This is a genomic window from Aeromicrobium senzhongii (assembly GCF_014334735.1).
GTDB classification, from domain to species: Bacteria; Actinomycetota; Actinomycetes; order Propionibacteriales; family Nocardioidaceae; genus Aeromicrobium; species Aeromicrobium senzhongii.
Window position 1 is genome coordinate 847,359 of record NZ_CP060587.1, and the last position, 55,881, is coordinate 903,239.

General features: G+C 70.9%; 57 protein-coding genes and 3 tRNA genes (2 of these 60 running past the window's edge). 42 read left to right on the top strand and 18 right to left on the bottom strand.

The annotated features are described in order from the left end of the window. A protein-coding gene (locus H9L21_RS04280) for a glycerol-3-phosphate dehydrogenase/oxidase (RefSeq protein ID WP_154595545.1) crosses the window boundary here: on the top strand, nt 1-1,356 show its 3' portion. 372 nt of this gene lie to the left of the window's left edge; the window shows 1,356 of its 1,728 coding nt (coding positions 373-1,728); the start codon falls outside the window, past its left edge; it ends in the stop codon at nt 1,354-1,356. Beyond that, on the top strand, nt 1,353-1,907 hold the full coding sequence (locus H9L21_RS04285; protein WP_222865851.1) for a nucleosidase: 555 nt from the start codon (nt 1,353-1,355) through the stop codon (nt 1,905-1,907). Before H9L21_RS04280 ends, H9L21_RS04285 begins: the two co-directional genes overlap by 4 nt. On the opposite strand, the gene H9L21_RS04290 is transcribed toward H9L21_RS04285, so the two are convergent. The 3 genes from H9L21_RS04290 to orn form a co-directional block, all read right to left on the bottom strand. Beyond that, complete coding sequence (locus H9L21_RS04290; RefSeq protein WP_154595544.1) at nt 1,908-2,456, bottom strand: DUF7010 family protein; 549 nt, start codon at nt 2,454-2,456, stop codon at nt 1,908-1,910. An 80-nt stretch (nt 2,457-2,536) separates the two neighbouring features. Then, nucleotides 2,537-2,612, bottom strand: a tRNA-His gene (locus H9L21_RS04295). Nucleotides 2,613-2,666: 54 nt separating this feature from the next. Beyond that, nucleotides 2,667-3,275 carry an oligoribonuclease gene (gene orn / locus H9L21_RS04300; protein WP_187411794.1) on the bottom strand — a complete coding sequence of 203 codons (609 nt, stop codon included), beginning with the start codon at nt 3,273-3,275 and terminating at the stop codon, nt 2,667-2,669. Between the two features lie 85 nt (nt 3,276-3,360). On the opposite strand from orn, the gene H9L21_RS04305 reads away from it, so the two are divergent. Further along, complete coding sequence (locus tag H9L21_RS04305) at nt 3,361-4,116, top strand: DsbA family protein (protein WP_154595543.1); 756 nt, start codon at nt 3,361-3,363, stop codon at nt 4,114-4,116. 1 nt (nt 4,117) lies between these two features. Then, nucleotides 4,118-4,858, top strand: coding sequence for a DsbA family protein (locus H9L21_RS04310; RefSeq protein ID WP_154595542.1), 741 nt, complete (start codon nt 4,118-4,120; stop codon nt 4,856-4,858). A gap of 7 nt (nt 4,859-4,865) precedes the next feature. On the opposite strand, the gene H9L21_RS04315 is transcribed toward H9L21_RS04310, so the two are convergent. Together H9L21_RS04315 and H9L21_RS04320 are read right to left on the bottom strand one after the other, a co-directional pair. Further along, nucleotides 4,866-5,081 (bottom strand): amphi-Trp domain-containing protein, encoded by a 216-nt coding sequence (locus H9L21_RS04315; RefSeq protein ID WP_154595541.1) that lies wholly within the window; start codon nt 5,079-5,081, stop codon nt 4,866-4,868. A 26-nt stretch (nt 5,082-5,107) separates the two neighbouring features. Then, nucleotides 5,108-5,181 (bottom strand) — tRNA-Arg (locus H9L21_RS04320). A gap of 56 nt (nt 5,182-5,237) precedes the next feature. On the opposite strand from H9L21_RS04320, the gene H9L21_RS04325 reads away from it, so the two are divergent. The 10 genes from H9L21_RS04325 (at nt 5,238) to secA (ending at nt 17,836) form a co-directional block, all read left to right on the top strand. Then, entirely contained in the window at nt 5,238-6,395 is a 1,158-nt protein-coding gene (locus tag H9L21_RS04325) for a PrsW family intramembrane metalloprotease (protein WP_187411795.1), read from the top strand. A gap of 49 nt (nt 6,396-6,444) precedes the next feature. Next, on the top strand, nt 6,445-7,887 hold the full coding sequence (gene ahcY / locus H9L21_RS04330; RefSeq protein WP_154595539.1) for an adenosylhomocysteinase: 1,443 nt from the start codon (nt 6,445-6,447) through the stop codon (nt 7,885-7,887). 2 nt (nt 7,888-7,889) lie between these two features. Beyond that, nucleotides 7,890-8,591, top strand: a complete 702-nt coding sequence (gene mtrA / locus H9L21_RS04335; protein WP_154595538.1) for an MtrAB system response regulator MtrA — start codon at nt 7,890-7,892, stop codon at nt 8,589-8,591. Next, complete coding sequence (mtrB, locus tag H9L21_RS04340) at nt 8,591-10,117, top strand: MtrAB system histidine kinase MtrB (protein ID WP_154595537.1); 1,527 nt, start codon at nt 8,591-8,593, stop codon at nt 10,115-10,117. The genes mtrA and mtrB overlap by 1 nt, the downstream gene beginning before the upstream one ends. Next, nucleotides 10,114-11,766, top strand: a complete 1,653-nt coding sequence (locus H9L21_RS04345; RefSeq protein ID WP_154595536.1) for an LpqB family beta-propeller domain-containing protein — start codon at nt 10,114-10,116, stop codon at nt 11,764-11,766. The genes mtrB and H9L21_RS04345 overlap by 4 nt, the downstream gene beginning before the upstream one ends. A 61-nt stretch (nt 11,767-11,827) precedes the next feature. After that, a complete protein-coding gene (locus H9L21_RS04350; RefSeq protein ID WP_154595535.1) occupies nt 11,828-12,520 on the top strand; it encodes a ComF family protein in 693 nt (230 codons plus the stop codon). 42 nt (nt 12,521-12,562) lie between these two features. Further along, the gene (hpf, locus tag H9L21_RS04355; protein ID WP_154595534.1) at nt 12,563-13,189 is read left to right on the top strand and encodes a ribosome hibernation-promoting factor, HPF/YfiA family; all 627 of its coding nucleotides are present in this window, start codon (nt 12,563-12,565) and stop codon (nt 13,187-13,189) included. A 28-nt stretch (nt 13,190-13,217) separates the two neighbouring features. Beyond that, nucleotides 13,218-13,880 (top strand): response regulator, encoded by a 663-nt coding sequence (locus H9L21_RS04360; RefSeq protein ID WP_255467328.1) that lies wholly within the window; start codon nt 13,218-13,220, stop codon nt 13,878-13,880. Then, nucleotides 13,877-15,091 carry a winged helix-turn-helix domain-containing protein gene (locus H9L21_RS04365; protein WP_187411796.1) on the top strand — a complete coding sequence of 405 codons (1,215 nt, stop codon included), beginning with the start codon at nt 13,877-13,879 and terminating at the stop codon, nt 15,089-15,091. Before H9L21_RS04360 ends, H9L21_RS04365 begins: the two co-directional genes overlap by 4 nt. 9 nt (nt 15,092-15,100) lie before the next feature. Continuing rightward, nucleotides 15,101-17,836 (top strand): preprotein translocase subunit SecA, encoded by a 2,736-nt coding sequence (secA, locus tag H9L21_RS04370; RefSeq protein ID WP_187411797.1) that lies wholly within the window; start codon nt 15,101-15,103, stop codon nt 17,834-17,836. Nucleotide 17,837: 1 nt separating this feature from the next. Here the strand turns inward: secA and H9L21_RS04375 are convergent, their stop codons facing one another. The 3 genes from H9L21_RS04375 to H9L21_RS04385 form a co-directional block, all read right to left on the bottom strand. Further along, nucleotides 17,838-18,281 (bottom strand): Rv3235 family protein, encoded by a 444-nt coding sequence (locus H9L21_RS04375; protein WP_154595532.1) that lies wholly within the window; start codon nt 18,279-18,281, stop codon nt 17,838-17,840. After that, nucleotides 18,278-18,760 carry a LysM peptidoglycan-binding domain-containing protein gene (locus H9L21_RS04380; RefSeq protein WP_154595531.1) on the bottom strand — a complete coding sequence of 161 codons (483 nt, stop codon included), beginning with the start codon at nt 18,758-18,760 and terminating at the stop codon, nt 18,278-18,280. Before H9L21_RS04380 ends, H9L21_RS04375 begins: the two co-directional genes overlap by 4 nt. A 127-nt stretch (nt 18,761-18,887) precedes the next feature. Continuing rightward, complete coding sequence (locus H9L21_RS04385; protein ID WP_154595530.1) at nt 18,888-19,184, bottom strand: MerR family transcriptional regulator; 297 nt, start codon at nt 19,182-19,184, stop codon at nt 18,888-18,890. Nucleotides 19,185-19,289: 105 nt separating this feature from the next. Between H9L21_RS04385 and H9L21_RS04390 the strand changes: the two genes are divergently transcribed. Further along, the gene (locus H9L21_RS04390) at nt 19,290-19,718 is read left to right on the top strand and encodes an Hsp20/alpha crystallin family protein (protein WP_154595529.1); all 429 of its coding nucleotides are present in this window, start codon (nt 19,290-19,292) and stop codon (nt 19,716-19,718) included. A gap of 52 nt (nt 19,719-19,770) precedes the next feature. Next, a complete protein-coding gene (locus H9L21_RS04395) occupies nt 19,771-20,262 on the top strand; it encodes a hypothetical protein (RefSeq protein WP_154595528.1) in 492 nt (163 codons plus the stop codon). Here H9L21_RS04395 and H9L21_RS04400 read toward each other — a convergent pair. Further along, on the bottom strand, nt 20,219-20,464 hold the full coding sequence (locus H9L21_RS04400; RefSeq protein WP_154595527.1) for a helix-turn-helix domain-containing protein: 246 nt from the start codon (nt 20,462-20,464) through the stop codon (nt 20,219-20,221). The genes H9L21_RS04395 and H9L21_RS04400 overlap by 44 nt on opposite strands. Before the next feature lie 101 nt (nt 20,465-20,565). Between H9L21_RS04400 and H9L21_RS04405 the strand changes: the two genes are divergently transcribed. The 4 genes from H9L21_RS04405 (at nt 20,566) to H9L21_RS04420 (ending at nt 24,095) form a co-directional block, all read left to right on the top strand. Beyond that, the gene (locus tag H9L21_RS04405; RefSeq protein ID WP_154595526.1) at nt 20,566-21,198 is read left to right on the top strand and encodes a CpaB family protein; all 633 of its coding nucleotides are present in this window, start codon (nt 20,566-20,568) and stop codon (nt 21,196-21,198) included. Further along, the gene (locus H9L21_RS04410; protein ID WP_154595525.1) at nt 21,195-22,304 is read left to right on the top strand and encodes a CpaE/TadZ family protein; all 1,110 of its coding nucleotides are present in this window, start codon (nt 21,195-21,197) and stop codon (nt 22,302-22,304) included. Before H9L21_RS04405 ends, H9L21_RS04410 begins: the two co-directional genes overlap by 4 nt. A gap of 85 nt (nt 22,305-22,389) precedes the next feature. Beyond that, entirely contained in the window at nt 22,390-23,796 is a 1,407-nt protein-coding gene (locus H9L21_RS04415) for a wax ester/triacylglycerol synthase family O-acyltransferase (protein WP_154595524.1), read from the top strand. Continuing rightward, nucleotides 23,793-24,095: a hypothetical protein gene (locus H9L21_RS04420; RefSeq protein WP_154595523.1), complete on the top strand. Its 303-nt coding sequence runs from the start codon at nt 23,793-23,795 to the stop codon at nt 24,093-24,095. Before H9L21_RS04415 ends, H9L21_RS04420 begins: the two co-directional genes overlap by 4 nt. Before the next feature lie 3 nt (nt 24,096-24,098). Here H9L21_RS04420 and H9L21_RS04425 read toward each other — a convergent pair whose 3' ends face one another. Continuing rightward, nucleotides 24,099-24,581, bottom strand: a complete 483-nt coding sequence (locus tag H9L21_RS04425; protein ID WP_187411798.1) for a DUF2505 domain-containing protein — start codon at nt 24,579-24,581, stop codon at nt 24,099-24,101. Further along, nucleotides 24,578-25,324, bottom strand: a complete 747-nt coding sequence (locus H9L21_RS04430) for a PspA/IM30 family protein (RefSeq protein WP_154595522.1) — start codon at nt 25,322-25,324, stop codon at nt 24,578-24,580. Before H9L21_RS04430 ends, H9L21_RS04425 begins: the two co-directional genes overlap by 4 nt. A gap of 136 nt (nt 25,325-25,460) precedes the next feature. On the opposite strand from H9L21_RS04430, the gene H9L21_RS04435 reads away from it, so the two are divergent. Genes H9L21_RS04435 through H9L21_RS04445 form a run of 3 tightly spaced genes read left to right on the top strand, consistent with a single transcriptional unit; the run spans nt 25,461 to nt 29,584 of the window. Beyond that, nucleotides 25,461-27,212 (top strand): Ig-like domain repeat protein, encoded by a 1,752-nt coding sequence (locus H9L21_RS04435; RefSeq protein WP_154595521.1) that lies wholly within the window; start codon nt 25,461-25,463, stop codon nt 27,210-27,212. Between the two features lie 40 nt (nt 27,213-27,252). Then, nucleotides 27,253-29,184, top strand: coding sequence for a TIGR03960 family B12-binding radical SAM protein (locus H9L21_RS04440; RefSeq protein WP_154595520.1), 1,932 nt, complete (start codon nt 27,253-27,255; stop codon nt 29,182-29,184). Nucleotide 29,185: 1 nt separating this feature from the next. Further along, a complete protein-coding gene (locus H9L21_RS04445; protein ID WP_154595519.1) occupies nt 29,186-29,584 on the top strand; it encodes a hypothetical protein in 399 nt (132 codons plus the stop codon). 13 nt (nt 29,585-29,597) lie between these two features. On the opposite strand, the gene H9L21_RS04450 is transcribed toward H9L21_RS04445, so the two are convergent. Beyond that, nucleotides 29,598-30,413 (bottom strand): CAP domain-containing protein, encoded by an 816-nt coding sequence (locus H9L21_RS04450; protein WP_154595518.1) that lies wholly within the window; start codon nt 30,411-30,413, stop codon nt 29,598-29,600. A 66-nt stretch (nt 30,414-30,479) separates the two neighbouring features. Between H9L21_RS04450 and H9L21_RS04455 the strand changes: the two genes are divergently transcribed. The 7 genes from H9L21_RS04455 (at nt 30,480) to H9L21_RS04485 (ending at nt 40,144) form a co-directional block, all read left to right on the top strand. Next, nucleotides 30,480-31,256 (top strand): TIGR03936 family radical SAM-associated protein, encoded by a 777-nt coding sequence (locus tag H9L21_RS04455; protein WP_187411799.1) that lies wholly within the window; start codon nt 30,480-30,482, stop codon nt 31,254-31,256. A gap of 134 nt (nt 31,257-31,390) precedes the next feature. Beyond that, a complete protein-coding gene (locus H9L21_RS04460; protein ID WP_154595517.1) occupies nt 31,391-33,676 on the top strand; it encodes an Rne/Rng family ribonuclease in 2,286 nt (761 codons plus the stop codon). Nucleotides 33,677-33,740: 64 nt separating this feature from the next. Continuing rightward, on the top strand, nt 33,741-34,046 hold the full coding sequence (rplU, locus tag H9L21_RS04465) for a 50S ribosomal protein L21 (RefSeq protein WP_187411946.1): 306 nt from the start codon (nt 33,741-33,743) through the stop codon (nt 34,044-34,046). 12 nt (nt 34,047-34,058) lie between these two features. After that, complete coding sequence (gene rpmA / locus H9L21_RS04470) at nt 34,059-34,313, top strand: 50S ribosomal protein L27 (RefSeq protein WP_146827583.1); 255 nt, start codon at nt 34,059-34,061, stop codon at nt 34,311-34,313. 81 nt (nt 34,314-34,394) lie between these two features. Continuing rightward, nucleotides 34,395-35,975: a GTPase ObgE gene (obgE, locus tag H9L21_RS04475; protein WP_154595515.1), complete on the top strand. Its 1,581-nt coding sequence runs from the start codon at nt 34,395-34,397 to the stop codon at nt 35,973-35,975. Further along, nucleotides 35,972-37,057, top strand: a complete 1,086-nt coding sequence (gene proB, locus H9L21_RS04480; RefSeq protein ID WP_187411800.1) for a glutamate 5-kinase — start codon at nt 35,972-35,974, stop codon at nt 37,055-37,057. Before obgE ends, proB begins: the two co-directional genes overlap by 4 nt. A 69-nt stretch (nt 37,058-37,126) precedes the next feature. Next, entirely contained in the window at nt 37,127-40,144 is a 3,018-nt protein-coding gene (locus tag H9L21_RS04485; RefSeq protein WP_154595514.1) for a hypothetical protein, read from the top strand. A gap of 1 nt (nt 40,145) precedes the next feature. Here H9L21_RS04485 and H9L21_RS04490 read toward each other — a convergent pair whose 3' ends face one another. Further along, nucleotides 40,146-41,189 (bottom strand): FUSC family protein, encoded by a 1,044-nt coding sequence (locus tag H9L21_RS04490; protein WP_154595513.1) that lies wholly within the window; start codon nt 41,187-41,189, stop codon nt 40,146-40,148. A gap of 35 nt (nt 41,190-41,224) precedes the next feature. On the opposite strand from H9L21_RS04490, the gene H9L21_RS04495 reads away from it, so the two are divergent. The 10 genes from H9L21_RS04495 to H9L21_RS04540 all read left to right on the top strand — a co-directional run bounded on the left by H9L21_RS04495 (nt 41,225) and on the right by H9L21_RS04540 (nt 47,968). Beyond that, nucleotides 41,225-42,469, top strand: a complete 1,245-nt coding sequence (locus H9L21_RS04495; protein WP_154595512.1) for a glutamate-5-semialdehyde dehydrogenase — start codon at nt 41,225-41,227, stop codon at nt 42,467-42,469. A 20-nt stretch (nt 42,470-42,489) separates the two neighbouring features. Then, nucleotides 42,490-42,639, top strand: a complete 150-nt coding sequence (locus H9L21_RS04500) for a hypothetical protein (protein ID WP_187411801.1) — start codon at nt 42,490-42,492, stop codon at nt 42,637-42,639. 2 nt (nt 42,640-42,641) lie between these two features. Then, complete coding sequence (nadD, locus tag H9L21_RS04505) at nt 42,642-43,271, top strand: nicotinate-nucleotide adenylyltransferase (RefSeq protein WP_154595511.1); 630 nt, start codon at nt 42,642-42,644, stop codon at nt 43,269-43,271. Continuing rightward, a complete protein-coding gene (gene rsfS / locus H9L21_RS04510) occupies nt 43,268-43,627 on the top strand; it encodes a ribosome silencing factor (RefSeq protein ID WP_154595510.1) in 360 nt (119 codons plus the stop codon). The genes nadD and rsfS overlap by 4 nt, the downstream gene beginning before the upstream one ends. Then, the gene (locus tag H9L21_RS04515; RefSeq protein ID WP_255467332.1) at nt 43,624-44,292 is read left to right on the top strand and encodes a histidine phosphatase family protein; all 669 of its coding nucleotides are present in this window, start codon (nt 43,624-43,626) and stop codon (nt 44,290-44,292) included. Before rsfS ends, H9L21_RS04515 begins: the two co-directional genes overlap by 4 nt. 58 nt (nt 44,293-44,350) lie before the next feature. Continuing rightward, a tRNA-Ala gene (locus H9L21_RS04520) sits at nt 44,351-44,423 on the top strand. A gap of 69 nt (nt 44,424-44,492) precedes the next feature. Next, nucleotides 44,493-45,434 (top strand): quinone oxidoreductase family protein, encoded by a 942-nt coding sequence (locus tag H9L21_RS04525; RefSeq protein WP_154595509.1) that lies wholly within the window; start codon nt 44,493-44,495, stop codon nt 45,432-45,434. A 22-nt stretch (nt 45,435-45,456) separates the two neighbouring features. Beyond that, complete coding sequence (locus H9L21_RS04530; protein WP_154595508.1) at nt 45,457-46,029, top strand: TetR/AcrR family transcriptional regulator; 573 nt, start codon at nt 45,457-45,459, stop codon at nt 46,027-46,029. A gap of 74 nt (nt 46,030-46,103) precedes the next feature. Next, nucleotides 46,104-47,246, top strand: a complete 1,143-nt coding sequence (locus H9L21_RS04535) for an ABC transporter permease (protein WP_154595507.1) — start codon at nt 46,104-46,106, stop codon at nt 47,244-47,246. After that, complete coding sequence (locus H9L21_RS04540; RefSeq protein WP_154595506.1) at nt 47,243-47,968, top strand: ABC transporter ATP-binding protein; 726 nt, start codon at nt 47,243-47,245, stop codon at nt 47,966-47,968. Before H9L21_RS04535 ends, H9L21_RS04540 begins: the two co-directional genes overlap by 4 nt. A gap of 9 nt (nt 47,969-47,977) precedes the next feature. Here the strand turns inward: H9L21_RS04540 and H9L21_RS04545 are convergent, their stop codons facing one another. From H9L21_RS04545 to H9L21_RS04560, 4 genes are read right to left on the bottom strand one after another with little or no spacing between them, the layout of a single operon-like run. Then, nucleotides 47,978-48,547, bottom strand: coding sequence for a GNAT family N-acetyltransferase (locus H9L21_RS04545; protein ID WP_154595505.1), 570 nt, complete (start codon nt 48,545-48,547; stop codon nt 47,978-47,980). Between the two features lie 16 nt (nt 48,548-48,563). Next, nucleotides 48,564-49,748, bottom strand: a complete 1,185-nt coding sequence (locus tag H9L21_RS04550) for an HNH endonuclease signature motif containing protein (protein ID WP_154595504.1) — start codon at nt 49,746-49,748, stop codon at nt 48,564-48,566. A 55-nt stretch (nt 49,749-49,803) separates the two neighbouring features. Further along, on the bottom strand, nt 49,804-51,012 hold the full coding sequence (locus tag H9L21_RS04555; RefSeq protein WP_154595503.1) for an MFS transporter: 1,209 nt from the start codon (nt 51,010-51,012) through the stop codon (nt 49,804-49,806). A gap of 1 nt (nt 51,013) precedes the next feature. Then, the gene (locus H9L21_RS04560; RefSeq protein WP_187411802.1) at nt 51,014-52,966 is read right to left on the bottom strand and encodes a M13 family metallopeptidase; all 1,953 of its coding nucleotides are present in this window, start codon (nt 52,964-52,966) and stop codon (nt 51,014-51,016) included. Nucleotides 52,967-53,008: 42 nt separating this feature from the next. On the opposite strand from H9L21_RS04560, the gene H9L21_RS04565 reads away from it, so the two are divergent. Together H9L21_RS04565 and H9L21_RS04570 are read left to right on the top strand one after the other, a co-directional pair. Next, entirely contained in the window at nt 53,009-53,755 is a 747-nt protein-coding gene (locus tag H9L21_RS04565; protein WP_154595502.1) for a siderophore-interacting protein, read from the top strand. 18 nt (nt 53,756-53,773) lie between these two features. Beyond that, the gene (locus H9L21_RS04570) at nt 53,774-55,186 is read left to right on the top strand and encodes a bifunctional cytidylyltransferase/SDR family oxidoreductase (RefSeq protein WP_154596273.1); all 1,413 of its coding nucleotides are present in this window, start codon (nt 53,774-53,776) and stop codon (nt 55,184-55,186) included. Here the strand turns inward: H9L21_RS04570 and H9L21_RS04575 are convergent. Beyond that, nucleotides 55,180-55,881, bottom strand: the 3' portion of a protein-coding gene (locus H9L21_RS04575; RefSeq protein ID WP_195849051.1) for a pseudouridine synthase. It continues 117 nt past the right edge of the window; the window shows 702 of its 819 coding nt (coding positions 118-819); its start codon lies beyond the right edge, outside the window — the gene reads right to left on this strand; the stop codon is at nt 55,180-55,182. The two genes, H9L21_RS04570 and H9L21_RS04575, sit on opposite strands and share 7 nt — an antisense overlap.

Here is a 55,881-nt window from a genome sequence, read left to right on the forward strand (position 1 = left end):
GTCGCCCTCTACGACTCGATGGCGCTGCTGTCGGGCCGCTCGCGCGGCGTGCCGCGCCACCGGCACCTCACTCGCACCGGCGCGCGCCGCATGATGCCGGCGCTGCGCAAGGACGCCCTGGTCGGCGCGCTGCACTACTACGACGGCCAGGTCGACGACGCCCGTCACACCATGTTCCTGTCGCGCACAGCCGCCGCCTACGGTGCCCACGTCGCCAGCCGCACCCGCGTGATCGACCTGCTGCGCGAGGGCGGCCGGGTCGTCGGCGCCCGCGTCAAGGACCTCGAGAGCGGCCGCGAGATCGACGTCCGTGCCCGCCAGGTGGTCAACGCGACCGGCGTCTGGACCGACGAGACGCAGTCGTTCGCGGGGGAGCGCGGCCAGTTCAACGTGCGGGCCAGCAAGGGCATCCACCTCGTCGTTCCCCGCGACCGCATCCGCGGCGAGTCCGGGCTGATCCTGCGCACCGAGAAGTCGGTGCTGTTCGTCATCCCGTGGGGCCGGCACTGGATCATCGGCACGACCGACACGGACTGGTCGCTGAGCAAGGACCATCCGGCCGCCAGTGCGAAGGACATCGAGTACCTGCTCGAGCACGTCAACCAGGTGCTCGTGGAGCCGCTCGTGCCCGAGGACGTCGAGGGCGTGTTCGCCGGGCTGCGGCCGTTGCTGGCCGGCGAGTCCGAGGCCACGAGCAAGCTCTCGCGCGAGCACGCCGTCTCCACCTCGGTCCCGGGGCTCGTCGTCATCGCCGGCGGCAAGTACACGACGTACCGGATCATGGCCAAGGACGCCATCGACGCCGCGGTGCAGCAGATGAGCTCGCTGCTCGACCGGCGGGTGCCGGCCTGCGTCACCGACGACATCCCCCTGCTGGGCGCCGACGGCTACGCGGCGCTGTGGAACCGCCGGCAGGCCCTCGCCGAGGCGCACGGGCTGGGCGTGGGACGGATCGAGCACCTGCTGAACCGGTTCGGCACGTTGGCCACCGAGGTGCTCGAGCTCATCGCCGAGCGTCCCGACCTGGCCGAGCCCCTCGGCGGCGCCGACGACTACCTGCGCGCCGAGGTCGTCTACGGCGTCACCCATGAGGGGGCGCGGCACCTCGACGACATCCTGGCTCGCCGGACGCGCATCTCGATCGAGACCTTCCACCGAGGCACGGAGTGCGCGGAGGAGGTGGCCGCTCTCATGGCCGAGGCCCTGGACTGGTCCGACGCCCACCGCGAGCGCGAGGTCGACCACTACCTCAAGCGGGTCGAGGCCGAGCTCGAGAGCCAGACGATGCCCGACGACGAGACGGCCGACGCGGCGCGCATGGGCGCGCCCGACGTCGTGCCGGTCGGCCACCTGTGAGCGTCGATCCGTCGCGCGTCCTGGTGGTCGCCGCGACGAAGGTCGAGGCGGCGTACGTGCCCGAGCATCTCGAGGTCGTGCTGACCGGGATCGGCAAGGTCGAGGCCGCGGCGGTGACGGCCGCCGCGATCGCCCGCTCGCGGCCCGAGCTGGTGCTGAACGTGGGCACCGCGGGCGCTCTGAGGCCCGGGCTGACCGGGCTGTTCCTGCCGTCGACCGTGGTGAACCACGACTACTCCGCCGACGCGATCCGCGCACTCGGCCACGACGCCGTCGACGAGATCGAGATCGCGGGCGGTGACGGCACGGTGCTGGCCACCGGCGACCTGTTCGTGACCGACCCCGTCGTGCGTGACGCGCTGGCCGCGCGGGCGCAACTGGTCGACATGGAGGGCTTCGCGGTCGCGCGCGCCTGCCGGCTGGCCGGCGTGCCGTGCCGGCTGGTCAAGATCGTCAGCGACGCCGCGGACGACTCGGCCCTCGAGTGGGCGGCGGTCGTCGATGCGTGCGCCCGGCTGATCGGACACTGGGTCCGCGACGAGATCGGCTGATTATCCGCGGTGGTGCACGAGGAACAGCAGTGCCGTCGTCAGGAGCAGACCGCCGGTCAGGAAGCAGACCCGCGCGGGGCTCGAACGTGACTCCTCTGGTGCGGTGAGCGTCACGACCATCGTGCCGAGCGAGATCATCACTGCCATCGCGATGTACACCGGCGTGCGATAGAGCCAGGCGTACAGGACGAAGTGCATCGAGGTGATCGCCGCGAAGGTGAACGGCACGAGGCGGTACTGGTGCCTGACCACGAGGACGATCAGGAGCGGCAGGCCGAGCAGTTGCGAGGTCCCGATCAACACCGAGAGTTGGGTGATCTCGTCGCCCACGGGCCGGTCGGGGCCGATCGCGCCGATGAGTGCCGAGAGCCCGAGCGCCGCCGGCAGCGCGAACAGTCCCTGGAAGAGCGTCGCGTAGGTCGCCACCTGTTCGGTGGTCCGACGCCACAGCAGGCCGCAGGCCACCCACGTCACGCCGTAGGCGGTGAGGAAGGCCACGCCGGAGAGGTTCTGCTCGGCGAGCCGTTCGAGGGAGGTGATCAGGTCCACGGGGGCCACTGTGTCATCGCCGAGAATGCGACCGAGGCCCGGACCTGCCCGCGAGGGCGAGGTCCGGGCCTCGGTCGTTCTGGGGTGGATGACGGGACTTGAACCCGCGGCCACCGGCACCACAAGCCGGTGCTCTACCAACTGAGCTACACCCACCATGTGCGCCTCGCGGCGCAGCGCGACGAGTCTACCGGACGTCGCAGCCGGGTCCTACTCGGGCTGGCTGCCTGCCGTGATCTCGGCCGCGATGGCGCGCGCGGTCTCGGTGTCGATGCCCGGGTCGGGGGTGAAGATCGCGCGGCGGTAGTAGCGCAGCTCGTCGATGCTCTCGCGGATGTCGGCCAGGGCGCGGTGGGCTCCGCCCTTCTCGGGTGCGGCGAAGTACGCCCGGGGGAACCAGCGGCGAGCCAGCTCCTTGATGGAGGACACGTCGATGACGCGGTAGTGCAGGTACGACTCGAGCTCGACCATGTCGCGGGCGAGGAAGGCGCGGTCGGTGCCGATCGAGTTGCCGGCCAGCGGCGTCTTGCCCGGCTCGGGGGAGTACTGGCGCACGTACTCGAGCACCTGTTCCTCGGCCTCGCGGACGGTGATCCCGGAGTCGAGCTCGTCGAGCAGGCCCGACGTCGTGTGCATCGTGGTCACGACCTCGTTCATCTGCTCCAGGGCGGCCTGCGGAGGCTTGATGATCAGGTCGACCCCGTCACCGAGGATGTTGAGGTCGTAGTCGGTCACCAGGGCCGCGATCTCGATCAGGGCGTCGTCCTGGAGGGACAGCCCGGTCATCTCACAATCGACCCACACCAGCTTGTCGTTCACCCCGCCACCCTAGTGCGCTTCGGCGACGGGTGCGTCTCGCCCGGTAGGCTTCCGGCGGTACCACGTCCATGTCCGAGGAGCTCACGTGACGAACGACCGCCAGGCCCGCGCCGCCCGCGCCGAGCAGATGCGCAAGGAACGACAGAAGGCCGAGCGCAAGCAGCGCAACAAGATCACCGTCGCCATCGTCGCGGTGGTCGTCGTGCTCATCGCCCTGGCCGCCTGGGGCGTCAAGTCGCTCTCGGACCAGAACGCGAAGAACACCGAGGTCATCGAGCCGCGGAACCTCGTCGACGACGGAGTGCCGTTCCCCGCGACCGGCGAAGCCGACGCGGCCCAGAAGCCGATCGTCGAGCTCTTCGAGGACTTCCTGTGCCCCGCGTGCGCCTCGTTCGAGCAGGTCAGTGGCAAGTTCCTGCAGAGCCAGGCGGCCGCCGGCGAGATCCAGCTGCGCTTCATGCCGTTCTCGTTCCTGCACCGTCAGAGCACCAACGACTACTCCCGCCGGGCCACCAACCTGGCGATGTGCGTCGTCGACCAGGACGGCGACGAGGCGTTCTGGAAGGTGCACGACTCGCTCTACGCGACCCAGCCGCAGGAGGGTGGCGCCGGTCCCGAGGACGCGGCGCTCATCGAGTTGGCCGAGGAGGCCGGCGTGACCGGCATCGACAACTGCGTGCGCACCGAGAAGTTCGTGCCGTGGATCGACCAGGTTCAGAAGACGTTCTCGGACGACCGCAAGGTCTCGGGCACGCCGTCGGTGTTCATCAACGGCAAGGAGAGCCAGGCGCGCACGCCGGACGAGCTGCAGAAGGCGATCGCCGACGCCTCGAAGTCCTGACGTGACGAACCAGCGACGCAAGGCGTCCGCTCGCGCCGAGGCGGCTCGCCTGGAGCGTGAGCGGGCCGAGCGCCGCAAGCGCCTCATCCTGACCGGCTCGATCGCCGCTGCCGCCACGGCGCTCGTCGCGGCCGCGGCGTGGGGCGTGTCGGCCCTCGCCTCGGCGGACGAGGACCGCGACGTCGTCGCGCCGCGGTACGTCAGCGGTGGCGCGCCGGGCTTCGCCTTCCCTGCGAAGGCCGACCCGGGCGCGCCGGTGGTCGAGGTCTACGCCGACTTCCTGTGCCCGCACTGCGCCGACTTCGCGGCATCGGACGGTGAGCGCTTGTTGAAGGAGCGGGCCGAGGCCGGCGAGATCGCGCTGCGCTTCGTGCCCATGACGATCATGGACGGCCGGGCGTCCGACGGTCCGGCCCACGACGTCATGAACGCGGCGGTCTGCGCGGCCGACGCCGAGGGACCCGAGGCGTTCTGGTCGATGCACACGGCGCTGTTCGCCGCCGGGTTCCACGAGGGCGGGTCCGAGCCGTCCAGCACGGACCTGGACCAGATCGCGCAGGACGCGGGCGTGTCCGGCATCGCCGAGTGCATCGACCAGGACCGCTTCGTGCCGTGGCTGAGCGAGCCGCGTGACGCGGCGCGCGATCGCGGGGTCACCGGCACCCCCACGGTCCTCGTGGACGGCGAGAAGGTCGACGACCCCACGGCCGCGGCACTGCAGGCCGCGATCGACGCGGCCTGAGATCAGCTCACCAGCGCAGCTCGATCTCCAGTTCGTTCTCGTCGCCGATCTCGATCTCGACGGAGAGCTCGACCTCGTCGGGCACGTCGACGGTGATGCGGTTGTCGCCCTTGATGAACTCCACGGAGTTGTGGCGCGCGAGCGCGTCGGCGAGGGCGTGCAGCTTCGCAGCGGCCGCCTCGCGGCTCAGGCGCTGGGTCTGGTCGAGCTCGAACAGGTCCATGGTTTTCTCCTTCGTTGACGAATCCGCGCGCCCGGCAGGACTCGAACCTGCGACCTAGAGATTAGAAGGCTCTTGCTCTATCCAGCTGAGCTACGGGCGCTCGGGGCCAGACTATCGGGACCGGCCGGTGTCCCCGCGGCGCTCTACTCTGGTCCGGTGACGACGACCGCGGCGCTGGTACTGCCCCCCGAGGTGGACCCCCTCCGACAACGTGGCCGCAAGCTCCTGGTCGTCCTGGTCTGGATCACGGCGGTCGTCGGCGCCGGTGGCGCGGTGTTCTTCGCGTCGATCTCCGGTTCGATCGCGGGCACGTCGCTCGCGCTGGTCTACGCCCTCATCCCGTTGCCCGTCGCGCTGTTCGCGTACTGGTGGCTCGACCGGGTCGAGCCCGAGCCGTTCCGGTACAAGGCCGCCGCCTTCGTGTGGGGCGCGGTGGTGGCGGTGGGCATCGCCCTGCCGGTCGAGATCGCGATGTCGCGCCTGGGCATGAACGAGGAGTGGCTCACGGCGGTCGGGGCCCCCGTGGCCGAGGAGTTCGCCAAGGGCCTGTTCGTCCTGCTGACGCTCGTCCGGGTGCGCCGGATCATCGACGGAGTCCTCGACGGTCTCGTCGTCTCGGGGCTCGTGGCGCTGGGCTTCGCGGCGATGGAGAACGTCGGCTACTACGCAGCCAGCTACCTCGGGTTCGACGAGGTGCCGTACTCCGGCGCCGAGATGGCCACCGCGACCTTCGTCGTCCGCGGCCTGTTCAGCCCTTTCGCCCATCCGCTGTTCACCGCGGCGATCGGCATCGCGATGGGCCTGGCCGTCCACCGCTCGTCGCGGTTGCAGCGCTGGGGTCTGCTGGCGCTGGGCTACCTCGCCAGCGTCGGGCTGCACGCGATCTGGAACGGCGCGATCGTCGTCGGCGGCGGCATCGGGTTCCTGCTGGCCTACATCGTGCTGGCGGCACTGCTGCTCGGCCTGGGCGTCACGGCCGTGGTGCTGCGCATGAGCCAGATCGACATCCTGTCCCGGGCGTTGACCGACATCGCCCGCCGCGGCTGGATCCATCCCGCCGAGGTGCCGTGGCTCGTCCGCTTCGCTCGCCGGCGCCAGGCCAGGGCCTACGCGGCTCGGTACGGACCCGTCGCCGTCGATGCCGTCAAGCGCTACCAGCGGCTCGCGACCGAGGTCGCGTTCCTGCACGACGCGGTGATGACCGGGGTGGCCAAGCCGGGCGGCCCCGACCGCACCTACGCGCTGCTGGACCGGATGTGGCACCTGCGCCCGTTCCTGCACCTGCCGCCGGCTCTCCCGCCGGGGATGAAGTAGTCACGCGTCGATTCGGTGCGGCTCGGTACCGGACGGTAAGGTCGAGCTTATGGATTATCGCGTCAAGGACCTGTCCCTCCACGAGTACGGCCGCAAGGAGATCGAGCTCGCGGAGCACGAGATGCCCGGCCTCATGGCCATGCGTGAGCGCTACGGGGACAGCAAGCCCTTGGCCGGCGCCCGCATCGCCGGTTCGCTGCACATGACGATCCAGACCGCGGTCCTCATCGAGACGCTCACGGCGCTGGGCGCCGACGTCCGCTGGGCGACCTGCAACATCTTCTCCACCCAGGACCACGCCGCCGCCGCGGTCGTCGTCGGGCCGAACGGCACGCCGGACGATCCGCAGGGCACGCCGGTCTTCGCGTGGAAGGGCGAGACGCTCGCCGAGTACTGGGACGAGGCCGAGAAGGTCTTCGCCTTCACCGACGAGCAGGGTGCCGAGTGCGGCCCCAACGTGCTGCTCGACGACGGTGGCGACATCACGATGCTGCTGCACCTGGGCGTCGAGTACGAGAAGGCCGGCGCCGTTCCTCCGCAGGACAGCACCGACAACGAGGAGTTCAAGGAGGTGCTGCGCGTCCTGGCCCGTTCGCTGGAGACCAAGCCGCAGTACTGGACGAACATCGCCAAGGACATCAAGGGCGTCTCCGAGGAGACCACCACCGGCGTCCTGCGCCTGTACGACCGCTTCCGTGAGGGCACGCTGCTCTTCCCGGCGATCAACGTCAACGACTCGGTCACCAAGAGCAAGTTCGACAACAAGTACGGCTGCCGCCACTCGCTGATCGACGGCATCAACCGCGCCACCGACGTCATGATCGGCGGCAAGGTCGCCGTCGTGTGCGGCTACGGCGACGTCGGCAAGGGCTCGGCGGAGTCGCTGCGCGGCCAGGGTGCCCGCGTCATCGTCACCGAGATCGACCCGATCTGCGCGCTGCAGGCCGCGATGGACGGCTACGAGGTCAAGCGCCTCGAGTCGGTCGTCGAGTACGCCGACATCTTCATCACCACGACGGGCAACTTCGACATCATCCGGGTCGAGCACTTCGAGAAGATGAAGCACCAGGCGATCGTCGGCAACATCGGCCACTTCGACAACGAGATCAACATGGCCGGCCTGGCCAAGATCCCCGGCATCGTCAAGGACGAGATCAAGCCGCAGGTCCACCAGTGGATCTTCCCCGACGGCAAGAAGATCATCGTGCTGTCCGAGGGCCGTCTGCTGAACCTGGGCAACGCGACGGGCCACCCCTCGTTCGTGATGTCGAACTCGTTCACGAACCAGGTCCTCGCGCAGATCGAGCTGTACAGCAAGGCCGACCAGTACGAGTTGGGCGTCCACGTGCTGCCCAAGCACCTCGACGAGGAGGTCGCTCGCCTGCACCTCGACGCCCTGGGCGTCGAGCTGACCGAGCTGACCAAGGAGCAGGCCGAGTACCTCGGCGTCGACGTGGCGGGTCCGTACAAGTCGGACCACTACCGCTACTGAGCATGTCGCAACGTCGCCCCAAGCACGAGCGGGTGCTCGTCGTCGACGACGATGCGTCGTTGGCCGAGATGCTCACGATCGTCCTTGAGGGCGAGGGATTCCGGACGGCCGTCTGTCACACCGGCGACGCGGTGATGGCGGCGTTCGAGGAGTTCAAGCCCGACGTGGTCCTGTTGGACCGGATGCTCCCGGGTCTGGACGGCATGGAGGTGTGCCGCCAGATCCGGGACGTCTCGGGCGTCCCGATCGTGATGCTGACCGCCAAGGGCGAGACGCGGGACATCGTCGACGGCCTCGAGGTCGGCGCCGACGACTACCTCACCAAGCCGTTCCGCAACAGCGAGCTGATCGCCCGGATCCGGGCGCGGCTGCGCCGGCGAGACCCGCTCGGCGGACGGATCGAGTTCGGTGACATCGTCCTGGATCCCCAGGGGCACACCGTCACCCGCGACGGGCGCCCGGTCTCGCTCACCCCGCTGGAGTTCGACCTGCTGGCCTGCCTCATCTCGGCACCCGAGCAGGTCTTCAGTCGCGAGGTGCTGCTGCAGAAGGTGTGGGGCTACCACCACCCCGGTGACACGAAGCTGGTCAACGTCCACATGACGCGACTGCGCCAGAAGATCGAGGACGAGGCCGAGAACCCGCAGGTCATCCGCACGGTGCGCGGCATCGGCTACCAGGCGATCGACCCGGCCTCCCGCTGATGCGCCGGCTCGTGGGGCTGTGGCGCCGTTCGCTGCGCACCCGGGTGGTCATCAACACGGTGCTGCTGAGCACGGCCGTCATCTTGATCGTCGGCTGGGCGCTGCTGCACGACGTGGCCGGCGGCCTGGCCGAGAACCGCCGCGACGCCGCGATCGGCGAGGCCCGCGCCGGCCTGGAGCAGGCCCAGTCCCAGCTCGACGCCGCGGTCGACAGCGAGCCCACCCGTCAGTCGCCGGCGTTGACGCAGCTGGTCGACGCGCTGGCCGCGACCCGCGGCGAGAACCGCTCGTACGAGCTCGTGTTGCAGGGCCCGTTGGCCGAGGCCGGCGGAGCGCCCGTGCGGGCGTCGGGCAACGTCGGCATCGACGCGGTGCCCGCCGACCTGGTTCGCCAGGTCAGCTCCGAGCAGGGCATCTTCTGGACCTTCTCCGAGCTGTCGGTCTTCGGCACCGGTGACGTCCCGGTCGTCACGGTCGGCGGCCGGGTGACCGCGCCCGGCTCGAACGACCGGTACGCGCTCTACTACGTGTTCTCGATGGCCGACCAGCAGGAGACGCTGGGCCTCGTGCGCACCGCCCTGCTGGCCGGTGGCGCGGGACTGCTGGTCATGGTGACGCTCGTCGCCGGACTGGTCGCGCGTCAGGTGGTCGAGCCGGTCCGTCTGGCGCGACGCATCGCCGAGCGGTTCGCGGCCGGCAACCTCGAGCAGCGGATGCACGTCAAGGGCGAGGACGACATCGCGCGCCTGAGCACGTCCTTCAACCAGATGGCCGAGAGCCTGCAGAGTCAGATCCGCCGCCTCGAGAACCTGTCCCGGCTGCAACAGCGCTTCGTGTCGGACGTCTCCCATGAGCTGCGCACGCCGTTGACGACCGTGCAGATGGCCGGTCAGGTGCTCTACGAGGCGCGCCCGGGCTTCGACCCCCAGACCGCGCGAGCGGCCGAGTTGCTGCAGACCGAGGTCGGCCGGTTCGAGGCGTTGCTGTCGGACCTGCTGGACCTGAGCCGCTTCGACGCCGGAGCCGCCACCTTGGAGACCGATCCCGTGGACCTGGCGGCGGTGGCCCGGACCGCGGCGGCGGACGACGTGCTCAAGCGGGCGGGCATCGTGGGCCACGCCCGCGGCGCCGACCGGCCGGCGATCGTCGAGGCGGACTACCGACGGGTCGACCGGATCGTGCGCAACCTCGTCACCAACGCCGCCCGGTACAGCGAGTCCGACCAGGTCGACGTGATCGTGTCCCAGGCGGCCGACCGGGTCTCGTTGGCCGTCCGCGACTACGGCGTCGGCATGGAGCCCGACGTGGTCCGCCGGGTGTTCGACCGCTTCTGGCGCGGTGATCCCGCTCGCTCGCACGGTGGCACGGGGCTCGGGCTGGCGATCGCCCGCGAGGACGCCGCCCTGCACGGCGGGACCCTCGAGGTGTGGTCGCGGCCCGGCGAGGGGACCGAGTTCATCCTGACCCTGCCGCGGGTCGCGGGGGAGCGCGTGTGGTCGCCCGTCACGAGCTCGGTGTTCGCATGAGGGCGCCCCGCACCGCCCTGGTCCTGGCGGTCGTCGCCGCCGTGCTGGCCGGTTGTGCGGGCATCCCGACCTCCGGCCCGGTCGAGCGGGTCCAGGACGAGTCGGGACTGGGCGAGAGCACGGTCCGCTACACCCCGGCAGGCCCGGCGCCCGATGCGACCGAGGCCCAGATCGTGCGCGGCTTCCTCGACGCCATGCTGGCGTACCCGGTGACGCACCGGGTCGCGGCCGAGTACCTGACGCCCGAGGCCGCCGACCAGTGGCGCCCCGGCCGGAGCACCACGGTGTACACGGCGGCGTACGTGTCCTCCGACGCGGTCGGGTCCGGGCGGATCGACCTGACCGCCGACGCGCGTCTCGACGCCCAGGGCCGGTTGACCCGCCTGGGGACCACGAAGCGGTGGGACCTCGACCTGGAGCGGATCGACGGGCAGTGGCGCATCGCGACCCCTCCCGACGGCGTCCTGGTGAGCCGGGGCTGGTTCGAGGACTACGTCCGCACGTTCGACCTGTACTTCCTCGACCAGAGCGGGAGCCACCTGGTGCCCGTACCCGTCCACGAGGTGGTCGGCGACCAGTTGGCGACGTCGCTGATGACCAGCCTGGCGATCGGGCCTCGGCCGGGTTCCGCGCCGGGGCTCACGACCGCCGTCCCGCCCGTCGAGGACCTGCGTGCCTCCGTCCCCGTGGTGGACGGGGTGGCCCAGATCGAGTTCTCGACGCGGGTCGGGGACCTCAAGCCCGCCCTGCAGAAGCGACTCTCGGCCCAGGTCGCCTGGACGCTGCGGCAGGTTCCCATCGTGACCGACGTGCAGATCACCGGCGACGGCACCGTGGTGGCGCCCGCGGGCGAGCCCGTCCAGGACGCGGGCGGCTGGACCTCCTTCGGCCCCGACAAGTCCCGTCGCTGGGCCACGGTCGTGGCCGAGGGTGTGGTCCACCGGGTCGGGCCGCGCTCACGGGAGCGGCTGCCGGGGGACTGGGGCACGGACGACGCCGGCGCGTCGATGGTCGCCGCGGACGAGGAGCGGGTCGTCGCGACGTGGCGCGACCGCGCCCGGGTCACGGCTGCCGACGGCACGGATCCCGTCGACATCACCGGCGAGCGGTTCCTGCGCCCGATCCTGGACATCGACGAGAACGCCTGGCTGGTCGACCGGCCCGCCGGCAGGACCCGCGTCCGGGTTCATGACGGCGAGTCCTTCGTCGGGGTCCCGGCGCCCGAGTTGCGCGGGATCTCGTCGTTCGCGGTCTCGCCCGACGGCGCCCGGTATGCCGCGACCGCGGACGGGCGGCTGTTCGTGGGCGGCGTCGAGCGCCGCGACGGTCGCGTCGTGGGCCTGACCGACGCGACGCGGCTGGCGACCGTCGCCGGAGCCCGCCAGGTCGTGTGGGTCGACGGCTCCCGGGTGGCCCATCTGGGACCACCGGGCAGCCAGGTGCACTCCCTGCGCATCGACGGCACCGAGGTCGTCGACGCCTGGCCCGGCGGTGGTCAACTCCTTCCGGACATCGAGCCGGTCGCCCTCGTGGCGACCGCCGCGGCCGACTCCGACCTCTACCTGCTCGACAGCGAGGGTGGCGTCTGGATCCTCGACCGGACCCGCTGGGTCGCGGTGGACGTCGCGGCCGCACGCGGCATCGCCTGACTCGTCCACAGCCCCGCGCACGGGCTGGCCGGGGTCCGGTTCCACCGCCCAGACTGGCCGGATGCGCGGGTGGTGGCAGGCGGCGGCCGATCTGGTCCTGGGTGTGTGCTGTCCACTGTGCGGGGCGCCCGGACTGCATCCGTGCCGGACCTGCGTCGCCGCGGTCGCGCCCGATCCGGTGGTGATGGACGTCGGCGACGTCCCGGTGGCCGTGGCGGGCGTCCACCGGGGCCTGCGGCGCGAGGCGCTCCTGGCCTGGAAGGTCGGTGGGGCCGCGAGCCTCGATCCGGTGATCGCCCACCACCTCGCGTCGGCCGTGGTGTGCCTGATCGGCGACGTCTCCTCGGTGACCCTGGTGCCGGTGCCCTCGACCCGCCGTTCGCGCCGGGAGCGCGGACGCGAGCTCGTCACGGATCTGGCCGCGTCGACGGCGCGCACGCTCGCCGGCGTGGGCGTCGACGCCCAGGTCCGACCCGTCCTGCGACTGCGGCGACAGACGCGCGATCAGCACGCTCTCAGCCGCGGTGACCGGGCGCTCAACGTCGCCGGATCCATGGCGGCGGCGGCGGTGCCGACCGGCCCCGTGGTGGTCGTCGACGACGTCCTCACGACCGGCGCGACCCTCCTCGAGGCGGTCCGCGCACTGTCCGCGAGCGGGGCGTTCCCGATCCTCGGTGCGGCCGCAGTGGTGATGGCGCAGCCGGGGTCGACACCGGTGGCGAGTCACCCCGGCGACGGACTACGGTCGGGGTAGGGCGAGACGTTTCGGGACTCGCATTCGAGCAAGGAGACAGACATGGAAATCGTGGTCACCGGTCGCAACAGTGAGATCTCGGAGAAGTTCCGCAACCATGTCGCCGAGAAGCTGCAGCGGATCGAGAAGTTCGACAGCCGTCAGCGGATCAGCCGGGTCGAGGTCGAGGTGACGCATGAGAAGAACCCGCGTCAGCCCGAGACCGCCGCCCGTGTCGAGATGACGGTGCGTTCGCGCGGTCCGGCCGTCCGGGTGGAGGCCACCTCCACCGACCAGCACTCGGCACTGGACGCCGCGGTGGACAAGCTCGAGACCCGACTGCGCAAGGTCGTCGAGCGCAAGCGCAGCCACCGCGACAAGCACCGCGCCGAGTCGATCGAGGCGGCCACGGCCGACCTCCCCGTGGCCGACTTCGACGAGCTGGACGACACCGTGGAGTCCGACATCCGCAAGGTCGGACCGCTCGAGGTCGAGGGCGACGGCCCGCTCGTCGTGCGCGAGAAGGAGCACGTCTCCGAGGCGATGACGCTGGATCAGGCCCTCTACGAGATGGAGCTGGTCGGGCACGACTTCTACCTCTTCGTGGAGAAGGACTCGATGAAGCCGAGCGTCGTCTACCGCCGCAAGGGTTACGACTACGGCGTCATTCGTCTCACGGTCGAGGGGTGACGGTCCCGGACGTGGCATGATCGAACCCGTGACTGCAAACGGGGATGCGATCCGGGTCCTGCTGGTCGATGACCAAGAGCTGTTCCGACGTGGCGTGACCATGGTCCTCGGTGCCGACGGGGGGTTCGAGATCGAGGACGTCGACGACGGTGACGCCGCGTTGGAACGCATCGCGGAGGAGCCGTTCGACGTCGTTCTGCTCGACGTCCGGATGCCCCACCGCAGCGGTGTCGAGATCTGCGCCGCGATCAAGGAGACTGCGCCCACGACCGGCATCATCATGCTCACGGCCAGCGACGACGAGGCCGACCTGTACGAGTCGATCAAGGCCGGTGCCGCCGGATACCTGCTCAAGGACGGGTCGACGTACGACCAGGTCGCCGAGGCGGTCAAGCTCGTCGCGGCCGGTCAGTCGTTGATCAGCCCTAGCATGGCCACGAAGCTGCTCGACGAGTTCGTGCACATGGCCAAGGGGCCGGCGCCGGCCACGACCCTGACCGCGCGCGAGCTGCAGGTGCTGCGCCTGGTCGCTCACGGCAAGAGCAACCGCGACATCGCCGGTGAGCTGTTCATCAGCGAGAACACGGTCAAGAACCACATCCGCAACATCCTCGAGAAGCTGCAGATGAAGTCGCGGATGGAGGCGGCCATGTACGCCGTCCGCAGCAAGCTCATCGACGACGTTCTGTGACGGCGCGCCTCACGGCGCTGCAGGCTCGGCGCATCGCGCTCGGGGCGCAGGGGTTCACCCGCGCGCAGCCCGAGGTGGTGCGCCGTGAGCACGTGGCCCGGGTGGCGCGCCGCCTGGGGTTCTTCCAGATCGACTCCGTCAACGTCCTGCAACGAGCGCACTACCTGCCGCTGTACTCACGGCTGGGCCCCTACGACACCGACCTGCTGCACCGTGCTGCCGGCCGGGCCCCGCGCCTGCTGTTCGAGTACTGGGCGCACGAGGCGGCCCTCGTCGACGTCGACCTGTGGCCGGCGATGCACCACAAGATGCGCTCCGGTCGCGGGATGTGGGGCGGAATGGCCCGCGCCGTCCAGGAGAACCCCGAGCTGATCGACCAGGTGGAGGCCGCTGTCGCCCGCTCGGGTCCGATCACGGCCCGCGAGCTGGAGGCCCGGCTCGGCGCCCAGGAGCGCGACCGGACCCACTGGGGCTGGAACTGGTCCCAGACCAAGCAGGCGCTGGAGTACCTGTTCTTCGTGGGGCGCGTCTCGTCCGCGCGGCGCAATGCCGCCTTCGAGCGCGAGTACGACCTGCCCGAGCGCGTGCTGCCCGCCCGGGTGCTCGCGCTGCCGGAGCCCTCGGACGAGGAGGCCCACCTGACGCTCGTGAGCCATGCGGCCCGAGCCCTCGGCGTCGCCACGGCGCAGTGCCTGCGGGACTACTTCCGCCTGGCGCCCGCTCCGACCACGGCCGCGGTGAGCGCCCTGGTGGCCGACGGCGTCCTCGAACCGGTGACCATCGAGGGCTGGAAGCGCCCGGCGTACCTGCATGCCGAGGCCGCCCGCCCGCGCCGGGTCGAGGCGCGGACCCTGCTCAGTCCCTTCGACCCGCTGGTCTTCGAGCGCACGCGCACCGAGCGACTCTTCGACTTCCGCTACCGCATCGAGATCTACGTGCCCCAGCCGCAGCGGGTGCACGGGTACTACGTCCTGCCCTTCCTGCTGGGCGACCGGATCGTCGCGCGCGTGGACCTCAAGGCCGACCGCGAGGGCGGGCGGCTGCTCGTGCTCGGCTCGTTCGCCGAGCCCGGGGCCCCGGCCGAAACGGCCCGCGAGCTGGGGCAGGAGTTGCTGCGCATGGCCGGTTGGCTGGGCCTGGGCGAGGTCGAGGTCCGTCCACGTGGTGATCTGGCCGCGATGCTGGCGCCGGAGTGTGCCGCCCCGCACTAGGATGATCGGGTGCCGAAGATCATCGACAGTATCCTGCGTGCGGGCGAGGGCAAGATCCTCAAGCGCCTCGACCGCATCGCCGACCAGGTCAACGCCCTGAGCGACGAGTTCGCCGCCATGAGCGATGACGAGCTGCGTGCCATGACGGACGAGTTCAAGGAGCGGTTGGCCGGCGGGGAATCGCTCGACGACCTGCTGCCCGAGGCCTTCGCCACGGTCCGCGAGGCCGCGTCGCGCGTGCTGGGCCAGCGGCACTTCGACGTCCAGCTGCTGGGCGGCGCCGCACTGCACCTGGGCAACATCGCCGAGATGAAGACCGGTGAGGGCAAGACCCTCGTCGCGACGCTGCCGTCGTACCTGAACGCCTTGACCGGCAAGGGCGTCCACGTGGTCACGGTCAACGACTACCTGGCCACCTACCAGTCCGAGATGATGGGCCGCGTCCATCACTTCCTGGGCCTCACGGTCGGCGTCGTCGTGGCCGGCCAGACGCCCGCGCAGCGCCGCGAGGCCTACGCCTGTGACATCACCTACGGCACGAACAACGAGTTCGGCTTCGACTACCTGCGCGACAACATGGCCGACAGCCTGGACGAGTGCGTCCAGCGCGGTCACCACTTCGCGATCGTCGACGAGGTCGACTCGATCCTCATCGACGAGGCCCGCACGCCGCTGATCATCTCGGGCCCCACCGAGGACGAGGTCAAGTGGTACGGCGAGTTCGCCCGGATGATCGACGGGATGCGGATCGACGAGCACTACGAGGTCGACGAGAAGAAGCGCACCGTCGCCGTCACCGAGAAGGCCATCGACGTCGTCGAGGACCAGCTCGGCATCGCCAACCTGTACGACGCGGTCAACACGCCGCTGATCGGCTTCCTGAACAACGCCGTCAAGGCCAAGGAGCTGTTCAAGCGCGACAAGGACTACGTCGTCATCGACGGCGAGGTCCTGATCGTCGACGAGCACACCGGCCGTCTGCTCGAGGGACGTCGCTACAACGAGGGCCTGCACCAGGCGATCGAGGCCAAGGAGGGCGTGCGGATCCGCGAGGAGTACCAGACGCTCGCCACGATCACGCTGCAGAACTACTTCCGCCTGTACGACAAGCTCTCGGGCATGACCGGTACGGCCATGACCGAGGCCGCCGAGTTCGACAAGATCTACAAGCTGGGCGTCGTTCCGATCCGCACGAACAAGCCCGTGCGACGCGACGACCTGCCCGACCTCGTCTACCGCACCGAGGACGCGAAGTTCAACGCCGTCGTCGACGACATCGCCGGACGCCACGAGAAGGGCCAGCCGGTCCTGGTCGGCACCACGAGCGTCGCCAAGAGCGAGCGCCTGAGCAAGATGCTCAAGAAGCGCGGCATCGCGCACGAGGTCCTCAACGCCAAGCAGCACGACCGTGAGGCCGCGATCGTCGCCCGCGCCGGTCACAAGGGCGCCGTCACGGTCGCCACGAACATGGCCGGCCGCGGTACCGACATCATGCTCGGCGGCAGCGTCGAGTTCCTGGCCGACGCCGATCTGCGCAGCAAGGGGCTCGACCCGGTCGAGACGCCCGAGGAGTACGAGGCTGCCTGGCCCGAGGCCCTCGAGCGGATCGAGAAGCAGGTCGCTGCCGAGAAGGAGGACGTCATCGCCGCCGGTGGCCTCGCGGTGATCGGCACCGAGCGCCACGAGTCGCGCCGCATCGACAACCAGCTGCGTGGCCGCTCCGGCCGTCAGGGCGACCCGGGCCTGACCCGGTTCTACCTGTCGCTCGAGGACGACCTCATGCGCCTGTTCAAGGGCGAGTGGGTCAACTGGATCCTGCAGACGATGAAGATCCCCGACGACGTGCCGATCGAGAACAAGCGCGTCACCAAGTCGATCGCGTCGGCGCAGGGCCTGGTCGAGGCGCAGAACTTCGAGACTCGCAAGAACATCTTGAAGTACGACGACGTCATGAGCGCCCAGCGCGAGGTCGTCTACTCCCAGCGCCGCCGGGTGCTCGAGGGCGAGGACCTCGAGCCGCGCGTGCGCCAGATGATCGAGGACGTCACGGGCGCCTACGTCACGGCCGCCACGCAGGGCTACTCCACGACGTGGGAGCTCGACAAGCTCTGGACCGCGTTGCGCACCCTGTACCCGATCTCGCTCGACCCCGACCAGGTCGTCGAGGAGGTCGGCGGGCTGGAGCGCCTCGACGCGGCGACGCTGCGCAGGCTCGTCGTCGAGGACGCGCTCGCCGCGTACGACAAGCGTGAGGCCGAGCTGGGCGACGAGGTCGCCCGTGAGCTCGAGCGCCGGGTCGTGCTGAGCGTGCTCGACCGCAAGTGGCGCGAGCACCTCTACGAGATGGACTACCTCCGCGAGGGCATCGGCCTGCGCGCGTACAGCCAGCGTGACCCGCTGGTCGAGTACCAGCGCGAGGGCTACGACCTGTTCAACGCGATGATGGAGGGCATCTCCGAGGAGTCCGTGGGCTACCTGTTCAACCTCAGCGTCGAGGTCGAGGTCGAGGAGGGCGACGACGAGGCCCCCCAGATCATGGCCAAGGGTCTCGAGCCGGACACGACGCCCAAGCAGCTGTCGTACTCGGCCCCGTCGGAGGACGGGTCGGCGATCGCGGTCGACGAGTCGGTCGAGGTCGACGACGACGAGCCGGACGCCAACGAGGTCGCCCGCCAGAACAAGGCCAAGGAGGCCGCTCGCCGCAAGGCGAAGGCCGCTCGCCAGTCGCGCAAGAAGAACCGCTGACTCAGGCCCACTCGGCGGCGGTGCAGCGCCAGGTCGTGCGCCCCTGATGGTCACGGCCGCGCTGCAGCCGCACCGCGATCGCGTGGGAGCGGCCGCGGTGGACCATGCGGGCGGCGATCTCGGCGGCTCCGTCGTCGACCATCGCGATGTGCACCGAGACGACCCGGGGGCTGTGGCGCGCACCGCCGGCGACGAAACGGGCCGTCACGTATTCGTGCAGCTGCTCGTACACGTCGCGGCTCAGCCACGCGCCGAGCTGGCGCGGAGGTCGCACCCCCGTGATGACCTCGGCCAGTGCCTGGGTGAACCGCGCGCACCGGTGACGCAGCTCGCGGGCGTCGCCGCGTTCCACCGGCACCGGTAGCAGCGGCGGTGACGGCGGGAAGGGCAGCGGCACCTGGTGCGGCGCGAACGGGTCGGTGGCGAGTGCCGTGGCGGTGATCATCGTGCTCCTGGTGGGTCGAGTCGCTGGCCGGGATGGATGAGGTCGGGATCGGATCCGATGACGTCGCGGTTGGCGTCGTGCCACCGTGCGACCTCGGTACTGGTCGTGGCGGCGGTGCCGCCGGGGGAGTGGTCCTGAGCGATCGACCACAGGGACTCGCCCGCGACGACGACGTGGGTCCGGGTCGCGGGCGGCGGTGACGGCTCCGGCGACGGAGCAGCCCGGGTCAGTGGACGTTCCGGCAGGGCCAGGCCCTCCAGCGGCCCGCTCGAGCCGGCTCGGGCGGGCGTGGCGGTCGCCACCACGGCGCCGGTGACGAGGAGCGCGCGCAACACCGGAGGGCCGAGGCGGGCCGCGAGCCGGCGATCGACGAGCACCAGGGCGAGGCCGAGCAGCCACCACAGGGCCCAGGCCGCCAGGGCCGCGGCCAGCAGCCAGCGCAGCGCGGACTCCCATCCCACCGTCGACAGGTCGACCATCCGAACCTCGATCCATGACTTCTGATGACGTCTGATGTAGGCATTTGACGTCGAATGACGTCATGCACCAGAGAAGCGCATGGCGAACGACCGCGTCAATGACGCGGTCGTGGGGTGTGGACGGGCGCTAGGGCGCGGGTCGGGTCCGGCGCAGGCGCTGGTTCTCGAGCTGCAGTCGCTCGAGCTCGGCCTCCAGCGCGAGGACCCGTTCGATGCCCGCGAGGTTCAGGCCCTCGGCCAGCAGGTCGCGAATGCGCCTCAGTCGCCGGATGTCCGAGCGGCTGTAGCGGCGGGTGCCGCCGGCGGTGCGATCGGGCTCGAGCAGGCCGCGGCGCTCGTAGACGCGCAGGTTCTGCACCTGCATCGCGACCATCTCGGCGGCCACCGAGATGGCGTACACGCCGGTCTCGTCGTCCTCACGCATCGTCGTCCCTCCTGTCACCTGCATCGTACTTGACAAGGAATATGAAATGAGCAATATAGGTTTACATCAGTGGAACCACCGGACCACCTGCGAGAGGAGACGATGATGATGATTCGTTCGACCGACCCGTTCCGTGAGTTCGACCGGCTCACCCAGCAGTTCTTCGGCACCACCAACCGCCCGGCCGTCATGCCCATGGACGCCTGGCGCGAGGGCGACACCTTCGTGGTGGAGTTCGACCTGCCCGGTGTGTCCAAGGAGAGCATCGACCTCGACATCGAGCGCAACGTCCTGACCGTGCGCGCCGAGCGCGTCGTCGGCAACGGCGACTGGGAGATGCTCGCCACCGAACGCGCTCGCGGCATGTTCAGCCGCCAGCTGGTCCTGGGCGACAACCTGGACCTCGACCGCATCGAGGCCGCCTACGACGACGGCGTTCTGCGGCTGAGCATCCCCGTCGCCGAGCGGGCCAAGCCGCGCAAGATCGAGATCACCGGCGCGACGAAGGACGACCAGGCCGCCATCGGCGTCTGATCGATCCACCGACACCGTAGGGCCTCCCATCGGGAGGCCCTACGGTGTCTTCATGCGTTGGGACCGACTGTTCGCCGATCTCGAGGGTGCCGCGGTGGACGCGTACGCCGAGGAGCGGGACGCCCTGGCCGAGGACCTGCGCGACGAGCAGTGGGCGCGCCTGTCCTGGACCGATCTGCTGGGCGGGCGGGACATCCGGATGGAGGTGGCCGGGCGCGGTGAGATCGGGGGTCGCGTCGTCGGCGTGGGCGACGTGGTGCTGGTCGAGGACGGCCTGCGCACGATCGTGGTCGTGCCCGAGGCGATCGTCGCGATCAGCGGATCGGACGGGCGCGCGGCGGCCGCGCCGGCGCTGCGCAGGACACGTGCTCAGATGGCGCGGGCGCTGCGGGACGCCGGTGCGTCGGTGCGGGTCGTCCGCCGTGACGGCCGAGCGGTCGAGGGGGTCGTGGCGGCCGTCGGCTCGGACTTCCTGCAGGTCGCCGCGGCCGGTCGGCGGGTCAGTCTGCCGTGGGCGTCGATTGCGGCTCTCGAGGAGCGCTGAGCTCGGTCTCGCGCGCCGTCCGCTCGTACTGGCGGGCGATGTAGTCCTCCAGGGCGCTGGCCTCGATGCGCCACATCTTGCGGCCGCCGACCTGGAACCCGCGCAGCTCGCCGGACTTGAGCAGGCTCCAGACGACCCGGACATCGACCTTGAGGGTCTCGGCGACGTCGTTCGCGGTGAGGAACTGGTGCTCGGGAGCCATGGCGCCATTCTCACACGCGGCCCCGACGACGAGTCGTAGGTCACGACCGGACTGTGGACGAACGGTGGCACGGGATCGGCGCGACCCCGTATGCATGCCTCATGCATGTCACGGGGGGTGACACGCCCCGGCGCACGAGCGCCCGGCGCACCTCGATCTCCAGATGGCGCAATCCGCGACTCCTGATGGGTGCCGTCCTGGTCCTGACGTCGGCCGTCGCAGGTGGCTGGCTCGTCGCGACCGCGCGCGACTCGACGGACTACTGGCTGGTGCGCGCCGAGGTGAAGGCCGGCGAGCCGGTCCGGGCCGACCAGCTGGCGCCGGTGTCGGGACGCGTGGAGTCGGCCGGATCCGGCACCCTGCTGCCGACCGAGTACGGGGTGCCGCGAGGCGTCTGGGCGCGTGATGTCGGGGCGGGGACGCTGATGACGCGCGACGCGGTGCACCGCGGGGTCGAGCCGGGCCGCCAGCTCGCGATGGCTCTGACGGCGGGGTCGGCCCCGCCCGACCTCGAGACCGGGGACCGGGTCGACGTGTGGGCAGGTCCGGGCGAGACCGGCGACGGTGCCGCGTCGACGCGCCGGGTCCTGTCCGACGTCGCGGTCGTCTCCGTGTCGGCGTCGGACGGGACGGGATCGCGCACCCTCGTCGTCGACACCGATCGCCGTGGTCCCGACGCCGAGGTCGTCGAGGCGGTCGCCCGCGGCCGGCTGAGCGTGGTGCGTGTCCCGTGACCGAACCCGTGCGGGTGGCCGTCGCCGCCTGCGGAGCCCACTGGGAGGCCGCCGCGCTCGACGAGGTCGAGCACGACCCGCGCCTGGTCCTCGTGCGCCGGTGCGTCGACGTGGCCGATCTGCTCGCGACGGCCGGCACGCACCGGATCGACGTCGCCCTGCTGGCCGTCGACAGTCCGGGCCTGGACGCCGCCGTGGTGGACCGCCTCGCCGAGTCCGGCGTGCGGGTCGCCTCGGTCGGGGCCGACGGCACGGACCTGGGCATCGAGCACACGGCGCGACTGGGCGAGTTGGCGGCGATGGGCGCCGTGCCGGTGCAGTCGCGCGAGGCCGAGGGCGAGCCCGGCCGGCTGGTCGCGGTCTGGGGCGCGACCGGCGCTCCGGGTCGCAGCACGCTGGCGGTCTCGCTCGCGGCCGCGGCCGCGGCGAGCGGCCATCACACGGCCCTGGTCGATGCGGACGTGTACGGCGGCTCTCTCAGCCAGCTGCTGGGCGTCCTCGACGAGGTCAGCGGGATCATGGCGGCCTGCCGCGACGTCAACCGTGGCCGGCCCGAGGCCGCCACGTCCCACCTGCTGAGCGTGGGCCCGCACTGGGACCTGCTGACCGGTCTGCCCCGCTCCGACATGTGGCACCACCTGCGACCCGAGGCCCTCGAACGCGTGCTGCGTGCGCTCTGCCGCGACCACGAGCTCGTCGTGGTCGACTGCGGCTTCGGGGTGGAGGCCGGGTTCGGCCAGCAGCCGTCCCGCGACCAGGTGACCCGGCGCGTCCTCGACCTGGCCGACGAGGTGATGGTGGTCGGCCGGGTCGACCCGATCGGCCTGGCCCGGCTCGTGCGCGCCCTCGACGACGCCGAGCCGTGGACGCGGCCGCCCCGGCTCGTGCTCAACGGATTCCGCGGTGCGCTGGGCTGGACCGAGCGCGAGGTCGCGCAGACGGTCCGTGAGCTGACGGGCCAGACGCCGTGGGCGTTCCTGCCCCAGGACGGCCCGGGCCACGACCTGGCGCTCATGACCGGCCGCCCCCTCCGCGAGGTGTCTCCGGGCTCGGGATACGTGTCCCGGGTCGAGCGGCTGGCCGCGGATCTGGTGGCCGTCCGGTGACCGTTTCGATACCGTTCCCGAGCCCTTCGCGGGTGGTAAGTTGCTGGGCTACGCGAGCACCGAGGCGAGGACATCAGGAGACGGCATGCAACGACTGAGCCCGCTCGATGCGATGTTCCTGCACCAGGACCATCCCGAGGCGCCGCGCCAGGTCGCCTCCCTGGCGATCATCACGCCCGGTGAGCGTCCCCTCGACTACGACCGGCTCATCCAGGTCATCAACGAGCGCATCGACCTGGTCCCGCGCTACCGCCAGGTGCCGCGCCGCGTGCCCGGCGGGATCGGGATGCCGGTGTGGGTGGACGACGAGCACTTCGACCTGTCCCTGCACGTGCGGCGCTCGGCGTTGCCGCGACCCGGAGGACGCGACGCCCTGCACGAGCTCGTGGGCCGACTCATCGCCCGACGGCTCGACCACGAGCGTCCGTTGTGGGAGCTCTACCTGATCGAGGGCCTCCAGGGCGGCGAGCTGGCCCTGCTGTTCAAGTCGCACCAGGCGCTCGTCGACGGCTCCCACACCGTCGACCTGGCCCAGGTGCTGCTCGAGGAGACCCAGCGCGATCGCACGATCCCGCACGAGGAGTGGACCCCGCGGTCCGCGCCCGGCGCGATCGAGCTGGTCGCCGGCTCCGTGCGGTCCCAGCTCAACCGCCCGTCCGAGGTGCTGTGGAGCGGCGAGTACCAGTGGTCCCGGCTCACGTCGAAGCTGCCGGTGCTGGGCCCGGACTCGGCCACCCACGGGCCGCTCGTCTCGTCGCTGTCGCGGCACCGCCGGTTCACGACCGTCAGCGCGCCGCTGAGCGACTTCCGGCGCGTGCGCGACGAGCACGGCGGCACGGTCAACGACGTGATCCTGGCGGCGATCGCCGGCGGCCTGCGGGGCTGGATGCTCACCCGGGCCGAGCCGGTCACCGCCAAGACCGGATTCCGCGCGATGGTGCCGATGTCGGTCACCCGCGACGGGCCGGCCGGTGACGGGCTCCCGACCTCGCTGGGCCCGCGCGTGCGCGGACTCATGCTCACGCTCCCGGTGGGGGAGTCCAACGCGGTCGTGCGCCTGCACCAGGTGTCCTACGCGCTGAAGGGCCACCGCGAGATGGGGTCGGCCGTGGCCGCGAACAAGATGGCCAGCCTCCCGGGCTTCGCCACCTCCACCTTCCACGCCGTGGGCGCCCGCGTCGCCGCCGACGAGTCGCACCGCCCGTACCACCTGGTGATCACCAACGTCCCCGGTCCGCAGGACCCCGTGTACATGGCCGGACAGCAGCTCCAGGAGATCTATCCCGCGATCCCGTTGACGGGCCACCGCACGATCTCGGTGGGCGTGACGTCCTACGACGGCCACGTCTACTTCGGGGTGGTCACCGATCGCGAGGCGGTGCCGGACGCCGACGTCCTGGGGCAGTGCATCCTGGAGGCGTTGGAAGAGCTGACCGAGACGATCGGTCCCCGTCGAACCCGCGCCCCGCGCGGAAGGAAGAGGCCCACATGAGCGACGTCCGGGTCTACGGTGCGGCGGACGTGCAGGCACTGCGCGCGCTGGCCGACGACCAGCCCGTCACCCTCGACTACGTCATCGCCGCCTCGGCGGACGAGGAGGACGAGTACGACGCGCTGATGACGGCAGCCGAGGACGGTCCCGTCGTGGTGTGTGCGCTCGTCGAGGCCGACGGCGCGCCGGTGCGCCTCGAGGACCTCCAGTCCCTGCACGTCGATGCCGACGGCAGTGGCGACCTGGCCTGGTACGCGCCGCAGGAGCTCGACGACGTCATCGAGCTCCTGGGCGCGTGAGGCTCAGAGGCGGGTCGCGCCGAACTCGACCTCGTCCTTGAGCGACGCCGAGATCGCCTTGGCGACCTCCGGCTCGATCCGGCGGCCGATCAGGGGGATCGAGACCTTCACGTCGCCGTCGACCGACATCGTGGTGGTGGCGCCGTGGGCCGCGATCGTGGAGGTTCCCTGCATACGCGCGGGCTGACCGTGGATGTCGACCGACACCTCGGCGGTGCGCGACCCCGCCGCGTCGGCCGGGCCCCACTTCTCGACCTGGGTGACCGTCACGGCGTCGCCGGTGAGCTTCTTGATGAAGTCGGGCATGTCCGACTCCATGGTGCGGACGATCGTGACGGTCGTGGTGTCACCCTGCGGCTCGACGGTCACGGTGTAGTCGCGCGCTCCCTGGCGCTCGCAGGACTGCTCGCGGAAGGTCTGGTCGCTGATCAGGGCGAAGACCTGCTCGGGGTCGGCCGGGTACTCGAACCGCTCGGTGAACTTCACGCGTCGTCCTCACTGGTGGTGGAACCGGCGCCGAGCCCCTTGAGCTCAGCCAGCCGGGCTTCGATCTCGAGCTGGCCGGCGTCGGCCTCCAGCTCGGCGAACTGGGAGTCCAGGCTCGTCGAGGCGAGCTCCTGCTGCCCCTGGACCTGGGCCTCGATGCGGCGGACCCGCTCCTCGTAGCGGCTGAGCTCGCTCGTGGGATCGAGGATGTCGAGGGACTTGATGGCACCGGTGACCTGGGCCTGGGCCTCGGCCGTGCGGTGGCGCGCCACGAGCTGGTCGCGCTTGGCGTTCAGCTCGGTCAGCTTGCCGCGCATGGCGACCAGCCCGGTCTTGAGCTGCTCGACGACCTCACCCTGCTGGGCGATCATCGGAGCGGCGGCGCGGGCCTCGTTCTCGGCGGAGATCTGCTTGCCCAACGCGACCTTGGCGAGCTGGTCGAAGCGGTCGGCCTCGCCCGCGTGTCCGCTGGCGCGCAGCTGGTCGGCCTTGTTGGAGGCGGCGATCGCCTTGGCGCCCCACTCCTTCGCGGCGGCGACGTCCTCGGCGTGGTCGGCCTCGGCCAGCCGCAGGTTGCCGATCGTCTGGGCCACGGCCTTCTCGGCCTCGGCGATGGAGTTGGTGTAGTCGCGGACCATCTGGTCGAGCATCTTCTGCGGATCCTCAGCCTTGTCCAGGAGGGCGTTGATGTTCGCCTTCGTCAGCTGGGAGATGCGCCCGAGGATGGACTGTTTCTGTGCCATGCGTCGATCATGGTGCACCGTCCAAACCAGCCGCAACCTCGAGGCCCCGGAATGACACGGGTGTCATTAACACGACCAAACCTTAAAGGTCGGCTTTAGGTTCACATCGGCGTGTCGGTGCCATAGGCTGTCGATCATGCGTCGACTGGGACTCGTGGGACTGGTGTGCCTTTTCGTGATGGCCGGACTCACCGCCACGGCGTCCTCGGCGCAGGCGTTCGCGCTCATCTGCAGTGCCAAGACGAAGGCCCAGGTCGCCGCGTGCGACACGTCGGGCTACGCGGAGGTCATGCACCAGATGCACTGGCGGATGTACGCCGGGCACAACTGCACGAACTACGCCGCGTACCGGATGAAGCGCAACGGGGTTCCCGAGCCGAAGATCCTCATGGGCAACGCGCGCGACTGGCACACGAACGCCAAGAAGCTCGGATACGTCGTCGACAACCGACCCGCCGTCGGTGCGATCGCGCAGTGGTCGAAGGCCGCCAGCCACGTCGCCTACGTCGAGGAGGTCGGCCCGAAGCACCTGATCCTGTCCGAGGACAGCTACACCTCGAAGGTCTACCGCCGGTACAAGGTGTCCACCGGCGACTCCTGGTACCCCGAGCGCTTCATCCACTTCAAGGACCTGGGCGCGCCGGCCGCGCCGGTGCCGACGCCGTCACCCGCCCCCGCGCCCACCCCGGCCCCGGCAGCGCCGGTGAAGCCGAGCGTCGCCGTGTCGGGTCCGGCGAAGGTCAGCACCCGGGTCGCTCCCAAGATCACCGTCAAGGTGTCCGCGGCCCGGGCCGCTCCGGTGGGCAAGGTGCGCATCCGTCGCGGTGGGGTCACCGTCAAGACCATCAACCTGACCGCGGCGTCGAAGGGTACCGCCACCGTCGCGATCCCGAGGATGAAGCGCGGCAAGCAGTGGATCTCGGCGGTCTACGCGGGCAACGCCCAGGTGGGCAAGGGCACGAGCCGCACCATCAAGGTCGTCGTGACCAAGCCGCCCAAGGTCGTCTCGGCGAAGACGAGCATCGCCCTGCCGAAGGCGCCCCACCTGGCGGGGACGCGGCCCGTGGCCACGGTCACCGTGAAGCCCACGGACGGGCGGGTCGTGACGAACAAGGTCTCGGTCTACGTCGACGGCAAGCGGATCGCCGCCCCCGCCCTGACCAAGGCCAAGCGCGGCAAGGTCTCGGTCCGCCTGCCCGCGCTGACGGCGGGCAAGCACACGATCCGGGCCACGTACTGGGGCTCCAAGACGGTGCGCCGGTCCCACGCCAAGGCCCAGGCCTTCCACGTGGTCGAGCCCACCACCGTCCAGGGGACGCTCGACCGGACCTCGGTCGGCCCGGCCGAGTCCGCGCACGTGACGGCCACCGTGGCGACGGCACGGAAGGTGGCACCCACCTCCGGTGAGGTCTGGGTGCTCGCCGACGGGGCGAAGGTCGCCGCCGCGACGCTGGGCCCGGCGGCTCGCGGGTCGGTGCGGATCGCCCTGCCCGCGCTCGACCCGGGCACCCGCCGGATCGCGGTGCAGTACCGCGGTGCGACGTTCCAGACCGCGTCACTGAGCGCCGAGGTGCCCCTCGTGGTCCGCGACCGGTCGGTCACGACGACCGCCCTGTCGGCGACCTCGGTGAAGGCGACCGCCTCCGCGAAGGTGACCGTGACGGTCCAGTCGGGCCGGGGCGCCGCGGTGACGGCGGGGACGATCACCGTCAAGGCCGGGGCCAAGACGATCGCCACGGCGAACCTGACGGTGGCATCGAAGGGCAAGGTCGTCGTGACGCTGCCCAGGCTCGCGGCCGGCAAGCACGCGATCACGGCGTCGTTCTCGGGGACCGGCCTGGTCGATCCGTCGGCGGCCGCCGCGCGCACCCTGACCGTCACGAAGTAGAGCGGTCGGGCGGCCCTGACGGGCCACGTACGCTGGTGTCATGCCTGTCGACTCCGTCTATCCCCGACTCGAGCCGCTGCTCTCGGGGGTCTCCAAGCCGATCCAGTACATCGGCGGTGAGCTGAACTCCACCGTCAAGGACTGGGACGAGGCCGACGTCCGTTGGGCGCTGATGTACCCCGACGCCTACGAGGTCGGCCTGCCCAACCAGGGTGTCCAGATCCTCTACGAGGTCCTCAACGAGCGTGAGGGGATCCTCGCCGAGCGCACGTACGCCGTCATGCCCGACATGGAGGCGGTCATGCGCGAGCACCGCATCCCGCAGTTCACCGTCGACGCGCACCGGCCCGTGGCGGAGTTCGACCTCTTCGGGATCAGCTTCTCGACCGAGCTGGGCTACACGAACCTGCTGACGGCGCTCGACCTCGCGGTCATCCCGCTGCTGGCGGTCAACCGCGACGACACGCACCCGATCGTCATCGCCGGCGGTCACAGCGCCTTCAACCCCGAGCCGATCGCCGACTTCGTCGACGCCGCCGTCATGGGCGACGGCGAGGAGGTCGTGCTGGCGATCAGCGAGGTCGTGCGCGAGTGGAAGGCCGAGGGTCGTCCCGGCGGTCGCGACGAGGTGCTGGCGCGCCTGGCGGCGTCCGGCGGCGTCTACGTGCCGAAGTTCTACGACGTCACGTACCGGCCCGACGGGCAGATCGCGGCCATCACGCCGAACCGCCCGGGCGTGCCCGCACGGATCGCCAAGCACACCCTGATGGACCTCGACAGCTGGCCGTACCCGAAGAAGCCCCTCGTGCCGCTGGCCGAGACGGTCCACGAGCGGTTCAGCGTCGAGATCTTCCGCGGGTGCACCCGCGGCTGCCGGTTCTGCCAGGCCGGCATGATCACCCGCCCGGTGCGCGAGCGCTCCATCCAGACGATCGGGCAGATGGTCGACAACGGCCTGAAGCAGTCCGGCTTCGAGGAGGTCGGCCTGCTGAGCCTGTCCAGCGCCGACCACTCCGAGATCGGCGAGGTCGCCAAGCAGCTCGGCGACCGGTACGAGGGCACCAACACGTCGCTCTCGCTGCCGTCGACCCGCGTCGACGCCTTCAACATCACGCTGGCCAACGAGTTCAGCCGCAACGGGCGACGCTCGGGCCTGACCTTCGCCCCCGAGGGCGGCAGTGACCGGATGCGCAAGGTCATCAACAAGATGGTCAGCGAGGACGACCTGATCCGCACCGTCGCAGCGGCGTTCTCGCACGGCTGGCGTCAGGTGAAGCTCTACTTCATGTGTGGTCTGCCCACCGAGACCGACGAGGACGTCCTGCAGATCGGCGAGCTGGCCAAGCGCGTCATCGACACGGGCCGTGAGGTCTCGGGTCGTCGCGACATCCGCTGCACCGTCTCGATCGGCGGCTTCGTCCCGAAGCCGCACACGCCCTTCCAGTGGGCGTCCCAGCTCGATCACGAGACGACCGACGACCGGCTGCGCAAGCTGCGGGCCTCGGTCCAGTCCGACAAGCGCTACGGCAAGGCCATCGGCTTCCGCTACCACGACGGCAAGCCCGGAACCATCGAAGGACTGCTGTCACGCGGTGACCGTCGCGTGGGCGGCGTCATCGAGGCCGTGTGGCGCGACGGCGGCCGGTTCGACGGCTGGAGCGAGCACTTCAGCTACGACCGGTGGGCCGAGAAGTCGGCCGAGGTGCTGTCGCCGCTGGGCGTCGACCTCGACTGGTACACGACCCGCGAGCGCGACCACGACGAGGTCCTGCCGTGGGACCACATGGACTCGGGCCTGGACCGCGAGTGGCTCTGGGAGGACTGGCAGGACGCGATCGACCCCGACGGCGCCGCCGAGGTCGAGGACTGCCGCTGGACCCCCTGCTACGACTGCGGCGTGTGCCCGGAGTTGAACCTCGACATCGAGATCGGCCCCACGGGCAAGAAGCTGCTGCCCCTCTCGGTGGTCTGAGATGGGTGCGCATTCCCCGCGTCAGTCGCTCGTGGTCGCGCTGGCCACGGGCGTCGTGTCCGTCGTCCCGATCGGGCGCGCCCCGCGCCGGGTCCGGGCCGCGGTGGTCGCCGGCACCGGCCTGGTCGCAGGCGGCGCCATGTTCACGGCCCTGAACCGTCCCCATGTCGTCGGCTTCGAGCAGCAGCCGACCCCTGCGCGACCGGCGGCCGCCATCGGAGCAGTCGTCGGCGCCGCGGCGGCCGGGGCGATGGCCGTGGGCGTGGTCCTCGATCGCGAGGCCGAGCAGTTCCTGGTGCGCCGTGGAGTCCGGCGTCCGCGTCTGGTCCTCGGGGTGGCCGGCGCGGCGCTGTCCTACGTGTTCGACGCTCTCGAGCGGCGCTTCGACACGGCCGACTGACGAGGCCTCCGCGTCAGCGCGGCGTACCGAAGTTCTGCACCCAGTAGCTGCCGTACTTGTCGTTGCTGGCCGCGTAGCCGACACCGAGCTCGGTGAACCCTCCGGCCATGATGTTCCGGCAGTGTCCGGGGCTCGCGACCCAGCCCTGGACGACCGCCTCGGGGGAGGGGTAGCCCGCCGCGATGTTCTCGCCGATCCGCGACCAGTTGTAGCCCTGGGCGTCGACGCGATCGCGCAGGCTCGAGCCGTTGCGCCCCGTGTGGCTGAAGTAGCCGTGCGCCGCCATGTCCGCGCCGTGCGCCTGGGCCGACCGGGTCAGGCGCTCGTTCAGGCGCAGCGGCCCGCGAGCGGGGAACGACTCCTCACCGCACTCGCGTGCCTGCGCGCGGGCCGCGTTCACGAGGGCCAGGACCCGCTGGGACCGGGCGTCCGGCGTCCATGCCGTGCGGGTGGCAACCTTCTTGACCGGGCTGTTGACGGCGCGGAGCCGGCCCTTCGCCGTGACGCGGACGCGCAGCTTCACGGTGGCACCGGCCTTCGTGGTGGCGCGGTGGCGCAGCACGACTCGGCCGTGGCGGTTGGTGCGCTTGCGGTCGACCTTCACCCAGCGTCCGTTGACGCGGCGCTGCAGCGTCACCACGCGGCCCTTCGACGCCTTGCCCTTCGTCGTGACCTTGACGGCGTACTTCACCGTGGCGCCGGGCTTGACCGTCTGGCTCTTCGACGTGAACCCCCGGACCTTCGTGGCCGTCGTGCCGGCGGCGCCGGCAGGTGCACCTCCCAGGAGGAGGGCACAGGCGGTCAACAGGAGGACGAAGGTGTGACGCATGTGACACACGGTAACGGTGGGGACAGGCTCGCGGAACCCCTTCGGACGTCGCCGTAGGCTGGTTCCGTGAGCAACGACGGCGGAACGACCCTGCAGGGCACTCCCAATCCGGAAGCCCCGAACCCGCAGCTGCCGATCGTGCAGAAGCTGCGCATCCGGTACGCCAAGCGCGGCCGCATGCGGTTCACCAGCCACCGCGACTTCGCGCGGGCCTTCGAGCGGGCCATCCGCCGCGCGGCGCTGCCCATCGCGCACTCGTCGGGCTACTCGCCCCATCCGAAGATCTCGTACGCGGGCGCCTCGCCCACGGGCGCGGCCAGCGAGGCGGAATACCTCGAGATCGGTCTGATCCGTGCGATGGAGCCGGCCGAGGTCCAGGCGGCCCTCGACGAGGCGCTGCCGACCGGCCTGGACATCATCGACGTCGTCGTGTCCCCGGGCGGTCCCCTGGCCGATCTGCTGCAGGGCAGCCGGTGGTTCATCGAGCTGCCCGAGGTGTCCGCCGAGGCCGCCGCGGCGGCCGTCGAGACGTTCCTGGCGCGGGACGAGGTCCTCGTCGAGCGCATGATGAAAAAGGGTCTGCGCACGTTCGACTGCCGGGACGCCGTCATCCGACTTCGCGTCGATGAACGCTCCGGCACGGACGGATGTGCGATACTGGACGTGGTCGTACGCCATGACATCCCGTCGGTGCGACCGGACGACGTGATCACCGGACTGCGCACCCTGTGCGGCCTGCCGATCGAGAAGGCGCCTCTGGCGACCCGCTCGGACCAAGGGCCGCTGGATGTTCAGAACGGTACGGTCGGCGATCCGCTCGCCACCGGCCGCGACGCACCGTGAGGTGCTGACCGCGGCAGGTAGAGGGGTCGCCGTGTGACAGGCCTAAGCGCCGTCCTGCAGACAGACTTGAGGTCCTGCGGGACCGTTGACCAGCCCGGTGGGTGGCTGCGCCGCTGCCGGGCGAAGGAGAGCACATGCTCGATCCGAACGACGCGACCGACGCGCCCGACACCACTGGGCCTGACACCACCGAGACCACCGAGGCCCCGACGCGCACCCGCCGTCGCGCGGCCGGGCGGCCCGCCGGCCCGCCGGCCGCGGTGTTCGCACCCCCGGTCGAGGAGGCTCCCGAGCCGCCTGTGACCGACGAGGAGGAGCCGGACGAGGACGAGGCGCCGGAGACGGCCCCGACCACCCCGACGGCCCGCAAGCTGCCGCCCGTCGGCGCGATGTTCCAACCGCCGCCGGCCGAGCTGGCTCCGCCGCGCGAGAAGAAGCGCGTCGAGCCCCAGGACGACGACTCCGACGCCGCCACGAGCGACCTCGACGCCTCCGACGACGAGGACGGGTCCGGTGACGACGAGGGCAGCGAGGGCGGACGCCGCCGTCGCCGCCGTGGTGGTCGCCGCCGTCGCAAGAGCGACCAGGACGGTGGCGCCGAGGGCTCGGACGACTCCGATGCCGACACCGCCGAGGCCGAGGCCAAGGACGGCGACGCAGGGGACGAGGAGCAGTCCTCGTCCGGATCCACCCGTCGCCGCCGGCGCCGTGCGCGGGCCGGCGAGGGAGCCGACGGCGCGCCCGACGACCCCGAGAACACGGTCGTCAAGGTCCGCGAGGGCCGCACCGCCTCGGACGAGATCACCGGGGTCACCGGCTCGACCCGCCTCGAGGCCAAGAAGCAGCGCCGCCGAGAGGGTCGCGAGGCCGGTCGTCGCCGCGCCCCGATCGTCAGCGAGGCCGAGTTCCTGGCCCGCCGCGAGGCCGTCGACCGCGAGATGGTCGTGCGCCAGCGTGACGACTACACGCAGATCGCCGTGCTCGAGGACGGCGTCTTGGTCGAGCACTACGTCGCCCGCGAGTCGCAGACCTCGCTGATCGGCAACGTCTACCTGGGCAAGGTCCAGAACGTGCTGCCCAGCATGGAGGCCGCCTTCGTCGACATCGGCGCCGGTCGCAACGCGGTGATCTACGCCGGCGAGGTCGACTGGTCGAACATCCAGAACGGCAAGCAGCGCAAGATCGAGGACGCGCTGCAGCCCGGCCAGACCGTCCTGGTCCAGGTGTCCAAGGACCCCATCGGCCAGAAGGGCGCACGGCTCACGAGCCAGATCAGCCTGCCCGGCCGGTTCCTGGTCTACGTGCCCGGCGGCGGCAGCAACGGCATCAGCCGCAAGCTCCCCGAGAACGAGCGCGCCCGGCTGAAGGGTCTGCTCAAGGAGGCGCTGCCCGAGAGTGCCGGCGTCATCGTGCGCACGGCCGCCGAGGGCGCCACCGAGGACCAGCTGCAGCGCGACATCACCGCGCTGACGGCCCGCTGGGAGGACATCGAGAGCAAGGCGGCGGCCGGCAAGGCGCCCCAGTTGCTGTACTCCGAGCCGGACCTGATGATCAAGGTCATCCGTGACCTGTTCAACGAGGACTTCGCGACGCTGACCATCCAGGGCGACGAGGCCTGGGACATGGTCGCGGGCTACATCGCCCACGTCGCCCCCGATCTGGAGGAGCGGGTCAAGCGCTGGGAGGGCGAGAACGACATCTTCGCCGAGCGGCGCCTGGACGAGCAGATCCACAAGGCGCTGGACCGCAAGGTCCACCTGCCCTCGGGTGGCTCGCTGGTCATCGACCGCACCGAGGCGATGGTCGTCGTCGACGTCAATACGGGCCGGTTCACCGGCTCGGGTGGCAACCTCGAGGAGACCGTCACCAAGAACAACCTCGAGGCAGCCGAGGAGATCGTGCGTCAGCTGCGGCTGCGCGATCTCGGCGGCATCATCGTCATCGACTTCATCGACATGGTGCTCGAGAGCAACCGCGACCTGGTGATGCGTCGCCTGGTCGAGTGCCTCGGTCGCGACCGCACCCGCCACCAGGTCGCCGAGGTCACCTCGCTGGGTCTGGTGCAGATGACGCGCAAGCGCATCGGCACGGGCCTGCTGGAGTCCTTCAGCCACGAGTGCGAGCACTGCCACGGCCGTGGCGTCGTCATCGAGGACGCGCCGGTCGAGCCGAAGAAGGACGACGGCCAGCGCCGCGGACGCCGAGGCGGTCGTTCCGGCCGCAGTGGTGGCGGCAACGGTGGCGGGAGCAGCAACGGCAACGGTGGGGGACGCCCGCCGCGTCAGGACCGGAACGACGAGTCCGGCGACGATGCCGTGAAGACCGAAGAACCCCGAAACGACGAGTCGTCGCAGGCTCCTTCGCAGGAGCCGGCGGCGGTTGAGGCACCCGTTTTGACCGACGATGGTGCGCCCGAGTAGAATCGACAGTCGGTGCGCATTGCGCACCTCCCGACTTTTTCAGGACGAAGTGAGGAATCCCGTGGTGTACGCAATCGTGCGCAATGGCGGCGGCCAGGCCAAGGTCGCGGTCGGCGACGTCATCTCGATCGACCAGGTCAAGGCGGCCGAGGGCGACACCGTCCAGCTCGCCGCGGTCATGGTGGTCGACGGTGACCAGGTGACGGCCGGTGCCGACGCCTCCAAGGCCAAGATCGACGCAGAGGTGATCGGTGGGCTCAAGGGCCCGAAGATCATCATCCAGAAGTACAAGAACAAGACCGGTTACAAGAAGCGCCAGGGTCACCGTCAGAAGTACACCCAGGTCAAGATCACCGGCATCTCCAAGTAAGGGACTGACGACATGGCACACAAGAAGGGCGCAGCCTCCACCAAGAACGGTCGCGACTCCAACGCCCAACGCCTCGGCGTCAAGCGTTTCGGCGGCCAGTTGGTCAACGCGGGCGAGATCATCGTTCGTCAGCGTGGCACCCACTTCCACCCCGGCTCCAACGTCGGCCGTGGCGGCGACGACACGCTGTTCGCCCTCGCTCCCGGCGCGGTCGAGTTCGGTTCGAAGCGCGGCCGTCGCGTCGTGAACATCGTTCCGGAGCAGTGACGCGCAGATCTTCCTGAGGAGGGGCGGTCCGCTGATGCGGGCTGCCCTTTCTCTTTTCCCCCACCACGTTCAGGAGAACCCATGGCGATCCCCAGCTTCGTTGACCAGGTGACCCTGCACGTCTCCGGGGGCAACGGCGGCAACGGCGTCGCGTCCGTCCACCGCGAGAAGTTCAAGCCTCTCGGCGGACCCGACGGCGGCAACGGCGGGCATGGCGGCGACGTCATCCTCGTCGTGGCCCCCGACGTCACGACGCTCATCGACTACCACCACGAGCCCCACCGCAAGGCCACCAGCGGTGCGCCCGGTGCCGGCTCGAACCGCAGCGGCTCCAACGGCGAGGACCTCGTCCTGCGCGTCCCCGACGGCACCGTCGTGCGCGACGCCAACGGCGAGGTGCTGGCGGACCTGGTCGGCGCCGGCACCGAACTGGTCATCGCGGCCGGCGGCCGTGGCGGCCTCGGCAACGCCGCGCTCGCGTCCAGCAAGCGCAAGGCCCCCGGGTTCGCGCTCAAGGGTGAGCCGGGCGAGGAGCGCACGGTCACGCTCGAGCTCAAGGTCGTCGCGGACATCGGTCTGATCGGCTTTCCGTCGGCGGGCAAGTCCAGCCTCATCGCCTCGCTGTCGCGGGCCCGCCCCAAGATCGCGGACTACCCGTTCACGACCCTGGTGCCCAACCTGGGCGTCGTCACGGCCGGCGACACCACGTTCACCGTCGCCGACGTCCCCGGCCTGATCGAGGGCGCGAGCGAGGGTCGCGGTCTGGGCCACGACTTCCTGCGCCACGTCGAGCGTTGCGCCGCCCTCGTGCACGTCATCGACTGCGCCACGGTCGAGCCGGGCCGTGACCCGCTGTCGGACCTGGACGTCATCGAAAACGAGCTCGCCCGCTACGGCGAGTACGCCGGTGTCGACTTCAGCGACCGGCCCCGCCTGGTCGCCCTGAACAAGACCGACGTCCCCGACGCCGCCCAGATCGCCGAGTTCGTCACCGACGAGCTGCGTCAGCGCGGCTTGCGCGTCTTCGAGGTCTCCGCGGCCAGCCATGCCGGCCTGCGCGAGCTGTCGTTCGCCATGGCCGAGATCGTCGCCGCCCGTCGCGCCGCCGAGCCGCACCGCGAGGCCACGCGCATCGTGTTGCGCCCGCCGGCCCCGTCCGGTGTCGGCCGCGAGTTCGAGGTCCGTCAGATCGAGGGCCGCTGGCACGTCATCGGCGAGAAGCCCGCCCGCTGGGTCCGCCAGACCGACTTCAGCAACGACGAGGCCGTGGGCTTCCTCGCCGACCGGCTCAACCGGATCGGCGTCGAGGATCACCTCCTCAAGCTGGGCGCCAAGGCCGGCGACGACGTCGTCATCGGTGCCGCCAGCGAGGCAGACCTGGGTCGCGACGAGGTCGTGTTCGACTTCGATCCCACCATCACGGCCGGCGCCGAGGTGCTGGGCCGTCGTGGCGAGGACCTGCGCATCGACCAGAGCACCCGTCGCACGAACCAGGAGCGGCGCGAGCTGCTCGCGGCACGTCGTGCCTGGGAGCTCGAAGCGGTCGCCGCCCGGGCCGAGGGCCGCGAGCCCGAGCCGTTCGACCCCCGCACGGTCCTTCCGGACTGGGAGATCGGTGAGGAGTACCCCGGCGACGACGAGCTCGACGAGGACGATCGGTGAGGGTCGTCCTCAAGGTCGGTTCGTCCTCGCTGACGACGCCTGACGGACATCTGGACCCCGACCGCATCGGCACCGTCGTCGATGCCGTCGTCGCGGTGCGCGCCCGCGGTGACGAGGTCGTGCTGGTCTCCTCCGGAGCCATCGCCGCCGGACTCGGCCCGCTCGCACTGCCGAACCGCCCGCGCGACCTGCCCACGCAGCAGGCCGCCGCGGCGGTCGGCCAGCGCGCCCTCATCGCGCACTACTCCGAGGCCTTCGCGGCCGCCGGCCTGATCGTCGGACAGGTGCTGCTGACCGTCGAGGACGTCACCCGCCGCAGTCACTACCGCAACGCGCGCCAGACCTTCGCCAAGCTGCTCGAGCTGGGCGTCGTCCCGGTCGTCAACGAGAACGACACCGTGGCCACGTCCGAGATCCGCTTCGGCGACAACGACCGGCTGGCGGCGCTCGTGGCCCATCTCGTGCACGCCGACGAGCTGATCCTGCTGTCGGACGTCGACGGCCTCTACACCGCTCACCCCGACCTGCCCGGCTCGCGTCCCATCGCCACCGTGTCCTCCGACGCGGACCTCGAGGGGATCGATGTCGCCCGCGTCGGATCGGCCGTCGGCACCGGTGGCATGGTCACCAAGATCGAGGCCGCGCGGATCGCGACGGCCGCCGGCATCCCCGTCCGGCTCACGTCCGCTGCTCGCGCCATCGAGGCCGTCGAGGGTCAGCCGGTCGGCACCCGGTTCAACCCCACCGGCAAGCGCCGCGCCACACGTCTGCTGTGGCTCGCCCACGCGAGCGAGACCCGGGGCCGGCTGCTGCTGGACGACGGCGCCCGCCGCGCCCTCGTCGAGCGCGGCGCCTCGCTGCTGGCGGCCGGCATCGTCGCCGTCGAGGGCGAGTTCTCCGCCGCGGACCCCGTCGACGTGATCGGTCCGGACGGCGCCCTCGTCGCCCGCGGGATCGTCAACTACGACAGCCAGGAGCTGCCCGAGATGCTCGGTCGCTCCACCTCGGAGCTGGCCGCCACGATGGGCGCCGACCACGACCGCGCGGTCATCCACCGCGACGATCTGGTCCTCATGTCCTGACGCTGTCGCATCAGCAGGCCTTGCACGGCCTCTCTCTCGGTGACACGGTCAAGTCACGGAGGTCGGTCGATGCCCGCACCCAGCACCGCCCAGGTGGTCATGGAGCTGCGCGTGCACGGCGTGCGCGGGACCCCGACCGCGTCGATGCTCGGCGTCGACCAGAGCCGCGTCGTCCAGGTGGCGGGGGACCGGCTCACCGGCTTCTACCGGATCGCCGACGGCGCCGACCCGCCGCTGCGGACGCTGCCGCCCGGCATGGCCCTCGAGGCGTACTCCTGGGGCGAGCTGACGTCGGGCGTCCGCGGCATGTGGGGGTGGGTGACCCGCGTGCTCTGGCTGGGGCTGCTGCCGTTCGCGCTGGTGAACCTCGCGTTCTGGGCGCGGACACAGGTCGGTGAGAACAACGGCCAGGCCCGCTGGGGGCTGCGCGCCGTGCGCGTGAGCGGTCTGATCCTGACCGCGATCGCGGTGCTGACGGCGTGCTTCATCGCGATCGACCTGATCGCCTGGCAGTGCTTCCGGGCGAACTCCGTCGCGTGTCCGGTGCTGCCGGGGTGGTTGGACGGACTCGCCTCCCTGACCGCGGGACGGCGGATCGCCGTGACCTCGCTGGTGCCCGTGGCCATGGTCCTGGGCCTCGTGGCCCTCACGCGCCAGAGCGTCACCCGGTACGAGGCGACCCCGGACGCGCCGGCCCAGGCGACACGGGACCAGGAGCACGACCGATGCGCCGACAACGTCCTGGGCCACCCGAGGATGTGGCAGGGCGAGCACCGGACGCGCCAGCTGCTCTACCTCCACGTCGCGCTGGCGCTCGCGACCATCGTGCTGTTCTCCGGCGTGCACCTGATCGCGCGGGAGGCGACCGGACCCGTGTGGGCGACCACGCTCGCGGCGGCCGCCGTGGCACTGCTCGTGGTGGCCCGCGCGCTCTCTGTCGATGAGGACGACCCGGAGTTCCGCGACACGTGGAAGGTCTCCGTCGCCGGCACCGTGCACGAGTTCCCCCGTCGGCCGATGGACTGGATGACGGGGCCGGGAGAGATGCTGCGCCGGATGCCGTTGCGGCCCGTGGCGCTGGCGGCCGCGGTGGTCGTCGCCGCGCACCTGGCGCTGCTGTGGACCACGGACGTCACCAGGGAGGACGGGGACTGGTACGGCGCGAACCTGTGGTTCATCGGCCTGTTCGTCGCGCTGACGATCGTGCACGTCATCGTCTTCGTCGGCGGCCGGGCCCGACTGCGCGGCACCTTCCTCGTCGTCCTGCTCCTGCTGGCCCTGGTGGTCGGGGGCCGTGAGCTCCCGACCCTCGTGCTGGCGGGCCTCACCGCGCTGGTCTGGCTGGCGTTGATGATCTGGCACCACCGTCAGGCCGCGAAGCCCGAGCAGGCCGCGTTCGCGTGGGGCGGCGCGGGCGCCTCGGTGATGCTGGGCGGGGCCACGATGGTCGCGCTGTTGTTCACGTCGGCCGCGGCCGTCGCGGCGGCCGACTACCTGAACGACGGCTCGCAGTCGGTGGCCGACCTGACGACCCGCCGCAACGAGAACGCGCCGCTGTCGGCAGCGGGGGAGACCGACCCCCTGACCCTGGCCGGCGACGTCGTCCTCGAGGGGGCGCGGATCGTGCGGACGAACACGACCGTCGCGGTCACCCACGGCACGGTGCGCACGGACGCGCTGACCCGACGCAGTCGCGTGGATCCCGACTCCTCCTACTCGATGGCGTCGTCACGGGTGCAGCACGCGACCCTGGCCCTGCCCGAGGGCGTCACGACCGTGCGGCTCGTGTCCGCGTGCTTCGGCACGAACTCCGCGAAGCGCAGCGCCGTCTGCACCGGTGAGTCGACGGGCTTCCGCACGGCCGGGGTGCTCATCGTGAGGCCGACGTGCGAGGTGGACGGGACGGTGCGGCGATGCCTCACGGTCGACGCCGCCGGTGGGCGGGTGGCGCTCGAGGTGACGGACCCGCCGCAGACGCCACTGGTCGTGCCGCAGATCCTCGTGTGGACCCCGTTGATGCAGCTGGCGGTCATCGTCTCGGGCGCCGTCGTCACGGGATTGCTGGTGTGGCGATTCCGCCGCCGCGCCGCGCCGCTGATCCGGGCGCGGGTGGACGATGACGACCCGGTCGTCCCCGAGCAGGACCGGGCGGCGGTGAAGAACGCTCGCGTGACGGCGGCGCTGGCACACCGGGGCGAGCGGCTCCTCGACGGGATCGGCGCCGTCGCCTCGCTGCTGGCCGTGACCACGCTCGCCCTGTCCTCCGCCGGCCGCCCGCCGTGGGACTGGTGGGAGCCGGCGCGGCCGCTCGCGACGCTCTCGCTGTACGTGGCCCTCGGCCTGAGCGTCGCGCTGATGATGCTCGGCGCCCGCATCCGCCGTTCACCCACCGCGCGACGGAACGTGGGCGTCCTGTGGGACATCACGACGTTCTGGCCGCGGGCTGCTCATCCGTTCGCGCCGCCCTGTTACGCGGAGCGGGTGGTCCCCGAGATCACCACCCGGGTGCGCTGGGCGATGGGGGAGGAGGGCCAGGACCCGGGCCGCGTCGTGGTGCTGTCCGGCCACAGCCAGGGCTCGTTGATCTGCGTCGCGGTGGCGAGCCGCCTGAACGGACGGGCGACGCAGTTGCGACTGCTGACGTACGGGAGCCAGATCCGGGCGCTCTACGGGCGGGTCTTCCCGGCCGCCGCCGGACCCGACGCACTGGGCTACGTCCCCACCACCGGGCCCGCGCGCATGGGCGAGGCGTGGCCCGACGTCCCGAACACACCGCCCGACGACTCACCGGCGATGGCGGTGGGGCTCCGCGAGCGACTGCAGGACCCGGCGCACTGGGTGAACCTGTTCCGCCGGTCCGACCCGCTCGGGTACCGCGTGTACTCCGACCGGGACCACGTGGTCCTCGACCGGCCCACGCTCGAGGTGCGGCGCGCCGGCTCGGGCGATCCGGGCTCGATGGTGATGACGCACGGGGGCTACCAGCACACACCCGAGTACCGCGAGGCCATCGCGGAGTGGACGGGCGAGACGGTGCAGGTGCCCTCGACGGACCCCGCGAGCACCGAGCCGCTGCCGCCGGCGTGACCTACCGCCGCCGGGGCAGCGCGCGATCCCAGGCCACGACGACCGCCAGGCCCACCACGACGCCGAGGATGGTGTCGGACAGCCGGTCCTGCAGCAACGACGTCACGGGCGCGGTCGAGCCCAGGTGCACCATCAGCAGCGCGAGCGGGGTGACGACCATCAGCGCGACCGCGTAGTTGCGGCCGATGAGCAGCTCGGCGCCGACCTGCAGGACGATCACGAGCAGGATCGTGGCGAGCGTGCCCAGGTCGAGGGCCAGCAGACCCGCGGCGACGACGACGCCCAGGAAGGTGCCGACGGCACGATGCACGCCGCGCAGGACCTGGTGTCGGGTGCTCGGCCCGGCGATGGCGGCGGCCGCCGCGACCGACGCCCAGTAGGCGTGCCCGAGCCCGAAGACGGTGGCGACGATCGCCGCCAGGGCGACGGCGAGCGTGACGCGGGTGATCTCGGGCGCCGTGCGCGGCGACCGCAGCGCGGCGTGCAGGGGCGCGTCCCAGTGCTGGCGGGGGCGGTGACGTGCCGGCGTCAGGGCGCCCATGGCCCCGACGACAAGAGCGAAGAGCGCTGTCGCCACGGCGACCGCGAGGTGAAGGGCGACGTCCCGGCTTGAAACAGGCGCCCCCGCGGTCGCGCCGACGGCGAAGACGGGGAAGAGGACGCCGGGCGGGTGCCAGGCCCAGACCAGCGAGGCCAGGGCGGCGACGGCCGCGATCCCGGCGAGGCCGACGACGACGAGCCACTCACCGGCTCCGGCGGCGGAGAGCACCGTCCCGGTCGCCACCGCGACGACGAGGACGACGGCCGCGGTGCTCTGCATCAGGGCGCGGGGCCGGTGGGAGTTCGCCCGGCCGTACAGAGCCGTGAACGCACCGAAGGTGGCCGGCAGCGCCAGATCGAGGCGACCGATCGCCCACAGCAGGAGCAGCGGCATGCCCATGCTGACGCCGGCGCGCAGTGCGACCCAGTGCGCGTCCCCGTGCGGACCGAACGCCGTCAGTGACTCCCACGCGCGATGCAGGGCGGTGGAGTCGGAGGAGGGCACGCCTCGATGGTAGAACTCGGAACTAGACTCGCCGCATGGGTACCGAGGTTCGTGAAGCCGCACTGCGCGCGCGGGACGCCGCGCGGGTGCTGGCGCTCGCCACGCGCAAGGAGAAGGACGCCGCGTTGACGGCGATGGCCGAGGCACTGGTGGCCGGCACCGACCGCATCGTGGCCGCCAACGCCGAGGACGTCGCCGAGGCGCGAGCCGAGGGCACGCCCGAGAACGTCATCGACCGGCTGGCGCTCGACGTCGACCGGGTCGCGGCCTTCGCGCAGGGCGTCCGCGACATCGCGGCCCTGCCCGATCCGATCGGCGAGGTGGTGCGCGGGTCGACCCTGCCGAACGGCCTGCAGTTGCAGCAGATCCGCGTCCCGATGGGCGTCATCGGGATGATCTACGAGGGCCGTCCCAACGTCACGGCCGACGCCGCCGCGATCTGTCTCAAGGCCGGCAGCGCCTCGCTGCTGCGCGGCTCGCGCTCGGCCCGGCGCTCCAACGCGGTCATCGCCCGGATCATGCGCGACGCCGTCGCCTCGGCAGGCCTGCCCGCCGACGCGATCCAGGCGATCAGCGCCGAGGACCGCAGCACCTCCACCGACCTGATGACCGCCCGGGGCCTGGTCGATCTGGTCATCCCGCGCGGGGGAGCGGGTCTGATCCGCACGGTCGTCGAGCAGTCCACCGTCCCGGTGATCGAGACCGGCACGGGCAACGTCCACGTGTACGTCGACGCCGATGCCGACCTGGACATGGCGCTGGACATCGTCATCAACTCCAAGACCCACCGCACGAGCGTGTGCAATGCGGCCGAATCGCTGCTGGTCCACCGTGACGTCGCCGACGAGTTCCTGCCGCGGGTCGTCAAGGAGCTGCAGGGACGCGACGTGGTGATCCACGGTGACGCCGCGTTCCAGGCGTTCGACGGGGTCGACGCGGCCACGGACGACGACTACGCCACCGAGTACCTGGCGTCGGAGATCTCGGCGAAGGTCGTGGACTCCCTCGACGAGGCGGTCGACCACGTCCGCCGGTTCAGCTCGGGGCACACCGAGGCGATCGTGACCCGTTCGCTGGAGGCGGCCCGCCGCTTCACGATGGGGGTCGACTCGGCCGCGGTGATGGTGAACGCGTCCACACGGTTCACCGACGGCGGCGAGTTCGGCTTCGGGGCCGAGATCGGCATCTCGACCCAGAAGCTGCACGCTCGCGGTCCGATGGGCCTGACCGAGATGACCACGACCACCTACGTGGTGACGGGTGCCGGTCAGACGCGCTGAGACGCTGGTAGATTGTGGCCATGCTCGATCTGATCCTGGCCGCTGAAGAAGCGGCTGAACACGGTGAGGCCGCGGTGAACCCGTTCGTCTTCGGCGCCATCGCCCTCGCTGTCCTGATGGCGCTCCTCCTCATCACCGTCGTCTTCGGGTTGGGTCGCGAGCACACCTGAGCATGAGCGATCGTCGCCGCCGCATCGGCGTGATGGGCGGCACGTTCGACCCCATCCACCACGGACACCTCGTCGCCGCCAGCGAGGTGCAGTCGTGGTTCGACCTCGACGAGGTCGTCTTCGTCCCCACGGGCCAGCCCTGGCAGAAGTCCGACCGCGAGGTCTCCCCGCCGGAGGACCGCTATCTGATGACGGTCATCGCCACGGCGGCGAACCCACGGTTCAACGTCAGCCGGGTCGACATCAACCGTGAGGGGCCGACCTTCACGATCGACACCCTGCGCGACCTGTCCGCTGCGTACCCCGACGCCGACCTGTACTTCATCACCGGCGCGGACGCCATGGCGGCGATCCTCACCTGGCGCGACCACCGCGAGCTCTTCGAGCTGGCGCACTTCGTCGGCTGTACGCGACCGGGTCACGAGATGAACGAGTCGACGCTCGAGGGCCTGCCCCGCGAGCGCGTCACCCTCGTCGAGATCCCGGCGCTGGCGATCAGCTCCACCGACTGCCGTGCGCGGGTCCACAGCGGCGAGCCGGTCTGGTACCTCGTGCCCGACGGCGTCGTCCAGTACATCGGCAAGCACGGCCTCTACCAACCTGAAGAACGAACGACGAAGGACGCCTCATGACCGCCACCGATCGCGCGATCGAACTGACTCGTGCCGCAGCACATGCCGCCGCCGACAAGCAGGCGGACGACCTCATCGCCTTCGACGTCTCCGACCAGCTCGCCATCACCGATGTCTTCCTGCTCGCCTCGGCGTCGAACCCGCCGCAGATGAACGCGGTCAAGGACGCCATCGAGAAGAAGCTCCTCGAGCTGGGTGCCAAGACGATCCGCCGCGAGGGCCAGCGCGAGTCGCGCTGGATCCTCATGGACTACGGCGACATCGTCGTGCACATCCAGCACACCGAGGAGCGCGCCTTCTACGCCCTCGAGCGGTTGTGGAACGACTGCCCGGCGATCGACCTGCAGCTCTCGTGAAGCCCGGCAGCACGATGGGTCGCCGCGTCATCTTGTGGCGGCACGGCCGCACCGAGTGGAACGTCGCCGGCCGCGTGCAGGGCCAGACCGACATCGCGCTCGACGAGGTCGGCCGCCAGCAGGCCGTCGAGGCCGCGGCGCGGCTGGCGTCGCTGGCGCCCGCGCGCATCGTCAGCTCGGACCTGTCGCGTGCTGCCGACACCGCAGGGGCGCTGAGCGAGCGCACGGGCGTGCCGGTCGAGCTCGACCCGCGACTGCGCGAGCTCGCCTTCGGGGCGCGCGAGGGGCTCACCTGGCGCGAGTCCTGGGAGCGCTTCCCGACCCAGATGCAGGCGTGGGCCGACGGTGACGAGACCCAGATCGAGGGTGCCGAGACGCACGCCCAGGCCGGGGCCCGCCTCGCCGCCGCGCTGCGCGAGTACCTCGACGAGCTTCCGCTGGGCGAGACGCTCGTCGTCGTCGCCCACGGCGCCGTCCTGCGCACGGGCATCCTGGAGTTCCTCGGCATCCCCGAGTCCTCGTGGCGTCAGTTCGGCGGCCTGTCGAACTGCCACTGGTCGGTGCTGGAGGAGGCGCGGTACCAGGACTGGTCGCAGTGGCGCCTGTCCGAATGGAACACCGGATCGCTCCCGGAGCCGGTCATGTCGGACGACGAGACCGAATAGGGGGACCCCGGTTTGGGGGTCTCGAGGGGGAGCAGTTAGTATTGCTGAGGTTGTTAGCGGGGCATTGGCGCAGTTGGTAGCGCGCTTCCATGGCATGGAAGAGGTCAGGAGTTCGAATCTCCTATGCTCCACCGAACAGAGGTCGATCCAGAGAATGGATCGGCCTCTTCTCATGTGCGGGCGTGGGCCAGACTGGGGTCATGGCGCGCTATGTGACGTACTCCCGGACCGGCGGACCCGAGGTCCTCGAGCTGCACGAGGGGCCCGACCCCACGCCCGGTGACGGGAAGGTGGTCGTCGAGATCCGCGCGGCCGGGGTGAACCCGATCGACCTGAAGCTGCGAGCCGGCATCCGGCCGTCACCGCCCTTCACCGAGCCGCGTCGCGTGGGCTTCGACGGCGGTGGTGTCATCGTGGCGGTGGGTGCCGGCGTGGACGGCGTCGGCGTCGGCGACGAGGTCGTCATCCAGAACACCCAGGGCACGTACGCCACGCACGTCGTGGCCGACCCCGGCCACCTCACGGCCAAGCCCGAGGGCGTCGACTTCGAGACGGCGGCCGCGCTGGGTGTCCCCGTCTCGACCGCGTACCAGGCCCTGCGCTCGCTCGAGGTCGAGAACGGCGACCGGCTGCTGCTGCACGGCGGCTCCGGCAGCGTCGGTCAGGCGGTGGTCCAGCTCGCGGTGGCCCGCGGTGCCCACGTCGTGGCGACGGCGGGGGAGCGCAACCACGACCGCCTGCGCGAGCTGGGCGCGACGCCGGTGACTTACGGCGAAGGACTGCTGGAGCGACTGCGTGAGGCGTCCCCGGAGGGCTACACGGTCTCGCTGGACTGTGCGGGCACGCAGGAGGCGCTGGAGACGAGTCTGGAGCTCGTGGACCGCGCCCGGATCGGCACGATCGTGCAGGGCGCCCAGTACCACGACCTGGGCCTGCAGGCGTGGTCCGGCGGGTCGCCCGAGCCCCTCACGCCGCAGCAGCAGGCCTGGCGCGAGGAGGCCGTCCCCGCGGTCCTGCCGCTCATCGCCTCGGGCGCGTTCCAGGTCGAGATCGGGCGCGTCCTGCCCCTCGACCAGGCCGTCGAGGCGCACCGGCTCAGCGAGGCCGGCGACGTGCGCGGCAAGATCGTGCTCGTGCCCTGAGAGCGCGCGTCATAATGGGCTGATGCCCAAGATCTCCGCGCCGACCGTCGGCGCGCACCGCGAGGCACAACGTGCTGCGCTGGTGCGCGCCGCGACGGAGCTGCTGAGGGAGTCGGGTCTGGCCGGCGTGAGTCCGCGAACCGTCACCGAACGCGCGGGGATGGCGCGGTCGAGCTTCTACGACTACTTCCCATCGAAGGACGACCTGGTCGTCGCCGTGGCGATCGTGGCGTTCGACCGGTGGAACCAGGAGATCGACGCCGCTCTCGCCGATGTCGAACCCGGCCTGCCCCGACTCCGGGCGCTGGTCGACGCGACGATGCGCATGACCGCCGACGGGGAGCACGGCCTGGCCGGGGCCCTGCGCCAGGCCGAGCTGTCGCCCACGCAGTTCGAGAACCTCATGGCCCTGCACGAGGTCCTGATGCGGCCCGTGGCCGCGGTGATGGCCGAGGTCGGGATGCCTGATCGGTTCCTGCCGCTCGTCCAGAGCGCCCTCGGCTCGGGCGTGAGCCTGGTCCAGCGCGGTGGTGACCCCGTGCAGGCCGCGGATGACGTCTTCACCCTCCTCACGGCCGGTGTGCCCCGCGCCTGAGCCCCTTGGCCCGGGGTGGCAGACTGGGATTGTTGCCGACAGGGTGTCGGTAACCTGATACCCGAGGGACACGCATGTTTCTAGCCTTGCGCGAGCTGCGGTTCGCACGCGGCCGCTTCGCCCTGATGGGCACGGTGATCGCGTTGATCTCCGTGCTGGTCGTGTTGCTGTCCGGACTGTCGTCCGGACTGGTCAACGACGGCGTTTCCGGCCTGAAGTCCATGCCTGTCACCGCCTTCGCCTTCGACGAGGGCACGATGAAGGACAACGCCTTCAGCCGCTCGGTCCTCGAGGAGGACCAGCTGCAGCCCTGGCGCGACGCCGAGGGCGTCGAGGCCGCCGAGCCCATGGGCGTGAGCATCGTCAACAGCACGACGAGCGAGGGCCAGCAGGTCGACCTGACGCTCTTCGGCGTCGAGACCGACGGCTTCCTGGCTCCGGAGACCTCACAGGGCGATGGCCTGGGGCCGGTCAACGGCATCGTCGTCTCCGAGACCCTGAAGGACGACGGCGTCGAGATCGGCACCGTCATGACCCTGGACCGGATCGACGTCGAGCTGACGGTCGTCGGCTTCACCGAGGGGCAGGCGACCTTCGGTCACGTCGACGTGGCGTACCTGCCGCTCGCGACGTGGCAGCTGATCGCCTCGAACACCGCGCAGGCGGGTGTGCCCACCGAGGCCACCGTCGCCGCCTCCGACCACAGCCTGTTCAGCGCCGTCGCCGTGCAGGCGAAGGACGACGCAGACGTGGACCTCGCCGCCGCCGACAAGGCCGCCGGCACCACGAGCATGACCCTCACCGAGTCGTTCAACGCCTCGCCGGGCTACGAGGCCGAGACGATGACCCTGAGCATGATCCAGGTCTTCCTCTACGTGATCTGCGCGCTCGTCGTGGGCGCCTTCTTCACGGTGTGGACGATCCAGCGGGCCGGCGACCTGGCCGTGCTGCGCGCCATGGGCGCCTCCAGCCGCTACCTGCTCCGCGACAGCATCGCGCAGGCCACCCTCGTGCTGCTGGTCTTCACCGGCATCGGTGTGGCCGCCGGAGTCGCGTTGGGTGCTGCGATGCCCGCCGCGATGCCGTTCGAACTCGAGGCCGGCCCGATCGCGGTCGCCTCGCTCCTGACCATCGTGCTGGGTTTGCTGGGCGCCGCCGTCTCGGTGCTGCGCATCACCCGGATCGATCCCCTCGCCGCGCTGGGAGGCCGCCGATGAACACCGACACCACACCCGCCCTCGAGATCGTCGACGCGACGCTCGAACTGGGCGACGGCGACACCAAGGTCCGCGCACTGGACCACGTGTCGCTGACGGTCCAGCCCGGCGAGTTCGTCGCCATCGTGGGCCCCTCGGGCTCGGGCAAGTCCTCGCTGCTGGCCGTGGCCGGCGCGCTGTCGAACCCCGACTCCGGCTCCGTCAAGGTCCACGGCACCGATCTGAGCACCCTGTCGAGGGGCGCTGCCGCCAAGTTTCGGCTGGAGAACATCGGCTTCGTCTTCCAGTCCGGCAACCTGCTGCCCTCGCTGACGGCGGCGGACCAGCTGCGACTGGCCGGCCGTCTGGCCGGGAACCGCAAGGTCGACCCGCAGCCGGTCCTCGACTCCGTGGGCATGGCCCATCGTGCGAAGAACCGGCCGGGCAACCTCTCCGGTGGCGAGCGCCAGCGCGTGGGCATCGCCCGGGCCCTGGTGAACGACCCGACGCTGCTGCTGGTCGACGAGCCCACTGCGGCCCTGGACCGGCGCCGCAGTCACGAGGTCGTGCAGCTGCTGGCCGACCGCGCGCGGGACGGGAACGTCGCCGTCGTCATGGTGACGCACGACCACGACGTCCTCGAGCACTGCGACCGGGTGCTGGAAATGGTCGACGGACGCCTGGAGGCGCTGGCCGGCTGGGCGCGTGCTGCCCGCACGCTGGACACCGCGTCGCCGCAGTGACCGCGGGGCTCAGGACAGACTGAGCCGCATCAGGACGCGAGGGAAGCCGCTGAGCACCGAGTCGGTGTCAGCGGCTTTCTCGAACCCGGCGCGCTCGAACATCACGCGGGTTCCGACGTACGCCATCGTCAGGTCGACCTTCGCGCCCTGGTTGTCCACCGGGTAGGCCTCGACCGCCGGGGCGCCCTGGGCGCGCGCGTACTCGACCGCCCCGGCGATCAGGCGCCCCGTGATGCCCTGCTTGCGATGGCCAGGCCGCACCCGCACGCACCACAGGCTCCAGACGTCGAGGTCGTCGACGTGGGGGATCTTGCGGCTCGTGGCGAAGGACGTGTCGGCCCGGGGATGGATCGCCGCCCACCCCACGACCTCGTCGCCGTCGTAGGCCAGGACGCCGGGCGGGCCCTGGGCCAGCAGCTCGCGGACGTACTCGCCGCGCGCTTCGCGGCGCAGCTCGCGGTTCAGCGGGCCGGGCACGCGATAGCTGAGGCACCAGCAGGACTCCGCGTCGGGCCGCTTGGGTCCCACCAGCGTGCGGACGTCCTCGAACTCGGTGGCTGGGCGCACGTCGATGGTCATGAGAGGGCTCCTGGGCTCAGGCGGGAACGGGACGATAGATCACGGGTGCGCCGACGACGTACGAGTCGACGAGTCGGATCGGCGGTGCGAGGCTGCGCCGGTCGAGGTGGTCGTGGGACTTCATGTTGTGGTGCTTCCTGCACAGGGACCGCAGGTTGTCGGCCGAGGTGGTGCCACCGCGATCGTAGGCCAACTCGTGGTCGAGGTCGGTGTCGCGGATGTCGGCCTGGCAACCGGCGACCCGGCAGGTGCCGTCGCGCCATCGCAACGCCTCGCGCAACGACTCGCTGGGCTGATAGCCGAGCTTCGTGGCGTCCATGACGTTGCCGAGCGGATCGAGCACGAGCCGGCGGAACAGCGTGTGCTCGCCGGCGGCCAGCTCACGCGCCCAGGCGGCGGGAACGGGCTCGCGGTCGCCACGGGTGAAGGCCGCGCCGGAGGTCAGCCCGATCAGGTCGGTGGAGTCGATCGTGATCGCGATCTCGGCGCGGATGTCGGTGTGGGTGCCCTCGCTGCAGGTCAGCCAGTGCGCGACGAGGTCGGCCTGCTTCTGCTCGCGGGTGCGGCGGTCGCGCTCGCCCGTGTCGGGATCGGTCCGGGGGAGCGCCTTGGCTGCAGCCCGCAGGCGGTTGCCGACCGCGACGGCCACGCCCGTGGGCAGCAGGGCGCTGAGCCACGACGTGCCGTCGTCGTTGTGCGAGATCTCGACGTGGCGCCGCTCGGTGGCTCGGGCGGCCTCGTCCTCGAAGGCCTCGGGCTCGAGCCGGGCCCGCAGCCGCTTCAGCCACGCGCGCAACTCGCCCGGGGTGTGCTCGGCACCGTACGCGGCAGCGTTCTGGTCGACGGCCTCGAGCGCCTCGGGCGTGCGCAGCCTGGCGACCACGTCAGCGATGAGACCGATCCGGCGCGCATCGAGGACTCCGTCGCGGAACGCGTTCCAGACGGTCGGAGCGCGATCACGGACCTCCTCGCCCTGGACGATGATCCGCCAGACCGCGTTCTCAGGGAGCCGCAGCTGCTGGGCGATCTCCAGGGTGACGGCGCGCCGGGCGAGTTCCTTGCTGATCGGGGCATCGTCGGTGGCGTCGATCCGCCGAATCTCGCGTTCGCGGTGGCTGATCACCAGGTTCCACTCGGTGAACTCGGCCTGGGCCCGCCCGCGCCGGACTGCGGCGAAGGCGTCAGCAGGGGTCGAGGTCATGACCTCAGTATAGAACAGGCGTTCGAACAATCGTCGAATTACACTCGGTTTCCCACTAGGTGAGACGGCTCTCCTTTCGCCGTGGGGCCAGCACGATCGCTGCGACGACCGGCAGGGTCAGCAGGCCCGCGACGCCCGTCAGCGTGCCGAAGTTCGACATCGCCACCACGAGCCCGGCCAGCAGTCCGCCTGCCGCGCCGGCGAGGTTCATCGACAGGTCGCTGAAGCCCTGCACGAGCGGCCGCACCGAGGGGTCGACGCTGCGGGTCAGCAGCGCGGCGCCGGCGATGACGGACATCGACCAGCCGATGCCGAGCAGAACCAGGCCGACGGTGATCTGGATGTTGGAGTGGCCCGCGGTGCCGGCGACGACACAGGCCAGGACGAGCACGACCTGGCCTCCCACGATGGTGGGCTCGGCGCCCCACCGGTCGGTGGTCCAGCCGAAGAGGGGCGAGAGGGCGAACATGCCGGCGATGTGCAGGCTGATCGTGAAGCCGATGACCGAGAGCTCGGTGCCGTGGCCGGACATGTGGACCGGCGTCAGGGCCATGACGGACACCATGATCGCGTGGGAGAGTGCCACGGCGGTGATCGCGACGGCGGTGGCGCCTCGGACGTGGGGGAGCGCGGCGGCGATCCGCGGCGGTGCGGGCGCGGAGGCGGCGCGTCGTTCGAGCGGGTCGGGGCGCAACAGCAGCCAGGTCAGGACTCCCGCGACGGCGAAGGCCAACCCCGAGAACACCTGGGGCCCGGCCAGCTCGGGGATGCCCAGCGTGCGCGCCACGACGGCACCGGGGCCGGTGAGGTTGGGACCGGCGACCGATCCGATCGTCGTGGCCCAGACGACGAGCGCGATCGAGCGGCCCACCTCGGCGGGCTCGGCACGGTCGGCCGCGGCAAACCGCGACTGGAGATTGGCGGCGGTGCTGGCGCCGAACAGCAAGAACCCCAGCAACAGCAACGGAAGGAACTCCCACGCGGCGCCGCCGACGACCGCCGTGGCACCGAGCGAACCACCCCACCAGCCCGCGGTGAGTGCCGGGCGGCGGCCACGGTGCACGGCGAAGTTCGACAGCGGAACGGTGAACAGGGCGGCGCCGAGCGTCGTGGCGACGACGGCCATCCCCGCCCAGCCGGCCGACCCCGTGACGTCCTCGATCAGCAAGGCTCCGACCGCGAGTCCCGCACCGTTGCCGATGCCGCCGACGACCTGGACCAGCGCCAGCGTGCCGACGGTCCGACGCTGGGCGGGCCAGCCCATGTCAGGCCCAGATGGTGACGCGCTCGGCCGGATCGAGCCAGAGCTCGTCGTCCGGAGTCACGTCGAACGCCTCGTAGAAGGCCTCGATGTTGCGCACCACCTGGTTGCAGCGGAACTCCGGCGGCGAGTGCGGATCGACCGTGAGGCGCCGCAGCGTCTCGGCCGGCCGGGACTTGCCCTGCCAGGCGCGCGCCCAGGCCAGGAAGAAGCGCTGGTCAGGAGTGAACCCGTCGATGGACTCGGTCGGCTTGCCCTCCTGGGCGAGCTTGAACGCCAGGTACGCGATGCCGAGCCCGCCGAGGTCGCCGATGTTCTCGCCGATCGTGAGCGCTCCGTTGACCTTCTGCCCGTCGGCGTTCGCGGGGCTCAGATCGTCGTACTGGGCGATGATCTTGGCCGCGAGCGCGTCGAAGGCGGCGCGGTCGTCGTCGGTCCACCAGTTGCTCAGGGCGCCGGTGCCGTCGTACTGCGAGCCCTGGTCGTCGAAGCCGTGGCCGATCTCGTGGCCGATGACCGAGCCGATCGCGCCGTAGTTCACGGCGTCGTCGGCCCGCGCGTCGAAGAACGGCGGCTGCAAGATCGCGGCGGGGAAGACGATCTCGTTCATCGTCGGGTTGTAGTACGCGTTGACCGTCTGTGGCGTCATGTACCACTCGTCGCGGTCGATCGGCTTGCCGATCTTGGCCAGCTCACGGTCCATCGCGACCGACTGGGCGCGGCGGGCGTTGCCCACGAGGTCGCCCGGGTCGGTCTCGAGCGCGGAGTAGTCCTTGAAGCTCTCGGGGTGACCGATCTTCGGCGTGAAGGCGTCGAGCTTGTCCAGGGCGCGCTGCTTGGTCTCGTCGCTCATCCAGGGCAGCTTGCGGATGCTGATCCGGTAGGCCTCGAGCAGGTTCGCGATGAGCTCCTCCATGCGCGACTTGGCCTCGGCGGGGTACTCGGTGCGGACGTAGATCTTGCCGACGGCCTCGCCCATCGAGCCCTCGACGAAGCCGATGCCGCGCTTCCAGCGCGGTCGCAGCTCGTCGGTGCCCTGCAGGGTCTTGCCGTAGAACTCGAAGTTGGCGGCGACGAAGTCGTCGGAGAGGAAGGGTGCGGCGGCGTGCACGAGCTGCCAGCGCAGCCAGTCGAGCCAGGCCGGGAGCAGGTCGTCGGTCAGCAGCGTCTGCACGCCCTCGAGGTAGGAGGGCTGGGAGACGACGGCCTCGGCCAGCACCTCGTGGGCGATGCCGGCCTCGTCGGCCCAGGCGCGCCAGTCGAAGGAGGGGGTGAGCGCGTCGAGCTGGTCGAGCGTCATCAGGTTGTAGGTCTTCTGGGCGTCGCGGCAGGCGACCCGGTCCCAGTGGTGCGAGGCGATCCGCGTCTCGATGTCGAGGGCGCGGTCGGCGCGCTGGTCGGCCTCGTCGAAGCCGGCCAGGCTGAGCATGGTGGCGATGTGCGCGCGGTACGCCTCGCGGATCTCGGCGAACTGGTCCTCGCGGTAGTAGGACTCGTCCGGCAGGCCGATGCCGGCCTGGACGACGTGCGTGACGTACCGATCGGGACGACCCCGGTCGGGGGCGATGTAGAGGCCGGCGATGCTGTTCACGCCGGAGCGCTCGAGCGCCCCGATCGTGCGGACCAGAGCGGGGACCGAGGTGACCGCGTCGATCTTGGCGAGGTCGTCGGCCAGGGGAGCGGCGCCGAGCTGCTCGATGCGGTCGGTGTCCATGAAGCTGGTGAAGAGGTCGCCGATCTTGCGCTCTTCGTCGTCCTGGGGATCGGCGGCGCAGCGCTCGACGATCGTGCGGACCAGTTCCTCGGCCTCGTCGACCAGATCGATGAAGCCACCGGCCGTCGCGCGATCGGGTTTGATGGGCGCCTCGCGCAGCCACGGTCCGTTCACGTAGCGGAACAGGTCGTCCTGGACGCGGATCGAAGGGTCGAAGGTCGAGGGATCGAGGCCGTTGCTCACGCGGTTAGGCTACACAGCGTGGCGAATCGTATCGAGGTGGAAATGACCGTCCTCCGGACGGAGGAACTGGCCCCTCGGATGCGGCGGGTGGTTCTGGGTGGACCGGCGTTCGACGAATACCTCGCCAGCCACCTGCCCGCGACGGACACGTACGTCAAGCTCGTCTTCCCCTCGCAGGACGGCGACGTGCTGCGCACCTACACGGTCAGGTGGGTGGATCCGCAGGCGCGCGAGCTGGCCATCGACTTCGTCACCCACGGCACCGAGGGTCTCGCCGGCCCGTGGGCCGCCGCGGCCCGGCCCGGCGACACGCTGCGCTTCCGCGGCCCCGGGGGCGCCTACCGCCCCGATCCGACGGCCGACCACCACCTGTTCGTCGGCGACGAGTCGGCGCTACCGGCGATCGGCGCGTCCGTGGCGGCGTTGGAGTCCGGCGCTGCGGCCACCGCCTTCATCGAGGTCGACGGACCCGAGCACGAGATCGACCTGCCGACCTCCGGCGACCTGACCCTCGTCTGGCTGCACCGGGACGGGGACGCGCCGGGTTCGACGAGGCTGCTCGACGACGCGGTGCGGGCCTGGCCGTGGCCGCAGGGCCGCGTGCAGGCGTTCGTGCACGGTGAGTCGGCGCTGCTGAAGACGGTGCGGCCGTACCTCATGGACGGCCGTGTCGACCGCAAGGACATCTCCGTCTCGGCCTACTGGCGCTGTGGTGAGACCGAGGAGGGCTTCCGGGCCTGGAAGAAGCAACAGCAGGACGCGGTCATCCGACCGGCCGCGCCCCGGTAACCTCGTCGGGTGACCGAAATGCGCAACGTCGCCGTGATCCTCGCTGGTGGGACCGGGACCCGGGTGGGCCTGTCGATTCCCAAGCAGCTGATCAAGATCGCGGGCAAGACGATCCTCGAGCACACGATCGCGGTCTTCCAGGCCGCCGACGCGATCGACGAGATCATCATCCTCATGACGCCGGGTCACCTGGACCCGGTCAACGCGATCGTGCGCGACGGCAAGTACCCGAAGGTCACGCAGGTGCTCGAGGGCGGCGCGACCCGCAACGAGACCACGAGCCTGGCGCTGAAGGCGCTGGGTGAGGACGAGTGCAACGTCCTGTTCCACGACGCGGTGCGCCCGCTGGTGTCGCAGAAGATCATCGAGGACGTCGTCGAGGCGCTGGGCACCTACGAGGCCGTCGACACGGCGATCCCGTCGGCGGACACGGTCGTGTCGGTCCACCCCGAGCGCGAGGGCGATCTCGACACGATCTCGGACGTGCTGCGCCGCGACCTGTTGCGCCGCGGCCAGACGCCCCAGGCCTTCCGCGCGTCGATCATCCGCGACGCCTACGACAAGGCGTGGCAGGACCCCGACTTCACCGCCACCGACGACTGCACCGTCGTCCTGCGGTACCGGCCCGACGTGCCGATCGCCGTCGTGCAGGGCCACGAGCGGAACATGAAGGTCACCGAGCCGATCGACGTCTACATCGCCGACAAGCTGTTCCAGCTGGCGTCCGCCGAGGAGCCCGAGGCGCTCGACGACGAGCAGTACCGCGCCGCCCTCGAGGACAAGACGATGGTGGTCTTCGGCGGCTCCTACGGGATCGGCGGCGACATCGCGAAGCTGGCCGAGTCGTACGGCGCGAACGTGCACGCGTTCTCGCGCTCATCCACCGGCACGCACGTCGACCGCCGCGAGGACGTGGCCGAGGCCGCGCGCGAGGTCGTCGCGAAGGCCGGGAAGGTCGACTTCGTGGTCAACACCGCCGGCGTCCTGCCGATCGGGGACCTCGCAGACACGTCGGAGGAGACGATCTGGTCGGCCACCGAGATCAACTACCTCGCCCCGATCTTCATCGCGCAGGAGTTCCGGCCGCTGCTGGCCGAGACGAACGGCTCGCTGCTGCTGTTCACGTCGTCGTCCTACACGCGCGGCCGCAAGGGCTACTCGCTGTACTCGTCGGCGAAGGCCGCGACGGTCAACCTGACGCAGGCGCTGGCCGACGAGTGGGCCGGCGAGGTGCGCGTCAACTGCGTGAACCCCGAGCGGACCGGCACGCCGATGCGCACGAAGGCGTTCGGCGACGAGCCCGAGGGCACGCTGCTGTCGTCCGAGGAGGTCGCGCGCCGGTCCCTCGACGTGCTCGTCGCCGACATGACCGGACACGTCATCGACATCCGCCGCGAGGCCGGCCCGGCCGCCATCGGCGGGGGTCACTGACCCAGAGGGAAGCTCCGGCCGCTGACGAAGCTGCGGTCGGAGCCGTCCACCGGATCGGTGAAGGCGAGCTCGCTCGCGAGGAGCTGGAGCGGCCGTGAGAAGTCGTCGACCGAGACGTCGGTGACCGTCGGGTAGAGCGGATCGCCCACGATCGGGCTGCCGAGCCCGGCCAGGTGCATCCGCAGCTGGTGCGTGCGACCGGTCCGGGGATGCAGCCGGTAGACGGCCAGGTCCTCGAGGCGCGACTCCATCTCGATCAAGGTCTCGGCGTTCACGGGCGCACCGGGCACGACCTCGGCCCGAGGCGCGCCGCGGTCCTTGCGCAGATGGTTGCGCACGACGACCGGTGACTCGAGGGATTCCTGCCACGGCGCGAGGGCGCGGTAGGTCTTGCGGACCTGCCGCTGCTCGAAGAGGGACTGGTAGGGCCCGCGCCAGCGACGCTCGGTGGCCAGCAGCAGGACCCCGGAGGTCACCCGATCGAGCCGGTGCAGGGGAGTGAGCTCGGGCAGGTCGAGCTCGGTGCGCAGCCGCACGACGACGCTCTGCAGGACGTGCCGGCCACGCGGGATCGTCGAGAGGAACGGCGGCTTGTCGACGACGATGATCCGCTCATCGCGGTGCAGGATCCGGATCTGGCCGGGGACCTCGACCTCGTCGCGCAGGTCGCGGTGGAACCACACGAAGGTGTGCGG

Coding starts and splice junctions, on each gene's coding strand:
- H9L21_RS04500 (WP_187411801.1), top strand. CDS start 42,490: ATGCTCGATCTGATCCTGGCCGCTGAAGAAGCGGCTGAACACGGTGAG.
- H9L21_RS04390 (WP_154595529.1), top strand. CDS start 19,290: ATGATGATTCGTTCGACCGACCCGTTCCGTGAGTTCGACCGGCTCACC.
- H9L21_RS04385 (WP_154595530.1), bottom strand. CDS start 19,184: ATGCGTGAGGACGACGAGACCGGCGTGTACGCCATCTCGGTGGCCGCC.
- H9L21_RS04345 (WP_154595536.1), top strand. CDS start 10,114: ATGAGGGCGCCCCGCACCGCCCTGGTCCTGGCGGTCGTCGCCGCCGTG.
- H9L21_RS04395 (WP_154595528.1), top strand. CDS start 19,771: ATGCGTTGGGACCGACTGTTCGCCGATCTCGAGGGTGCCGCGGTGGAC.
- H9L21_RS04380 (WP_154595531.1), bottom strand. CDS start 18,760: ATGGTCGACCTGTCGACGGTGGGATGGGAGTCCGCGCTGCGCTGGCTG.
- ahcY (WP_154595539.1), top strand. CDS start 6,445: ATGGATTATCGCGTCAAGGACCTGTCCCTCCACGAGTACGGCCGCAAG.
- H9L21_RS04570 (WP_154596273.1), top strand. CDS start 53,774: ATGCGCAACGTCGCCGTGATCCTCGCTGGTGGGACCGGGACCCGGGTG.
- rpmA (WP_146827583.1), top strand. CDS start 34,059: ATGGCACACAAGAAGGGCGCAGCCTCCACCAAGAACGGTCGCGACTCC.
- mtrB (WP_154595537.1), top strand. CDS start 8,591: ATGCGCCGGCTCGTGGGGCTGTGGCGCCGTTCGCTGCGCACCCGGGTG.
- H9L21_RS04525 (WP_154595509.1), top strand. CDS start 44,493: ATGGCGCGCTATGTGACGTACTCCCGGACCGGCGGACCCGAGGTCCTC.
- H9L21_RS04460 (WP_154595517.1), top strand. CDS start 31,391: ATGCTCGATCCGAACGACGCGACCGACGCGCCCGACACCACTGGGCCT.
- H9L21_RS04405 (WP_154595526.1), top strand. CDS start 20,566: ATGCATGTCACGGGGGGTGACACGCCCCGGCGCACGAGCGCCCGGCGC.
- H9L21_RS04420 (WP_154595523.1), top strand. CDS start 23,793: ATGAGCGACGTCCGGGTCTACGGTGCGGCGGACGTGCAGGCACTGCGC.
- H9L21_RS04375 (WP_154595532.1), bottom strand. CDS start 18,281: ATGATCACCGCCACGGCACTCGCCACCGACCCGTTCGCGCCGCACCAG.
- obgE (WP_154595515.1), top strand. CDS start 34,395: ATGGCGATCCCCAGCTTCGTTGACCAGGTGACCCTGCACGTCTCCGGG.
- H9L21_RS04440 (WP_154595520.1), top strand. CDS start 27,253: ATGCCTGTCGACTCCGTCTATCCCCGACTCGAGCCGCTGCTCTCGGGG.
- H9L21_RS04415 (WP_154595524.1), top strand. CDS start 22,390: ATGCAACGACTGAGCCCGCTCGATGCGATGTTCCTGCACCAGGACCAT.
- H9L21_RS04555 (WP_154595503.1), bottom strand. CDS start 51,012: ATGGGCTGGCCCGCCCAGCGTCGGACCGTCGGCACGCTGGCGCTGGTC.
- H9L21_RS04400 (WP_154595527.1), bottom strand. CDS start 20,464: ATGGCTCCCGAGCACCAGTTCCTCACCGCGAACGACGTCGCCGAGACC.
- rsfS (WP_154595510.1), top strand. CDS start 43,268: ATGACCGCCACCGATCGCGCGATCGAACTGACTCGTGCCGCAGCACAT.
- mtrA (WP_154595538.1), top strand. CDS start 7,890: ATGTCGCAACGTCGCCCCAAGCACGAGCGGGTGCTCGTCGTCGACGAC.
- H9L21_RS04540 (WP_154595506.1), top strand. CDS start 47,243: ATGAACACCGACACCACACCCGCCCTCGAGATCGTCGACGCGACGCTC.
- H9L21_RS04350 (WP_154595535.1), top strand. CDS start 11,828: ATGCGCGGGTGGTGGCAGGCGGCGGCCGATCTGGTCCTGGGTGTGTGC.
- H9L21_RS04450 (WP_154595518.1), bottom strand. CDS start 30,413: ATGCGTCACACCTTCGTCCTCCTGTTGACCGCCTGTGCCCTCCTCCTG.
- H9L21_RS04435 (WP_154595521.1), top strand. CDS start 25,461: ATGCGTCGACTGGGACTCGTGGGACTGGTGTGCCTTTTCGTGATGGCC.
- hpf (WP_154595534.1), top strand. CDS start 12,563: ATGGAAATCGTGGTCACCGGTCGCAACAGTGAGATCTCGGAGAAGTTC.
- H9L21_RS04485 (WP_154595514.1), top strand. CDS start 37,127: ATGCCCGCACCCAGCACCGCCCAGGTGGTCATGGAGCTGCGCGTGCAC.
- H9L21_RS04530 (WP_154595508.1), top strand. CDS start 45,457: ATGCCCAAGATCTCCGCGCCGACCGTCGGCGCGCACCGCGAGGCACAA.
- H9L21_RS04550 (WP_154595504.1), bottom strand. CDS start 49,748: ATGACCTCGACCCCTGCTGACGCCTTCGCCGCAGTCCGGCGCGGGCGG.
- nadD (WP_154595511.1), top strand. CDS start 42,642: ATGAGCGATCGTCGCCGCCGCATCGGCGTGATGGGCGGCACGTTCGAC.
- H9L21_RS04315 (WP_154595541.1), bottom strand. CDS start 5,081: ATGGACCTGTTCGAGCTCGACCAGACCCAGCGCCTGAGCCGCGAGGCG.
- H9L21_RS04565 (WP_154595502.1), top strand. CDS start 53,009: ATGACCGTCCTCCGGACGGAGGAACTGGCCCCTCGGATGCGGCGGGTG.
- H9L21_RS04445 (WP_154595519.1), top strand. CDS start 29,186: ATGGGTGCGCATTCCCCGCGTCAGTCGCTCGTGGTCGCGCTGGCCACG.
- H9L21_RS04535 (WP_154595507.1), top strand. CDS start 46,104: ATGTTTCTAGCCTTGCGCGAGCTGCGGTTCGCACGCGGCCGCTTCGCC.
- H9L21_RS04430 (WP_154595522.1), bottom strand. CDS start 25,324: ATGGCACAGAAACAGTCCATCCTCGGGCGCATCTCCCAGCTGACGAAG.
- H9L21_RS04545 (WP_154595505.1), bottom strand. CDS start 48,547: ATGACCATCGACGTGCGCCCAGCCACCGAGTTCGAGGACGTCCGCACG.
- H9L21_RS04495 (WP_154595512.1), top strand. CDS start 41,225: ATGGGTACCGAGGTTCGTGAAGCCGCACTGCGCGCGCGGGACGCCGCG.